The organism is Nonomuraea sediminis, from assembly GCF_018531495.1.
GTDB lineage: Bacteria > Actinomycetota > Actinomycetes > Streptosporangiales > Streptosporangiaceae > Nonomuraea > Nonomuraea sediminis.
The window spans coordinates 229,129-285,495 of record NZ_JAHDTI010000006.1; the positions used below are offsets into that span (position 1 = coordinate 229,129).

The window sequence follows — 56,367 nt, forward strand, 5'->3', positions numbered from 1 at the left end:
CTGGCTGGGCGCCCCCGACCCGGTGATCGCCCGCGCGGCCCGCCTCACGTCCAAGCGCCACACCCAGCGATCCGGTACGGCAGGCCAGGCGGCACCGGATGCGGCGGCGGGACCGCTGGCCGGGATGGTCGCGGCAGGGCGGGATCCCGAGAGCCTGCTGAACCGGGCCGTGGGCAATCCGCCGATCAACGATCTGGAGGGCGGGGCGAACAACCCGGTGCTCCTGCGGGCCGCATGGCCGGCCGCCGGGGTCGTGGCGACGGCACGCGGCCTGGCCGGGTTCTACCGGGCGCTGGTGGCCGGGGAGGTGCTCGGGCTCGGCACGCTGACGGACGCCATCCGCCCGCGGGTCAGGGGCGAGGACCGGGTGCTGCGCCTGGACAGCTCGTTCGGGCTCGGGTTCATGCGTCCGGCGATGACGTTCTTCTCTCCCGCGGAGACGGCCTTCGGCCACACGGGCAGCGGCGGCTTCATCGGGCTCGGCGACCTGGAGCACCGCCTGGCCGTCGGCTACGTCATGAACCGCATGGACAACGCGCCCGCCGGAAGCCTGCGCGGCTTCCACCTCACCAAGGCGGTCTACGACTCGCTGTGACCTCACTGCATCGTCACGCCGCCGCTGACCGACAGCGTCTGGCCGGTGATGTAGGAGGCGCGTTCGCTGCAGAGATAGGCGACAAGTCCGGAAACGTCGGAGGGAGTGCCCAGCCGCCGCAGCGGGATGCCACGGGCGATCTTGTCCACCAGCCCGGGATTCTGTTCGTCGACCCGTCGCAGCATCGGCGTGTCCGTGGGTCCCGGGCAGACGACGTTGGAGGTGATGCCGGACTTGGCGACCTCCCGCGCCAGGCTCTTGGCCAGCCCGAACAGCCCCGATTTGGTGGCCGCGTAGGCGCCCTCGCCGCCCGAGCCCGCCCGCGCCCCGTCGGAGGCGATGAACACCAGCCGCCCCCACCCGCGCTCGATCATCCCGGGCAGCAGCAGCTGGGTGAGCAGCATCGGCCCGCGCAGGTTGACCTGCCACATCAGGTCCCAGTGCGCGGGATCGCTCGCCACGAACTCCTCCACGACGGACACGCCCGCGTTGTGCACGACGATGTCCACCACGCCGAGGTCGCGGCAGAACCCCTCGATGGAGGCGGGATCGCTCAGGTCCAGTTCCCTGGCCTCGGCGGTGCCGTGCTCCGGCTGCTCCGACCAGGCCACGCCGCCGCGGTCCACGACGAACGGCGCGTGGACGCCCACCTCGCCGGCCACCTTGGCCGCGCCGGGGCCGTCCAGGTCGGCCACGATCACGGCCGCTCCCTGGGCCACCAGGTCGGCGCAGATGGCCGCGCCGATACCGCCCGCGCCCCCGGTCACCAGGGCGCGCCTGCCGTCGAGCTGCCAACCGACCGTCATGTTTCCGAACCTAACATTTGCTTGACCAGGTCGTCCGTGCGCACGCGGGTGGCCAGCAGACTGACAGTGTTCCTCAGTACGGCTCGCGCGTAGTCCTCGGGGATGCCCGCCACGGCGTCCGTCACGACGGTGACGCGGTAGCCGAGGTTGACCGCCTCCAGGGCCAGCCCCGGGATGCCCAGGTTGAGCGAGACACCGACGGCGACCACATGGGAGATGCCCAGCGAGCGCAGCCTCATGTCCAGCGAGGTGCCGGTGAAGGGTGAGAAGCCGTGGTATCGGCGGCTCTCCAGGTCACCCGGGTCCCGCAGTTCCGGGAGGACCTCCACGGCGGGGGTTCCTTCGAGCATGTGGGCGGGATCCTTGAGCAGGGCGACGATGAACGGGCAGTTGTCCGTGTGCGAGCCCGCCCGGTCCTGCCTGAAGGCGGCGGTGCAGTGGATGACGGGGATGCCCGAAGTCCGGGCGGCGTCGAGGATCGCGGCGGTGTGAGGGATCACGCCGTTGCTCTCACAGGCGGCCACCAAGTCCGGAAATTTCGTTAGATCGCCGACGACGCCCCGCTGCATCTCCATGACCAGAACCGCCGTGCGCCCCACCCGAGCCTCCAGCCTGCCGAGCGCTTGCTTGGTATGCCGGAGCCTATCACCCGGATCCCGTGCGCCGTAGCGGCGGGCGAGCGGCACCGACTCGCCGTGAGCGCCGGTCGCGGACCCCCGGCCGGAGTACGGCGGGCGGTCGGTGGGGTGGCTTGCCGTACACACAGAGCGACGTGAAGCTAACTGATGGCGAAATATCGTCACTCGTGACAACCGGAAAGCCCAATGAGACCGTCGAATGAGAGACGGATGTGTTGGGGGTTGGACTTGGTTCCTGGGTACCGGGAAGTTCGCCAGCTCGGCGCCGGCCGCAGCGGCCGCGTGTTCCTCGCCACCTACCAGGCCACGGGCGCGTACGTGGCGATCAAGTACCTGAACGCGACCCTGCGCAGGGACGACGAGTTCATGGCGCGCTTCCGGACGGACAGCCATGCCCTGGTGGAGATCGACGACCCGAACGTGGTCAAGCTCTACGAGTACGTCGAGACGCCCACCCGAGCCGCCGTGGTGACGGAGCTGGTCGACGGCGTCTCGCTGCGCACGGTGCTGGCCGAGCACGGCCACACCACCCCCGAGGCCGCGCTGGTCGTGCTGAAGGGCACCCTGATCGCGCTGGCCGCCGCGCACGAGCGGGGCGTCCCGCACCGCGACGTCAAGCCCGAGAACGTGCTGGTCCAGGCCGACGGCACCAGCAAGCTGGCCGACTTCGGGGTGGTCGTGCACGCCGAGGAGCCCGGCGTCCCGGCGGGCAGCCCGCCGTACATGTCCCCAGAGCTGTGGACGAACGGTACGGCGGGGCCGCCCGCCGACCTGTACGCCGCCGCCTGCATGCTCTTCGAGACGGTGCGCGGCAGGCCGCCCTTCCGCGGCGAGGACGTCGCCACGGTCAGGGACAAGCACCTGGTCGAGCCCGTGCCGCTGGAGGTGGCCCCTGACACGCTGCGCGACCTGCTGCGGCGCGGGATGGCCAAGGACCCGGCGGCCAGGTACGCCTCGGCCAGGCAGTTCGCGGCCGAGCTCGAGGAGGACGCGGTCGCCGGCTACGGCCCCGAGTGGGAGCAGCGCGGGCGCCGCCACCTGGCCGAGCTGACCACGCTGCTCGCGCTGAAGTTCCCGCTGGCCAAGACGGTCTCCACGGCCGAGACCGCGCCCACGATCAGGGAGCGGATGGTCCAGGTGCCGCGGCTGCCGCCGCACCTGTGGATCGCGGCCGCGGCCGTGGTGGCCGTGCTGACCGCCGTGGTGCTGTCGGGCGGCAAGCTGGCTCCGGGGCCAGGCACGGTGCTGATGCCGCCGCCCGAGTCGCCCTCCTGGCCGAGCACGGTCCCTGTGGACGTCAAGACGCCGGAACGCAAGGCCACCACCCCGCCCCCGCCCGTGAGGACGACGAGGCGGGCCCAGCCCTCGTCGCCCCCCACCACCCCGCCCCCTCCGGCGACCACACCGACCCAGACCAGATTCTCCGCGCCCGCCAGGCCCGTGGTGCAGGCGGCCAGCATCGTGTCGTGGAGCGGCTCGGCGGGCTCGGTCAAGGTCGCGGCCGACGGCACGGGCCCGGTGCGGCTGACCGTGTCCTACACCAGGCGCGACGGCGACGGCCCCGTCCGCACGCTCCACACGGAGAGCCGGACCCTGGCCGGCAGGACCGCCTACGTCGACGGCGTCCAGCGCGACCTCGGCACGGTGGCCTGCGGTCAGCGGTCGTACTTCGGCATCCTGGTGATGACCGATCCCGCCTCGGCCAACGGCCCGCAGGTCAGCGAGGTGGCCGTGGACGGTCCCGCCTGCCCGGCCCGCACCACGACGCCGACTCCCACCCAGCACACCGCGGCGGGTTCGCCGACGCCGAGCCAGGAGCCGTTCGTCCCCACCGACGAGCCCTCGGACGTCACGACCGAGTGACCCTTGTCGGTCAACCAAGCGTGCGCTAGCTTGGCGAGCGATGGCCGACGAAGAGACAGGCGTGGTGCACACCTACACCGTGGTGCACCGCTCGTTCGTGCCCGCCTACCAGGGGCGGGAGCCGTACGTCCTGGCCTGGGTGGAGCTGCCCGGCGGCGGTCGCGCGTTCGGGCACGTCGTGGGGTGCCGACCGGAGGAGGTCAGGATCGGGATGGCGGTGCGGGTGTCGTACGTCGACGGGCTGGCGCAGTGGAGGCCCGCATGAAGCTGGGCAACGTGTTCGTCCCCGTGGACGACCTGGACAAGGCGATCGCGTTCTACGGGTTGCCGGTGAAGTTCCGCGACGGCGACAGGTTCGCGGCGCTGGACGGAGGCGGGGTGACGATCGCGCTGGCGGGCCCGGCCGAACACGTCACCCCCGGGGTCGCGCCGTCCTACAAGGTGGAGGACGTACGGCAGGCCGTACGGCTCTTCGAGGAGCGTGGCGCGCAGGTGGTGCGGGAGCCCGAGAGCGGGCCGCACGAGACGCGGGCCGTGCTGCGTGACCCCTCAGGAAACGTCTTCGTGCTGTATTCGTGATTCGGAGGCCCCCCATGTTCGGCAACTACGGATACGCGATCCTGACCGCGGGGGCGCTGCGGACCCCCGACCGGGTGGCGCTCACCTACTGCGGAGAGCAGTCCTTCACCTACGACGAGCTGAACAGGGCGGTGAACCGGCGGGCGCACGCGCTGCTGGCCGCGGGCGTCGCGCCGGGGCAGCGGGTGGCCGCGCTGCTGAACGAGACGCTGCTGGTGGCCGAGGTGTACCTGGCCCAGGCCAAGATCGGGGCGATCACGGCGGCGCTGAACCCGTACTGGCCGGTCGAGACGCTGCGCGGCGTGGTCGCGCAGTCGGGGTGCACGGTCTTCGTCTACGACTCGACGGTCGCCTCCGTGGTCGAGGAGATCCGGCCGTCCCTGCCCGGGATCAGCACGTGGATCGAGGCGTCCTCGCTGGATTCCGACCGGGAGGAAGAGCCCCCGATCGCGGGGTCCTTCGACGACCCGCTGGCGCTCTACTACACCTCGGGCACGACCGGGCTGCCCAAGCCGGTCGTCCACACGCACGCCTCGTCGCTGGCCACCGCGCAGATCTGGCTGGACGTGCCCCGCTCGCCCGACTCGGTGTTCGGGACCGGGGCGATCATCTGGGGCATCGGCTTCCCCGCCATCGTGGGGCCCGCGCTGTACGCCGGGATGCGGCTGGTGCTCGAGCAGGACTGGGGGCCCGCGAACTTCCTGAAGGTCGTGCCCCGCGAGCGGGTCACGCATGTGTCGCAGATCCCGTCGTTCTACGCCGCCCTGCTGGGAGCTTCGGAGCACGAGTCGGTTGATTTATCGTCACTTAGTGTGATCATGCTCGGCGGGGAGCCGTTGACCGCGACCATGCTCGGGCGGATCAAGGAGCGGCTGCCCGAGGCGGGCGTGTACTCCTACTACGGCCAGACCGAGGCCCCCTACACCTGTATGGGCCGGGTCGACGACGGCTCCACCCCGCTCGGATCCTCGGGCAGGGCCCGCACGGGCAACGCCGTCCGGATCACCGACCCCTCGGGCAACCGGGTCGTCGACCAGGTGGGCGAGATCAACCTGGCGGGCCCGCACCGGATGGCCGGCTACGACGAGCTGCCCGACAAGACCGCCGAGGTGCTGCGCGGCGAGTGGTACGTGGGCGGCGACCTGGGCACCCTGTCGGCCGACGGCGTGCTGCGGGTGCTCGGGCGGCGCGAGGACTCCATCGTCAAGGACGGGCAGTGGACGCAGCCCGCCACCATCGAGGAGGCCGCCGCGGCGCTGGACGGCGTGGCGGAGGCGGGCGCGGCCGGAGTTCCCGAGGGCGCCACGTCGCAGCGGATCCTGCTGGCCGTCGTGCCGCGGGCCGGGCAGTCGCTCGAGGCGTCGAAGGTGGCGCTGGCCCTGGCCGACACGCTGCCCGCGCACCAGCGTCCCGACCACGTCGTGGTGGCCGAGTCGCTGCCGCACTTCGAGGACGCCTCGGGCGGGCCCGGCAAGCTGCTGCGCAGGGAGATCAGGGAGCTGTATGGCCACCTCCTGGGCTGAGCACGAGGTCAAGGCGCTGCTGCGGGAGGCCGGGATCCCCGTGCCGCGCGGGGTCCTCTCCCTGCCGGAGGCGCGGTCGCTCACCCCGCCGCTCGTGCTCAAGGCCTACGGACCGTCCCTGATACACAAGTCGGACGCCGGTGCGGTGGCCCTCGGCCTCGATTTACCCGATATTTCGGGCGCCGCCGCCGATATGCGGACCCGTCTTGGGGATCGGATCGCCGGTTTTCTGGTGGAGGAGCAGGTCCCGCCCGGTGTCGAGCTGATCGTCGGCCTCGTCAGGGATCCGTCCTTCGGGCCGCTCCTGCTCACGGGACTGGGCGGGGTGTTCACCGAAGCCCTCCGGGACACGGCGATCCGCCTGTGCCCGATCACGGAGTCCGACGCGCGCGCGATGCTCGCCTCGCTGCGCGGTTCCAGGATCCTGTACGGCTGGCGCGGCGGCGACCCGGTGGACGTGGACGCCGTCGTGAAGCTCCTGATGACGATCGGCGGACCAGGCGGGCTGTGGGAACGCCTGTCGCTCGGCGAGTTCGAGCTCAACCCCGTCATCGCCGCACCGTCCGGGGTCGTCGCGGTCGACGCCCGCTACCTCCCTGCCTCCTCCCATGAGGACGTCGTCCCCGGGCCCGCCGGCGACTTCACGGCGCTGTTCGAGCCCCGCCGGGTCGCCGTGGTCGGGGCGTCGGCGACGCGGCCGAACTTCGGGAACATGTTCCTGGAGTTCTACAAGACCACCGGGGTGCCGCTGGTCGCGGTGCACCCCTCGGCCCGCGAGATCGACGGCGTGCCCGCCGTGCCCTCGCTGGACGCGGCGGACGTCGACTACGCGCTGGTCGCGGTGCCCGCGGAACGCTGCGCCGACGTGGTACGGCAGGCGGGCGGCGTGCCGTACGTGCAGGTCATGAGCGGCGGCTTCGCCGAGGCCGGGCACCAGGACCTGGAGGACGCGCTCCTGGCGGCCGCCCGCGAGAGCGGAACCCGGCTGCTCGGGCCCAACTGCATGGGCGTCTACTGCCCGCGCGGCCGGCAGACGTTCATCGGCGGCGGGCTCGGCCCCGCGGGGACGATCGCCCTGGTGTCGCAGAGCGGCGGCCTGGCCGGGGAGGTCGTCAAGGTCGGCGAGCGCCGCGGCCTCGCCTTCAGCCGCGTCGCCACCCTCGGCAACTCGCTGGACGTGACCCCCGCCGAGCTCGTCTCCTGGCTGTCACGGGACCCCTCGACCCAGGCGATCGGCCTCTACCTCGAGGACCCGCGCGACGGCCGCGCCCTCTTCTCGGCGATCTCCGAGTCCCGCGTGCCGGTCGTGCTGCTCGTGGGCGGGCGCACCTCCCAGGGGCAGCGGGCCGCCGCCTCGCACACGGGCGGGCTGGTCAGCGACGCGCGCGTCTGGGAGGCGCTCGCCGCCCAGGCCGGCGCCGCCCTGGTCACCAGCCAGGACGATCTCATCGGCGTCCTGCACTACTGCCAGGCCCACGCCGCTCGCCCCTTCTCCGACGGGGTGCTGGTGGTCGGGCCCAGCGGCGGGGCGAGCGTGCTGGCCGCCGACGTGTTCTCGCGCGCCGGGGTGGAACTGGCCGCGTTGCCCGACGCGGCCCTGGACGACCTGCGGGCGCTGGGACTCGGGGTCGGCAGCTCGCTGGCGAACCCGCTGGAGGTCCCCGTGGGGCCGCGAGGCAGGCCGGAACTGGTTCGGGACGCGATCACGGCGATCGTGCGGCGGCAGCCGTACGGGGACGTCGTGGCGCACGTGAACGTGCAGAGCTTCTTCACCTTCGGGACGGCGGCCGAGCCGCTGCTCGAGTACGCGCGCAGGCTCGCGGCGGCGCAGGACGCGCTGCCGGAGACGCGGATCACGCTGGTCACCAGGAACGGCGAGTGCGCGCCCGCCGGGGTCGAGGACGAGGTCAGAGCCATCGCCGCGACCGCGGGCATACCTGTGTACCGATCGATGGAGGCGGCCGCGGTCGCCGTCGCCGCCGGGCGGCGGCTGTTGGGAGGCAACGATGGGGCTGCTTGACGGCAAGGTCGCGCTGATCACCGGCGGGGCCCGCGGCATGGGCGAGGCACACGTGCGGCTCTTCCTGTCCGAGGGCGCCCAGGTGGTCTTCGGCGACGTCCTGGAGGAGGAGGGCAAGGCGCTGGCGGAGGAGACGGGCGCCGTCTTCGTCCGCCACGACGTCACCAGCCCCGAGGAGTGGCAGCGCGCCGTCGCCACGGCCACGGAGCTGTACGGCAAGCTGGACGTGCTCGTCAACAACGCGGGAATTCTGAAGTTCGGTCGGATCGCCGACATGTCGCCGGACGACTTCTCCCGCATCGTCGACGTCAACCTCAAGGGCACCTGGCTGGGCGTCAAGTCGGTCATCGACCCGATGAAGGCGGCCGGGCGCGGCTCGATCGTGAACATCTCCTCCATCGAGGGCTTCATCGGCGCGGAAGGCCTCTCGGCCTACGCGGCCTCCAAGTTCGCCATCCGCGGCGTCACCAAGTCGGCGGCCCGCGAGCTGGCCCGCTTCAAGATCCGCGTCAACTCGGTCCACCCGGGAGCGATCAACACCTCCATGGTCATGGACGCCGACATGATGGCGGAGGTGGACGCGGAGGCATTCGTCAAATCCATGGTCATCAAACGCTTCGCGAAACCCGTCGAGGTCTCGCACGTGGTCGCCTTCCTGGCCTCCGACAGGTCCAGCTACTGCACAGGCAGCGAGTTCACCGTGGACGGCGGCCTCACCACCGGCGCCGGCTACTGACCCCCGGTCTTCGTCAGGCCGGGGCGGGACGGCGGCGGCGGGTTCGGGTGGCGGCTACCGGGTCGATGGTGGTCCAGGTGGCCGCCAGGGCGACCGACGGGGTGCGGCCTCTGGCGACGTGGCGCAGCGCGTGGGCCGCGGCCGCGGTCGCGTCGTGGGACTCGATGGCGGCGTAGATCTCGTGGTGCTCGGCGCACTGCTGGTCAGGGTCGCCGTGCGTGAGGCGGAAGAGCCAGCGCAGGCGCGCCTCCAGCGGGCGCATCATGTCGATGAGCAGCGCGTTGCCCGACAGGTCCACCACGGCCGTGTGGAATTCGGCGTTGGCCAGGGCGATGTCGCGGGGCTCGCCGCGCCCGGTGGCCTCGTCGGCCCTGTCCAGTACGGCGTGCAGCCGCGCCAGCCCGTCCGCGTCGGCGCGCTGGGCGGCGAGCTTCGCCGCCAGCACCTCCAGGCTCTCCCGCACGTCGAAGAAGTCGTCCACGTCGGCCGGGGTGAACGGGCTGACCAGGACTCCTTGCCGGGGCACGAGCACGACGAGGCGTTCGGCCTCCAGCCTGCTCAGTGCCTCGCGGACCGGGACGCGGGAGACGTCGAGCTCGGCCGCGAGATCGCGTTCGATGAGGCGCTGCCCGGGCGTCAGGTCGCCCTCGATGATGCGCTCCTTGAGCGTGGCGTAGACCGCTTCGCGCGCCGTCGACATGTCCCCAACCTTGTCACAGACAACGGTATACCGCTATTGGTGAGTGGGCTTGCTTGCCCGGTCAGCGGGGTTGTGGGCCGCGCGCGCAAAAACGGCTAGATGCGGTGGGAGACCACGTTGACGATTTTGCCGCTGGGGTCCTGGACGAAGAAGCGGCGGACGCCCCAGGCCTCGTCCTGGAGAGGGTGCACGATGGTGGCGCCGGAGGCGAGCATGGTGGCGTGGACGGCGTCGACGTCCTCCACCTCGACGCTGAAGTCGGCCTGGACCGGCGCCGTGGCGTCCTTGGTGACCAGCGTGACCTGGGCCGTGGGGTTCGCGGGTGAGGCGAGCGTGACGACCCAGCCCAGGTCCATGACCTCGACGAACCCGAGCCGCTCGTAGAAAGCCCTGCTCGCGTCCAGGGCTTCGGAGGCGATGTCCGGCACGACGCGTCTGATGCTCATGCCAGGCAGGCTAGCCGTTGATCCCGACACTTCCTGGACATCCGCCCGAATTCGTGCTTCAAGGTAGATCTTTCGGGCTTTGTCGGGATTGTCGCAAGATTTCTGGCGGCGTTTCGACCTGCGGTTTTATCGGTCCTGGTGCCTTGAAGGTTTCTTGACCCTGGCGTGACCTGTTCTTTTGCCAAGGTAATCTCCCCTCGTCACGAAAGGCTACAGGCCTCTGGTTTGTCACACGTGTCCCGGGGATCTCCCCTGTCACCCCGGGCTGCGCTCCGGAAGGTTTCATGTCACCTGAGATGAAGAAGTACATCGACCTGCTCGAGAGCCAGCTCGGCTACTCAGAGAAGGCCGGTGCCTACACCAAGTTCGGCGACTGGTACGGCAAGAACGTCGAGTTCGACGCCGACTACAGTTCGTCGCCCTGGTGTGACATGTACCTGTCGTGGGCCGCGGACAAGCTCGGCTTCGAGAACTGGATCGGCCAGTTCGCCTTCACCCAGGCGCACGCCGAGTGGTTCAAGGAGCACGACGCCTGGGGGCACAAGCCGCAGCCGGGCGCGTTCGTGTTCTACGACTGGGGCGGATCGAAGTCCATCGACGGCATCGACCACGTCGGCGTGGTGACCAAGGTCGTGGGCGACAGGATCTTCACGATCGAGGGCAACATCGACGGCGGCACGGCCAAGCGCAAGGAGCGCGACACCAGCAAGGTCGTCGGCTACGGCTACCCCGAGAAGATCAAGGAACGCCTGGACGCCGAGGCGATCGCCAAGCAGCAGGACGAGGAGCAGTCGTCCCCGCCCGCCGACCCCGAGGTCGGAACGCTCCAGCTCCCGGAGAACGACCTCGCCTCCCTGATCCACCCGCCCGAGGCCGCCTCTCGCCCCGTGCCCCTCGCCGCCGGAGCTCCCGCCGGGTCGCCCGCGCCGACGCCCACCGCGGCTCCGAAGAAGGCGACCCCCAGGACCTCGCCGCAGCCCATCAAGAGCCCCAAGAAGGGCAAGCACGCCAAACCGGCCACCGCCGACACCCAGGCCGCCACCACGCAGCCGCTGCCGGTCATCACGGCCGCCTCCGCCGCCAGGCCCCTCCCCGCGCTCAACTCCCCCACGCTGCTGGGCTCCGCGATGGTGGCCGCCCTCGCGGTCCTGGCCGTCGCCAAGACCCGTCAACGCCGCGTACGGCTTGCCACGGCCACCACCCGCCCGGCCACCACCCGCGCCCGCGGCCACCGCCGCGCCCCCAGCCGCCGGACCCGCCACGTCCCCCAGGAACCCCTCCTCGAGACCGCCCTCCCGACGCCCACCACAGAGCTCCCCGAGACCACGCTCCCCGCCATGGAGCTCGCCGCGACCACGCTCCCCGCCCCCGCGACAGAGCTCGTCGCGACCACGAGCCCGGCCTCCGCCACGACCACGATCCCGGCTCCCGCCACGGAGGCCGCCGAGACCGCGTTCACGCCCCAGGCGTTCGCCGGTCCGGGAGACGTGCTGGCGGCCAGCATCGCGGCGGCACGGGCGCTCGCGATCCCCGAGGCGACGACCCCGTTCGACGCGTTCGCCCCGCCCGCCGCGGAAACCCGGCAACCCGTCGAAACCTGGCCCGCCCAGGAAACCGCTCCGGAAGCCTTGCTCCACGGATCGCCCGCGGAACCCAGGCGCCGCGTCGAGCCCGGGCATCACACCCTCCGGGAGTCCCGCCCCGAGCCGTACCGGGGCCACCGCCGCCAGGAGGCCAAGGAACGGATTCGCCGCCGCCGCGGCACCCGTCCCGAGGAGCCCAGGTTCGACCAGGACGCCCCGCTGCGCGGCCGCCGGCACCGCCCCGCCGTACAGGAGCAGACCCGCCGCAGGGGCCGTCACCGCGCGCTATGACAGCCCGTGGGCGCGGGCGAAGGCGACCAGAGCCTGTACGGCGTCGCGGGACCGAGCCCAGGGCCGGACGATGAGCCGGTCCACGCCGAGCGCCGCCCACGCGGGCACCTCGGCGGGCGAGGCCAGCGAGTAGGCGTGCACGGTGATGGAGAAGGGCCGGCGATCGCGCAGCGCCGCGAGGCGGTCGAGCTGCGGCCGGATCGAGTCGAGCGTGTGCGGCATGCTGATCCACCCGTCGCACAGCAGGGCCGCCCGCCGCAGCGCCGCGGGTGATTCGCCGCCGGCCAGGATCGGCAGGTGCGCCTGCACGGGCTTGGGATCGAAGGCCACCTCCTCGAAGGAGTAGAACCGCCCCCGGTGCGACACGGCGGGCTCGGTCCACAGCCGGCGCGCGAGGAGGATGGCCTCGTCCAGCCGGGCGCCGCGGTTCTCGAAGGGGATCTGGGCGGCGTCCCACTCGCCGCGGTACCACCCGGCGCCCACCCCGCAGATGGCGCGCCCGCCGGAGACGGCGTCGAGCGTGGCGAAGGCCCTGGCTGAGGCGAAGGGGTGCCGCAGAGCGAACAGGTGGACAGCGGTGCCGAGCCTGACCCGGGTGGTGAGCGCGGCCAGGTGGCACAGGTAGGCGGGGGCGTCGAAGAGCGGGGTAGTGGGTTTGATGCCTGGCTTGTCGGTGCCCGGATAGACGGCCAGGGAGAGGTCGGTGGCGAAGACCAGGTGCTCGGGCAGCCACACGGATTCGAACCCGAGCTCGTCGGCGGCGACCGCGACGTCCTTCCACGCCGCCGGGTGCAGCAGCCCGAGCGGCACGCCGTACTTCACGGGTACCTCCGTGAGCCGAGCGAGGCCCTGACGCGGGCGCGGTGGTCGGCGGAGGTCCCGTAGGCGGCGGCCAGCGACCACGCCCTGGCCAGCCAGAAGCGCAGGTCCAGCTCGTGGGTGTAGCCGATGGCGCCGTGGACCTGGAGTGCCGCCCGCGCCGCGAGGGCGGCGGCCTCCCCGGCGGCGGCCTTGGCCGCGCTCACGTCGCGCTCGCCGAGCGAGAGTGCGGCCCGGTGGACCAGCGGCGCGGCGAACTCCAGGGCGATGGCCACGTCGGCGAGCCGGTGCTTGACCGCCTGGAAGGACCCGATCGGCTTGCCGAACTGGGTGCGGACGCGGGCGTAGGCCACCGTGGTGTCGAGCAGGTGGCGTCCCACCCCGATGAGCTGCGCCGCCGTGGCCACCGTGGCCTGCGCGACGACCGTCTCCAGCGCGCCAGGCAAATGCGAAATATCCGTATAAGTCACGTCGAAAAGCAGCCGCCCGGGATCCCAGCTGGGCCGCGGCGACAGCCGTACGTCGGAAGCGAGATGCAACCCCCCATCGACAGCGACGACGACCTGGTCGGCGAGATCCGCGTCCGGGGCGAGGCCGCCGAGCTGAGCGCTGACGCACGCCTTGTCGAAGTGCAGGTACGGCAGCGCCACCAGGGTCTCCACCACGGGCCCTGTGAGGCAGGCGCGTCCCGTCTCCTCCAGCGCGGGCAGCGCGTCGACCAGCGAGAGCCCGAGCCCGCCCGGCGCGAGCAGGGTGAAGAAGCCGAGCGCGGCCAGCTCGTCCCAGCCGGAGCCGCGCCGGGCGGGGGTGGCGTGGTCGCGCAGCACGTCGCGCACGGTGGCGGCGATGGCCAGCTGGTCGTCGGTGAAGGCGAAGTTCATCGCGGCAGCCCCAGGACTCGTTCGGCGACGATGTTGCGCTGGATCTCGTTGGTACCCGCGTAGATGGGACCCGCCAGGGAGAACAGGAACCCGTCCAGCCAGGGCGTGGCCGCCGCCCGCTCACCCAGGATCTCCATGGCCAGGGCGTGCATACGCAGGTCCAGCTCGGACCAGAAGACCTTGCCCATGCTGGTGGCGGGCCCGATCTCCGCGCCTGACAGCAGGCGGTGCGCGACGCCGAAGGTGTGCAGGCGGTAGGCCTCGGCGTCGATCCAGCACCGGGCGGCCCTGTCGGCGAGCACCGGATCGCCGGTGGCCAGCCGGACGAGCCGGTCGGCGGTGGCCAGGAAGCGCCCGGGGCTGCGCAGGGCGAGCCCGCGTTCGGACGAGGTGGTGGCCATCGCGATCCGCCACCCCTCGCCGACCTGGCCGAGCACCATCGAGTCGGGCACGAACACGCCGTCGAAGAACAGCTCGGCGAACCCGTGCTCGCCGTCCAGCTGCGCGATCGGCCTGACCGTGACCTCATCCAGCGGGAACAGGAAGTACGTCAGCCCGTGGTGCCGCTCGCCGCCGGTGCGGAACAGGCCGAACCCGTGGGAGGCGAAGGCGGCCCGCGAGCTCCACGTCTTGTGCCCGTAGAGCCGCCAGCCGCCGTCGTCCCGCTCGGCCCTGGAGGTGAGCGCCGCCAGGTCGCTGCCCGCCTCGGGCTCCGACCAGGCCTGCGCCCACACGTCGTCGGCGCGGGCCATCCTGGGCAGCAGGTCCTGCCGCTGTTCGGGGGTGCCGAAGCGCATGAGCGTAGGGGCCAGCAGGAAGATGCCGTTCTGGGTCACCCTGGCGGGGGCTCCCGCGGCCCAGTACTCCTCCTCGAAGATGAGCCACTCGATCAGGGACGCGTCCCGCCCGCCGTACTCGCGCGACCAGGACACGACCGACAGCCGGGCCTCGGTCAGCTCCGCCTCCCAGCGGCGGTGCGCCTCGAAGCCCTCGGCGGTGTCCATGGACGGCAGGTCCTGGGGGACGTGGGCGGCCAGCCAGGCGCGCACCTCGGCGCGGAAGGCCTGCTCGGCCTCGGAGAAGTCGAGATCCACACCGACCAAACTAGCGCACGCTTGGTTACGGATCCAGCGGGGTAGGCTTGGCCGGTGCGAGGACTCCTGCTCAGGCTGTCGACGCTGGACGCCGACGCGGAGAGCGCCGTGCGGGTGATCGCGTACTTCGACTCGCTGGTGCGGGACCACGTCACCGTCCCCTCCCTGCTCATGGCCACCGCCCGGCTCGCCCAGTGCCCCGTCGGGCTGCACGACGCCGCGACGGGCCGGACGTACCGGGCCGACCTCACGGTGGAGACCGTCGCCGCGCCACCCGAGGGGACGCGGCTGGTCTGGATGGAACGCGACGGCGAGCCGCACGGGCTCGACGAGATCGTGCTGGAGCGCTTCGCCGTGGCCGCCGAGGTGACGCTCGAGCGTGCGACGGCACAGGACCCCGCGCTGGTCGAGCTGGCGCTGTCGGCCGACATCGGCGAGGCGGAGCGCACCAGGGCGCTGCGGCTGCTCGGGTTCGGCCCGGCGATGCCGGTGCAGGCGCTGGCCGTCTCGGGCGAGGTGGCGGGCATCCGCGCGCTCGGCGGGCACGTGCGCGTGGCCCGCGTCGGCGCGGTGGACGCGGTCCTGACCTCGCCCGCGGTGCAGGCGCTGCCCGACGGCGCGCGCGTCGGGATCGGACCCGAGCTGCCCGGCCTGCGGGTCGCCGAGTCCTGGGCGGGCGCGCGGACCGCGCTGCGCTTCACGGGTCCGCACGACCGGGTGGTGCGCTGGAGCGAGCTGGGCGCGCTCGCGCTCTTCGCCGACCTGCCTCCGGCCGCGATCGAGGAACTGCCCGACGTGCGGGCCGCCAGGAGGCTGGGCGAGGAGGCGCTGACGGCGGTGCGGGCGCTGTGCGTGGCGGGCTCGATCCGCGCCGCCGCCACCACCGTCCACCTGCACCACAGCTCGATGGCCGCGCGCATCGCCCGCGCGGAGTCGGTGCTCGGCTTCTCGCTCGCCGACTCCGCCGGGAGCCTGCGCGCCCACCTCGCCCTGGCCCTGGTACGGCTCAGCGCAACAGAGCCCGCCTGAGCGAGGCCACCCTGGCCGCCTGGGCCCGCGCCCCGATCTCGGTGTTCGGGATCATCATGTCGAAGCCGTGGAAGGCCCCCGGATAGAGGTGGAACTCGGTCGACACCCCGGCCTGGGCCAGCCGCAGCACGTAGTCGATGCACTCGTCGCGGAAGACCTCGAGCTCGCCCACGTCCACGAACGCCTGCGGCAGCCCCGACAGGTCCGTCGCCCGCGCCGGCGCCGCGTAAGGCGGGACGTCGTCCGTGCCGGCCCTGTCACCGAGCAGCGCCCTCCACCCGAGCAGGTTCGCCTCCCTGTTCCACACCACGGCCTCGGTGAACTCGTGGCTGGACGGGGTGATGTTGCGGTCGTCCAGCATCGGGCACATCAGCAGCTGCAGCACCAGCGCGGGTCCGCCCCTGTCACGGGCGAGCAGCGCGGTGGCCGCGGCCAGTCCTCCGCCGGCGCTCGCCCCGCCCAGGGCCAGCCGCGACGGGTCGATGCCCAGCTCGGCGGCGTTCTTGGCGGTCCACACCAGGCCCGCGTAGCAGTCCTCGACCGGCGCGGGGTGCGGGTGCTCGGGCGCCAGGCGGTACTCGACGGACACGGCCACGATGCCCAGCTGCTCGACGATCGGGACCAGGTGGGCGTCGTCGATCTCGGGCGTGCCCACGATCATGCCGCCGCCGTGGATCCAGTACAGGGCGGGCCGCGCCGTGCCGGACGGCTCGGCGGGACGGTAGATCCGCAGCCGGATGTCGGGCTCGCCCTCGGGACCCGGGACCTGCCTGTCCTCGATCGACACCGTGGTCTCCGGCAGCGGGGTGGCCGCGATCACGGCGTTGAACTCGGCCCGCCGTTCGGCGATGTTGTCCAGGGTCAGCTCGTACTCGGGCAGGTGCAGCTGCTCGAGCCCGGCGCGCAGCTCGGGGTCGAGGTTCGGATGAGTGGCCATGACCTGATCGTGCGAGACGGGCCGCGACCCGCACAACCGCCATCCGGCTGCGATGACCCGCTCCTGACCCGCCATCTGGCCAAGCGCTTGTTACGATCACGGCATGCTGCTCCAGGACAAGGTCGCCGTCATCACCGGAGCGGGGCCCGGGCTCGGCCGTACGCTGGCCGGGCTCATGGCCGCCGAAGGAGCTCGCGTCGTCGGGGTGGCCAGGACGCCGCGGGAGCTCCCCGGCGCGGTCACGATGAGCGCGGACGTCACCGTGCCCGCCGACATGCAGACCGTCGCCGAGGCGGTCCTCGACCGCTACGGGCGGGTGGACGTGCTGGTCAACGCCGCATTCCCGGGCACACACCGCAGGAACGTGCTGGACATGTCCCCCGCGGACCTGGCTTCGTGGCGCGAGGCCGTCGACATCGGCGCCTTCGGCACGCTCGTCGCCTGCCGGTACCTCGCGCCCGTGATGGTCGCCCAGGGTTCCGGCGCGATCGTCAACGTCACCTCGATGTCCTCGCGCAAGGGCTACGCGGGCCGGTCAGACTTCGCGGTCGGCAAGGCCGGCGCCCACCTGCTGTCCCACTGCCTGGCCGACGAACTCGGGCCCTCAGGCGTCCGGGTCAACTGCGTGGCGCCCGGCTGGATCGCCAGCGAGGTGCTCGACGACTGGATGCGCACCCGGGCGGCGGCCGAGGGCGTCACGTTCGACGACATCCTCGACCGCGACGTGCGCGCCATGGCGCTGCGCCGCATCGCCACCGAGGAGGACGTCGCCCGCGCCGTCATCTTCCTGGCCTCCGACCACGCCAGGGCCATCACCGGCGCCACCCTCGACGTCAACTCCGGTCACCTGTTCACCTAGCCCCGGCGTGGCCCTCTGGCGAGAGGCAGCGCCGGGTGCTTGGCTGGGATCATGTGTCACTCCGATGACAGCCGTCCGCCCGCACCGCCCGTCGTGGGCGAGGTCGCCTCGCACGGCCCGCTCGAGCTGACAGCCGCCGACGGCAACCGCCTCATGGCCTACCGCGCCGATCCCGCCTCGCCCAACGGGCGCTCGATCGTGCTCCTGCCGGACGTGCGCGGCCTCCACCCGTTCTACCGGGACCTGGCCGTCCGCTTCGCCGAGGCCGGCTTCCCGACCGTCGCGATCGACTACTTCGGCCGTACGGCGGGCCTGGGCGAGCGGCCATCGGACTTCGACTTCATGTCCCACGTCAGGCGCCTGACCTCCGACCACGTCCGAGCCGACGCCGCGGCCGCCACCGCCGAGCTGTCCGGCCCCGTGTTCACCGTCGGCTTCTGCATGGGCGGCGGCCAGTCGCTCCGCCAGGCCATCGAGGGCAACGGGCTCGCGGGCGGGATCGGCTTCTACCCGGTGATCCGCGTCATCGGCCACGTGCCCGACACACCCGGCTCGCCCGTCCTCCTCCTCCGCGCCGGCGCCGACACGGCCACCAGCCCCGAGGAATACGACACCTTCACCGCCGCCCTGGACCGCGCCGGAACCCCCAACGAGACGCACGTCTACGAAGGCGCCCCCCACAGCTTCTTCGACCGCACCTACGCCCAGTGGGCAGCGGCCTGCCAGGACGCCTGGCAACGCATCCTCACCTTCACCGAACACCACGCCTGACCGCATCATCGCCGGGTCTACAAGAAGCCGAACGAAGCCCCTGCACCCTTACGGCGGGAACCCGCCACCCCTCCCACGGCGCCGGGCCGGCGAGAAGGTGTACGGCCAAGCCCGGCGCCCGAGTACGGCGAGCCACCGGAACCGCGGCACCCGGCTCACGAAGCGCCGTAACGACGAGCAAGCATCCCCGACTCGCCAGAAGCGCCGGACACGGGCCCTCAGCCGAAGTACGGCGGGCGGTCGGTGCCGGAGGCCTGCCGTACAAGAGCCAAATCACCCGAGGTAGGCGACACGAACAGGCGTAAGTCACCCCAGATAGGCGGCACGAACGGACGGATCGGCGCGCACCTCGCCCGGCGCCCCGGCGGCGATGACCCGCCCGAGATCGAGCACCACCAGCCGGTCGCAAACCCCCATGACAAACCCCATATCGTGCTCCACCAGCAGAATCGTGGTGGACAACCCCCGCAGGATCTCCCCCAACCGCCCCGTCTGCTCAGCGTCCAGCCCGGACGTGGGCTCATCGAGCAGCAACACCCGAGGCCGATCGACCAGCGCCCGAGCGAGCTCCACCAGCCGCCGCTGCCCCACCGGCAGCGAGTCAGCGTACGCATCGCCCAACCCGCCGAGCCCGCACAGTTCCAGGACCTCCGCGACGCGTTCCCGCCGCTCGCCCTCGAGCCGCCGCCGCCCCGGCCACCCCGCCAGATCCGCGACCATCCCACCGCCCCCGCCATGCCAGTCAAGCGCGGCGAGCACGTTGTCCCGCACGCTCAGCCCCCCGAACACCTGCGTCCGCTGAAACGTCCGCCGCACCCCACCCCGCGCCCGCCGCAACGCCGACCACCCGGTCACATCGGCCCCCGCCACGCGCACCTGCCCGGTATTCGGCCGCCGCAACCCCGACACCACATCGAACAACGTCGTCTTCCCGGCCCCGTTGGGCCCGATCACCCCGCACACCTCCCCCCGCGGCACCTCAAACGACACCCCCTCCAACGCCCGCACCCCACCAAACGCCACCGAAACCCCCTCAACCCCCAACATCACTCGCTCCCGCCCATCTCCACCACCAACATCACCCCACCACGCACCAAAAGCCCCACCCCACCCCGCACAGCCACCATCACACCCCCACCAACCTCAACCCCCGCCCCGCCCAGCACCCCCGCACCGCGCCTGCCGAACACCCCCACCTCCCGCCCAGCCAACGCGACCACCCCCCGACCAGCAGGAACCTCCGAATCGGAGACCCCAGGCATCCCTACCTCCTCACCAACCAGCACCACCGCCCCCCGATCACTCACCGGACACCCCCACACCCCAACAAGCACAACCCACCGCACCCCGAGGACCAGCCACCTCCACGCCCCGAGCCGCGCCGCCCACCACATCCCGAGCAGTTAGCACCGCCGCCCCCAAGCACCCACACCCACTTACCGCCCGAGCACCAGACACCTCCGCGCCCCGGACCACGCAGCCCGCCGCATCCCCACCAGTCAGCACCGCCACCCCCAAGCACCCACACCCCACTCACCAGACCCCGCCACACCTCGAGGGCCAACCGCCTCCGTGCCGCCGGGGCACGCAGCCCGCCGCGTCCCCACCAGCCAACGCCACCGACTCCCGAGCACCCGCTCACCGGGCACTCGCGCTTCCCGGGGAGCAGGCGCTGACGGATCCCGGGTCGTGGGCATCGACGCGTCCTCGTCGGTGGCGGTGCCCCGTCACGGTCATCGGCCTTGGCCGCCACATCCCGAGCAGGAGGCGTCGCGGGACCCCGGGAATCGCGGGTCGCTGAATAGCGAGAGGTCGGTGGGGCGGGGCTCATAACACCCCCAGATAGGCAGCGGTGAGGCGGTCGGGGTCGACGTCCTGGCGAGGACCGCACCACGTGACCCGCCCCAACCGCATGAACGCCACCCGATCCGCGATCGCCAGCGCCTCCGTGGCCTTCTCCTCGACCAGCAGCAACGCCACCCCGAGCGCCCGCAACTCGGCGAACACCTCGAACACCTGCCCCGTCACCAACGGCGCCAGCCCCAACGACGGCTCATCCGCGATCAGCACCCGCGGCGGCCGCACAAGCGCGGGCGCCAGCGTCAGAAGCTGCTGCTCACCGCCCGACAACGCCCCGGCCAGGACGGTACGGCGAGCCGCCAGCTGAGGCATCCGCTCATACACCGCCGCCGGATCCGGCAGCCAGGTACGCAGATTCTCTTCCACGCTCAGCCCCGGAAAGACGCCCCGCCCCTCAGGCGCGAGCAGAATCCCCGCCCGGGCCCTCCGATGCGCCGGCCACCCCGTGACATCCCGCCCATCAAGCGTGACGCTCCCCGCCCAGGCGGCCAGATCCCCCGCCGCCACAGCACAGGCAGTCGACTTCCCAGCCCCGTTGGCCCCCAACAACGCCACAACCTCCCCCGCCCGCACCTCCAGATCAACCCCCCGCAACACGTTCACGTCCCCATATCCCGCCACTACCCCCGCCATCCGAAACACCCCGACCCCACCATCCACCCCAACACCCGACGCCTCTGAGCCCGGCACCTCTGTACGTGGAGAAGCCGACACCGGCGTACCAGCCAGCACCCTGCCACCCTGGCGAGGCACACCTGGTGCGCTGCTCACCGCACCAGAGCGCCGAGCATCACCATCGTCATCACCCGCCGTACCTGGGCGCCGAGCATCGCCACCGTCCCTGCCCACCGACCCGGCGCCTGGGCGACCCGGCCGGGATGTCGCGCCCGGCGCGTCGGCGCCTAGCGCTCCAAAACCCGGTGCGTCCGTGCCAGGCGCTCGGGTGCTAGGTGCTCCGGTGCTGGGTACGGCGCTCGCCGTACCTGGGCGCCGAGCATCACCGCCGTCCCTACCCGCCCACCCGGCGCCTGGGCGACCCGGTTGAGGTGGGGCGGCCGGTGCGGCGGCGCCTAGCGCTCCGGAACGCGATGCCTCGGTACCGGACGCTCCGCTGCTCGGCACTCCGGTGCCGGGCGCTTCGGTGCCGGGTGCTTCGGTGCCGGGTGCTTCGGTGCCGGGTGCTTCGGTGCCGGGTGCTTCGGTGGTGGGGGTTGGTGGGGTGGGGGGTGGGAGGAGGCCTTGGGGGTGGTGGGCGAGGAGGATGCCGCCTGTGCCGAAGAGGATGGCGCCTATGTGGGAGGAGATGTGCCAGGTGGCCAGGAGTTCGGGGATCGCGACGGCTATCAGGCCGCCCAGGAGGGCGCCGGGGATGCGGCGGACGCCTTGGAGGACGACGATGGCCAGCCAGACGAAGCCTGAGAAGGCCGGTAGGTCGGTGGCTGTGATGGAGCCCTTGGAGATGGCGAAGAGGACGCCGCCGAGGCCGGCGATGGCCGAGGCCAGGGCGAAGAGGGTGATCTTGGTGCGGACGGTGGAGAGGCCGGAGGTGATGGCGGCGGCGGGTGCCGATCTGACGGCGAGGATGGCGCGGCCGGAGGCCGAGCGGGTGAGGTTGCGGACCAGGAGGGCCACCACGCCGATGAGGGCGAGCAGGAGGAGTACCTGGACCCGGGGCGAGGAGGTGTCCGCGAAACCGAGGCCGAGGGCGGGTAGTTGCCAGCCGATGGTCCCGTTGCTGAAGGCGTCCACCTGGAAGAGCACCTGGTCCGCCAGGAGGGCCAGGGCGAGCGTGGCCAGGGTCAGGACCCGGCCGCCGAGCCGCAACGCCGGGAGTGCGACGAGTACGCCGACCAGGGTGGCCGCCAGCACGCCGAGCAGGATCGCGGCGAAGAACGGCAGGCCGGAGGCGAACGCCCAGCCGCAGGTGAGCGCCGCCATGGCGGCGAAGGAGGCCTGGGCCAGGTTCACCATGCCGCCGATCCCGGTGACCACCACGAAGGAGCAGAAGATCAGGGCGAGTACGAGCCCCTGTGCCGCCACGCCCACGTAGTACGTGGGCCCAAGCAGCGCGAAAGCCACCAGCACGGCAACCAGACCGGCCCACGGCAACCGGGACCGGACGACCATGACCCGCCCCGCATTCCTGGGCGAACCGCCAGGAACCGCAGGACCCGGCACCCGACCGACGTCGACAGCCCCCACCTCCGAGCGAGCTCCCACCACCCCGCCGACGCCAGCGATCACCGGGACATGGAACGCCTCGCCGACGCCACCAGCCGCAGGGGCGCGGGACAGCTCGCCTTCGTCACCAATCGCAGGGCGCATGGGCGGCTGGCCAACGGTGCCAGACGACTCTCCGACATCCGCAGGGGCGCGGGACGACTCGCCAACAGCCGCAGGGGCGCGGGACGACTCGCCGACATCCGCAGGGGTGTGGGGCGAATCGTCGACGTCGGCTGGGGTGTGGGGTGGCTTGGCGGTGTTGGCAATCGTGGGAGGCGCGGGGAGGGTAGGGGCCGGGCTGGGTGGGGTGTCGAGGTCGGTGGATGAGGTGCCGGCGACGCGTTCGCGGGAGCGGTTGAACAGCAGGAGGCCGGCGAAGAGCAGGATGACGGGCACGGCGGTCCGCAGGCCGGTGATCTCCGACAGGAAGTCGGTGTACCCGGCGACCAGGTTCTGCACCACCCCGAGCCCCAGCCCGGCGGCGAAGGTCACCGGGATCGACCGCAGCCGCCCGAACACCGAGGCCGTGGCGGAGGCGAACAGCAGCACCGTGTACGCCGTGGCATCCAGCCCCAGGACGGGCACGGCCAGTACCCCGGCGAGCCCGGCCAGCAGGGACCCGAGCATCCACGCCACGGCGGAGGTCGCATCGGCGTCGATCCCGCGTAACCGGGCCAGCCGAGGCCGGTCCACGCAGGCCCGCATCCGCAGGCCGTACGGAGTGTGCCGGATGAACAGCCACAGGAAGCCGGCGGCCACGGCCGAGAAGCCGAAGGTGATCAGCTGGTCGGAGTCGAGCAGCCCGACGGGGATCGCGGGGTGCGGCCCGATGCCGCGCGGCAGGGCGGTGGCGTCCGCGCCGGGCAGGTCGAGGACGTCGACGGCGAGCAGCCCGAGGGCGGGCAGCGCGATGGTCAGGCCGATCGTGGCGACGATCTGGGCGGTCTCGCCCGCGACCGCGAGCCTGCGGAACATGGACAGGTGCAGCAGGTAGCCGAGCCCGGGCGCGAAGACCCCGACCGCGACCAGCGCCGCCAGCCACGCGGGCAGCACGAAGGTGAGCTGGTAGAACAGCAGCGCGGTCAGGAAGCCGATCGCGCCGTGGGCGAAGTTGAGTACTCCGGTCGCGGCGTAGGACAGGGTCAGGCCCGCGCCCATGATGGCGAAGACGCCGCCGGTGACCAGCCCGCTGAGGATGTAGCCGAGGATCATTTCAGCGGCACGTTGTCGAAGCACTTCATGTTCTTGGCCACCTGGAACGCCCCGTTGACCAGCTTGACCAGCGCGCCGCAGCCGTTGGGCTCGCTGTGGTCCCTGGGGTAGTCGACCTTGCCGAAGCCGGCGTTCTGGTAGCTGTAGGAGCCGTTGCCCACGGACAGGAACTTCTCCCTGGTCAGGTCCTTGCCCGCCTTCTTCAGCATGTCGAGGAAGATGTCGGCCGACCAGTAGCCGATCGCCATGTGCTGGGTGAGCTGGGCGCCGGGCGCGACCTTCTCGACGTCCTTCCTGAACTGGGCGATCTCCGGCGCGGACGACTCGAAGGGTTCGAACATGGGGGCGGCGATCACGCCCTCGAGCGCCTGTGCGCTGGCCGGGTCCTTGAGGATGGCGGGGTCGTAGCTGGTGGCGTCGGTGAGCGCGCCCCGGTATCCGGCCTTCTTCAGTGCCGAGTAGAGGCCGACGTTGAACTTCGTGCCCGCGATGATCGAGACGACGATGTCGGGCGCCTTGCCGCCGTTCGAGGTCATGATCTTGTTGACGTACGGCAGCCAGTCGGGCGGCGGTGCGGCCGCGGGCAGCCCGGAGTCGAGGCCGACGAGCTGGAACCCGGCCGCCTGGAACGACTGCGAGATCGTGGTCCCGCCGTACTTGCTGCCGCTGGAGTCGGTGGTCTGCACGTACACGGTCTTGCCCGCGGCCCCGCCGAGCAGGTCGGCCATCTGCCTGCCCCACCAGGTCTGGGATCCGGCGCCCGGCTTGGGCGCCAGGCAGCCGTTGTAGCCGAAGCCGGTCCTGGTGCCGCACCACTGCGGCCCCGTCGCCCAGCCGAACCAGGGCACGCCCTGCTGCTCGAGGAAGGCGGCGCCGCCGAAGTTGGGCGCGTGCACGGGCACGAGCGCGAAGACCTGGTCCTTCTGCACGAGCTTCTTGGCGGCCGCGTCGCCCTTGGCGGCGTCCTGGTTGTCGTCCTCCGCCCCGATGAACTCGATCTTCCGCCCGTTCACGCCGCCTTCGGTGTTGGCCCGCTCGAACCTGGCCTTCGCCCCGATCTCGGCGTCCTTGGTGGAGTAGCCGCTCGCGCTGGTCTTGGTCAGGACTCCGCCCACCTTGACCGTCGTGTCCGTCACGCCCTGCGTGCCGGCTTCCGAGCTGCCCTTCTGCTGTGCTGCGCACCCGGCGAGCAGCACGAGCGCCGCTGCCGCACACAGTCCTCGCCGCATTCGACCCTCCACTGATTTTGGCCTAGCGCTCGCTTGGTTTTGTGTGAGCGTAGATTTCGCCGGAAAACGCGTCAAGGGAGGTAGCCAAGCAATCGCTTGCCCGGATAGCGTGATCGGCATGCTGATGCGTGCCGCCCTGCTGACCGGCTTCCACGCACCGATGGAGATCCGCGAGGTGGAGATCGCCGACCCGGGTCCCGGCGAGGTGCGCGTCCAGATCAAGGCGTCCGGCGTGTGCGGGTCGGACCTCAAGGCGGTGGACGGCAAGAGCCCGGTCGTGTCCCGCCTGCCGTTCATCCTGGGACACGAGAGCGCCGGGATCGTCGAGAGCGTCGGCGAGGGCGTGACGGCGGTCAAACCGGGCGATCACGTGATCATCTCGATGAGCGGGCCGTGCGGGAAGTGCCGCCAGTGCGGCGCGGGCCGCTTCCACCTGTGCTCGGGACCCGCCAGGATCACCGCGATCATGGGCGGCGAGCCACGCGTCTCCACCGGCGATCAGGAAGTACGGCGATTCATCGGGATCGGCTCCTTCGCCGAGTACGCCGTGGTCCGCGAGTCCACCTGCGTGAAGATCGCCAAGGACGCGCCGTTCGACGCGATGTGCCTGCTGGCCTGCGGGGTCATCACCGGCGTCGGCGCGGTCATGAACGTCGCCCGCGTCACCCCCGGCTCCAGCGTGCTCGTGGTCGGCTGCGGCGGCGTCGGCCTCAACGTCATCCAGGGCGCCGTGCTCGCGGGGGCGACCACGATCATCGCCGCCGACGTGGCCGAGCAGAAGCTCAAGCTGGCCGAGCGCTTCGGCGCCACCGCCTCACTGCTGGTCGAGGACCTGCCGCGCCAGGTGGGCGAGCTGGTCAGGGGCGGCGTGGAGTACGCCTTCGACGTGACGGGCGTGCCGGGCGTGCTGGCTCAGGCCTTCGCCGCCACCCAGCCGGGCGGCACCACAGTCATGGTCGGCAGCCCGCCGCACGGGCAGCCGGCCGAGATCGACCCGGCGCTGCTGTTCTCCTCGCGCCGCCTGATGGGCACCCAGGGCGGCGACGCGGCCCCGCACCGCGACCTGCCCATGCTCGCCGAGCAGTACCTGCGCGGCCGCCTCGACCTGAACGGCCTGATCACCGAACGCCTCCCCCTGGACCAGGTCGACCAGGCCATGACCCACGTCCGCGACGGCGCGGTCGCCCGCAGCGTCATCGTCTTCCCCTGAGACACGCTTGTACGGCGCGCCTCCTAGGCCTCCTCAGCCAGGGACCTGTCGATGCCGTGGTGGTCCAGCAAGAGATCACCGGGTCATTCCGCCGTTGGCTCCCGTATCGCGTCGGCGACGGTCTCGGGGCGCTCGACCGGGACGAAGTGGCCGCAGTCCGGGATGAAGGTCAGGTGGGCGTCGGAGAAGAACTCGGCGATCCGGTCGCTCCACTCGACGGGGAAGAGCGGGTCGTGCTCGGGCCACAGCACGGCCGTCGGCGTCGCGATGCGCTCCTGGGGTACCTGCTCGGCCAGCGACGCGGCCACGGCCCCGCCGCCCGCCCGGTACCAGGCGATGGACGCCGTGAACGCGCCCGGCGCCGAGTAGTCGGTGACCAGGCGTTCCAGGCGGTCGTCGTCGATCGTGAACGACGGCCCCGACCAGTGCGTCCAGAAGTGGAGCAGGTACTCGCGGACCGCGCAGGGATTGCCGTCGATCAGCCGCTCGGCCAGCGGCAGCTGGTGGAAGGCCTGGTACCAGAACTCCTTGTGCGCGTGCAGGATCCGCTCCCCTATGCCGGGCAGCGGCGGACTCAGCACCAGCCTCGCCACGAGCTCGGGCCGCTGCCTGGCCACGGCCTGGGCGATGCGGCTGCCGATGTCGTAGCCGGCCAGGACGGCCCGCCGTACGCCCAGCTCGTCGAGCAGGCCGAGGACGGTGCGGGCCTGGCCGGGCGCGTCGTACTCGCCGGGGCCCTTGACCGAGGCGCCGAAGCCGCGCAGGTCGGGCACCACCACGTCGAAGGAGTCGTCGAGCAGCGGCACCACCCGGTCGTAGTCGCCGCGGCCGCCCGGCCAGCCGTGCAGCAGCACGACCGTCTCCCCTGTTCCCGTCCGGGAGTAGGCGATGCCCGCCTCGCTGTGCCTCACGGGCACCATTCTGGCCGACGATCTACCGGCCACCGGGTTTGACCACGCACGTCGACCCCCGGAAACCACCGTGAACCGGGTGAGTATCGTGAAAGACACGGAAAGGACCGGGAGGACCATGTGGAGCTCCGCCTCGTCCTACTGGGCGGTTTCCGCCTGCTCGCCGGGGACGACCAGATCGCCGTTGGCAGCGGCACCGAACGCCTGCTCGCCTTCCTCGGCCTGGACAGCCGGCCCGTCTCCCGCCACCTGATGGCCGCCATGCTCTGGCCCGACGCCCCCGAGCGCCGGGCGCACGCCAGCCTGCGCTCGGCGTTGGTGCGCCTGGACGGCAACGGCAAGCGGCTCCTGCACATCGGGACGAGCGAGATCCGGCTGGCCCCGGGCACGGACGTCGACTTCCGCCGCGCCCGGGACCTGGCCCAGCGCATCCTCGACCCGGCGGCGCCCGTCGATGCGGACGACCTCGGCGCGCGCGCCGTCGATCTGCTCTCCCACGACCTGCTGCCCGGCTGGTACGACGACTGGGTGCTGGCGCCCGCCGCCGAGTGGCGCCAGCTGCGGCTGCACGCGCTGGAGGCCCTGTCGGCGCTCTTCCTCGAGTCGGGGCGGCACGCCGACGCGGTCGCCGCGGCGTGCGTGGCCGTGGGCGCCGACCCGCTGCGGGAGAGCGCCTGCGCCGCCCTCATCCGGGCGCACCTGGCCGAGGGCAACCAGGCCGAGGCCCTGCGCCGCTTCGAGCTGTACGAGCGGGGCCTGCGCCACGAGCTCGGCCTGCGCCCGACGAGCCGCATCAGGCAGCTCATCGCCGATCTGCATCCCCGGTGACGCCGCCGTCACGCCCGCATCACGCCGGAGTGACAGGGCCGTCGTCATGCTGGCAGGTGAAGGCCGGGGGCCTCCCCCGGCACGGGAAGGAAGGGGTCAGAGATGCGCGCCACACTGGTAGCGGGTTCGGCGCTTCTCACCGCCCTCGCGTTCGGGGCCACGGCGGCACCCGTCTGGGCCAACCCCACGAGCTCGGCCACGAGGACGGTCGCCGCCGTGCACGCGCCGTCGCCGCAGAAGAAGGCGCCGTCGCCGCAGAAGAAGGCGCCGTCGCCGCAGAAGAAGCAGTACAGGAAGGGCTTCGGCCAGGGATTCGTCGAGGGCAGGAGCGACTGCAAGGGCAAGAAGCCCTTCGACCCGCCCTCGTCAGGGAGCTCGCCGTTCCAGAAGGGGTTCCACGACGGTTACGTCTCCGGATTCGAAAGCTGCAAGTAGGCCAGGGGGCGCGGCTCCGGCTCGGCCTCCTCTTCGTGTCCCTCGACTGACAGGTTGGGCAGCAGACGATCCAACCAGCGGGGGCACCACCAGTTGAGGCGGCCGAGCAGGACCATCGTGGCGGGCACGAGGAAGCCGCGGATGATCGTGGCGTCCACCGCGATCGCCACGGCCAGGCCCACGCCGAACGTCTTGACCATCGGGTCGGGATAGGCGATGAACGCGACGAAGACGGCGACCATGATGAGCGCCGCCGACGTGATCACCCGGCCGGTCGACCCGAGGCCCTCCGCCACCGCGCGGCGGTTGTCGCCATGGCTCAGGTACGCCTGCCGTACGGAGGTCAGCAGGAACACCTCGTAGTCCATGGACAACCCGAACAGCACCGCGAAGAGCATGAGCGGGACGTAGCTCTCGATCGGCACCGTGAAGAACAGGGTCTGCACGTACGAGGCGTCCGCCGGCGGGTCCATCCCGACGAGACGGCTGCCCAGGCCGATCGAGAACACCAGCGCGAGGGCTCCGAAGGCGGCGCCGAGGGAGACCAGGTTCATCAGCGCGGCCTTCACCGCCACCACCGGCGCGCGGAAGGCGAACAGCAGCAGGAGGGCGCTGAGCAGCACCACCACGCCGATGACCAGCGGCGTCCGCTCCGACATGCGGTCGCCGGCGTCGGCGAGCGCGGCGACCTTGCCGCCCACGTGGATCCGTGGCGACAGCGCGCGGATGTCACGCACGACGGCGGCGGAGCGCGGGTCGCTCGGGGCGTAGGAGGGGACCGCCTGGAGAAGCACCGACCGCCCGGAGGTGTTGAGCTTCGCGGGCGTCACGTGTGCCACACCAGAAATATCCGCGATATCGCGAGAGAGCCCGGTCACCAGCGGATCCGATACCGACTCCACCTTCGACGGCAGCTCGGCGACCACGACCATCGGCCCGTTGGCCCCCGGTCCGAACCCGACCGACATGAGCTCGTAGGCCCGACGCCCCTGCGAGTCCGCCGCGCCGTACCCGTCGTCGAGCGGCCCGAGCTTGAGCGCCAGGGCCGGGGCCGCGAGCGCGGTCAGCACCAGCACGCTGGCCGCCAGCACCCGCCAGGGCCTGCGCGCCACCCACGCGCCGAGCCCGCCCCACCCGCCGGATTCCGGACGCCTGCCCAGGAAGGGCACCTTCAGCGCGTTGACCCGGTGCCCGAGCAGCCCGAGCAGCGCGGGCACCAGCGTCACCGAGGTGAGCACCGCGCAGACCACGGAGATGCCGGTGATCCACCCCAGCGTGCGCAGCAGCGGGAACCCGCCGAGCATCAGCGCGCTCAGCGCGATGATGACGGTGCCGCCGGCGAACACGACCGCCCCGCCCGAACTGGCCACGGTACGGCGGACCGACTCGTACACGGGCACGCCGGTGGCCAGCAGTTTCCGGTGCCGCGACAGCAGGAACAGCGCGTAGTCGATGCCCACCCCGAGCCCGATCATCGTGGCCATGATGCCCGCCTGCTTGGGCACGTCCACGACGTGGCCGAGCAGCCCGATCACGCCCAGTCCCGCGGCGACGCTGACCAGCGCGGTGAAGATCGGCACCAGCGCCGCGACCAGCGTTCCGAACGCGAACACCAGCACCAGCAGCGCGCACGTCACGCCGATGATCTCGCTGGGCCCCGTCTTGATCTCCTTGTCGGCCGGGGTCGAGCTGTCGGCCGCCACGACCTCCATCCCGACGCTCCGCGCCGGGTCGGCGGCCCTGGACACGGCCTGCGTGGTCTCGGCGAGCTTGGCGGGGTCGTGTCCCTGCAGGCGCACGGTGATCAGGCCGATGCGCAGGTTGGAGGAGATGCCGCCGTAGCGGAAGGGCGTGTCGACCTGCACGACGTGCGGCAGCCGGTGGATCGCCACGATGGCCGCGTCCACGGCCTGCTTCCTGCGCTCGGCGATCAGCGGCCCCTTGTCGGAGTAGACCACGAGCTGCACGGTCCCGCCCGTGGCGTAACCGGGTCCGAAGCCCTGGCGCATCAGGTCGTGCGCGCGCTGGGCGTCGGTGCCCGGGATCGTCACGTCGTTGCTCACCGGACGGCCGGCGGCCAGGCTCCCGCCCATCAACCCGGCGGCCGCGACCACCCACACCACCAGCACGATCCAGCCGTGCCGCGCACACCATCCACCGAGCCGCCCAAGTAAACCGGTCATTTCTACCCCCGTCCTGTACGCCCGTACAGGACTACGATAAGGCCGGAATACCCGGCAAGAAATGAGACGATGACCACACTCGACGATGCGCAGGACACCCGCAGCCGCATCCTCGCCGCCGCCCGGGAGCTGTTCGCAGAACGCGGCTACGCCGCCACCTCGCTGGCCGACATCGCCACGGCGGTCGGGCTGACCAAGACGGCCGTCGCCTACCACTTCCACCCGAAGGACCGGCTCGCGGCCGAACTGATCGCGCCCGCGGCCGACGACATCTTCACGCTGCTCGGCACCGACTTCCCCGACCGCCGGGCGCTGGTGGAAGGGCTGGCCGAGTTCGTGGTGCGCCACCGGGCCGTGCTCCGGCTGCTCATGGAGGACCTGGGCGGCGCCGACGAGGCCCCGCCCGGCTCACCGGGCGAGGCGATCCGGACCTTCCGCGACGTCATCTTCGCCAAGCTGGTCGGCACCGACCCCGATCCCGAGACCCGCATCCGCGGCTGGGCCGTGCTCGGCGCCCTGCAGTGGGGCGTGGTGCAGACCATGGATCTGCCCGCGGAGACGGTGAAAGCCGCCCTGGTGCGTTCGGCTCTGGCCATATAGGGCCGCCACAAGATCCGGCCCGCCACCTTGGCGGATCGCCACCCCGTTCCGCGAGGCGGCGAGCTGGCAGCGTGGAACTCATGACCGACGTTGTGATCACCGGTGCCGGCGCGATGACCCCGCTGGGGCACGACGCCGCCACCACCTGGGCGGGGCTGCTGGCAGGACGTTCCGGCGTGGTCGCCCTGGAGGAGGACTGGGCCGCGGCCATGCCCTCGCGCATCGCGGGCCGCCTCACCGCCGACCCGGCCGAGCTGCTCGGCAGGCCCACGGCCAGGCGGCTCGACCGCTGCGAGCAGGTCGCGATCCTGGCCGCCCGCGAGGCCTGGGCTGACGCGGGCAGCCCGCAGACCGACCCGGAACGGCTGGCCGTGGCCATCGGCACCGGCACCGGCGGCGCGGTCACCATGCTGGAGCAGGACGACGTGCTCGAGCGCTCGGGGGTGCGCCGCGTCTCGCCACACACGCTGCCCATGCTGATGCCCAACGGCCCCGCCGCCTGGGTCAGCATCGAACTCGACGCGCGGGCCGCCGCGCACGCCCCGGTCAGCGCCTGCGCGGCCGGCTCCGAGGCGATCGCCGCGGGCCTGGACCTCATCAGGTACGGCAGGGCCGACGTGGTCGTGGCCGGCGGCGCCGAGGCCTGCCTGCACCCGCTCACCATGGCCGCCTTCGCCCAGGCCCAGGCGCTGTCGCGGCGCAACGACGAGCCCGAGCGGGCCAGCCGCCCCTTCGACGCCGACCGCGACGGCTTCGTGTTCGCCGAGGGCGCCGCGGTGCTGGTCCTGGAGCGGGCCGAGCACGCCGCGGCCAGGGGCGCGCGGGTCCTGGCCCGCCTGGCGGGCGCGGGCGTCACCGCCAACGCGCGCCACATCACGGCCTCCGACCAGGACGGCCAGCGCCGCGCCATGGAGCAGGCCCTGCGTACGGCGGGCCTGTCCGGCCACGAGATCGGCCACGTCCAGGCGCACGCCACCTCCACCCCGGGCGGCGACCCCATCGAGGCGGCCGCGATCGCCGAGGCCGTCGGCTCGCACGCGCCGGTCACCGCGATCAAGTCGGCCACCGGCCACCTGTGCGGCGCCTCGGGCGCGCTGGCCACCGTGGTGGCGGCCCTGGCGATGCGCGACGGCCTCATCCCCGCCACGCGCAACCTCGACCGGCTCGACCCGGCGGTCGAGCTCGACGTGGTCACCGGCAGGCCGCGCGCCTGGCGGCCCGCCCCGGCGCTGGTCAACGCGTTCGGCTTCGGCGGGCACAACGTCGCGCTCGCGCTGACTCCCGCCTAGAGGTCGAGCACCTCCCGCTCGACGTGGTCCAGCGCCAGCCGTACCCCTCCCAGGGCGACGCTCTTGTCGCCGAAGGTGGACATGACGACGGCCGGGGCGCTCAGGCACAGGTCCGTGAGATGGCGGCGGAGCGGCCCGAGCAGCACGTCGCCCGCCTGGGAGTAGCCGCCGCCGATCACCAGCAGATCCGGGTCGATGGCCAGCACCAGCGCCGACGCGCCGATCGCCAGGTTCTCGGCGAAGCGGTCGACAGCGGCCAGGGCCTCGTCCTCGCCCGCCCGGGCGGCGGCGAAGATCTCGGTGGCGGGACGCTCGCTGACCAGCTCGGCAGCGGCGAGCTCCCAGCCGACCTGGCGCAGCGCGCCGATCTCGCCGGCCGCGCCAGTGCGGCCGGGGTGCAGCCGCCCGCCGATCAGGATCCCGGCGCCCGCGCGGTGCCCGACCAGCACGTAGACCACGTCGGAGGCGTGCTGGGCACTGCCCCGCCAGTGCTCGGCCAGCGCGGCCAGGTTGGCGTCGTTGGCGGCCAGCCCCGTGCAGTCGAACCAGCGGCCCGCCAAGCCCGCAAGGTCCACCCCCGTCCACCCGGGCAGCACGAGCGACAGCGTCACCCGCCCCGACCGGTCCACGATGCCGGACGTGCCCACGCACACCGCCCACACGCTCGTGCGCGAAACCCCGGCCCCGTCCACGCAGGCCCAGGCCGTACGGCGGGCCGCCTCGAGCCGTTCGGCCGCCTCGGCGCCCTCGGAGACCGCCGTGCGCTCCCAGGCGATGACCTCGCCGTTCAGGTCGGCCAGGGCGACGAGGATCTTGTTGGCGCCCACGTCGACGCCGAGCACGTGACCCGCGTCGGCCCTGAACCCGAACCGGCGTGCGGGGCGTCCCATCACGCCCTCGTCGGGCGGCACCTCCCTGACCCAGCCGCGCTCGCCCAGCTCGTCGAGCACCGCCTCGACGGTCTGCCGCGACAGCCCGGTGAGCCTTCCGAGCTGGGTCAGCGTGGCCAGGCCCTCGCCACGCAGCGCCCCAAGGGTGGCCCTGGTGTTGACCCGGCGCAGCAGCGAGGCGTCAGTCACTTACCCGACCTACTTTCATAACTCCCCTATTGACGCCTATCTGCCAGGATCCTAGCATCGGCCGACATACGTGAATTGGTTACATATATGGAGGCTTTGCATGGTCACTCTGGCCGTCGTCGGCGCCGGTTCACGGGGGACCGCCTACGCCAGACACGCCGTCGAGCACGGCGGAGCCGAGGTGGTGGCGGTGGCCGACCCGCTGGAGACCCGCCGGACCCGCTTCCCAGGGGCGGCCAGGTACCCCGACTGGCGCGCGCTGGCCGCGCTCCCCCGGCAGGCCGACGCGGTGATCATCGCCACGCTCGACCGCGACCACGTGGAGCCCGCGGAACGCTTCGCCGAGCTGGGCTACCACATCCTGCTTGAGAAGCCGATGGCCGTCACCGAGGAGGACTGCCGCAGGATCGTGGCCGCGGCCGAGCGGTCAGGATCGGTGTTCGCGGTCTGCCACGTGCTGCGCTACATGCCCTACACCAAAGCGCTCAGGGCGCTGCTCGACGAGGGCCGGGTGGGCGAGATCGTCAGCATCCAGCACCTGGAGCCGGTGGGCTGGTGGCACCAGGCCCACTCCTACGTGCGCGGCAACTGGCGCAGGTCCGACGAGTCGACGTTCATGCTGCTCGCCAAGTCCTGCCACGACCTGGACTGGCTGGTCCACCTGGCCGGCAGGCCGGTGACACGGGTGTCCTCCTTCGGCGGGCTCAAGCACTTCACCGCGGCCAACCGGCCCGCCGGAGCCGCGGATCGGTGCCTGGAGTGCGCCGTGGAGGCGACGTGCCCGTACTCGGCGTCGCGCCTGTACCTGCCGCTGGCAGGGCAGGACATCTGGCCGCTCTCGGTGATCACCGACGACCTGTCGGAGGAGGGCGTCCGCCGCGCGCTGGCCACCGGCCCGTACGGCAGGTGCGTCTACGCCTGCGACAACGACGTGGTCGACCACCAGGTGGTGAACCTGGAGTTCGAGGGCGGCGCCACCGCGTCGTTCACGATGACCGCGTTCACCCCGTCCATGCACCGGCAGACCCGCGTCTTCGGCACCCACGGCTCGATCGAGGGCGACGGCGACCGCCTGACCGTCACCGACTTCGTGACCGGGGAGACCACGACCATCGACACCCGCCCGACGGGGGACGCCACGGCGGCGGGCGGGCACGGCGGCGGCGACGGGGGTCTCGTCGGCGCGTTCCTGGAAGCGATCGCCACCGGTGACCGCTCCCGCGTGCTGTCCTCGCCGAGCGAGAGCCTGCACAGCCACCTGATCGCCTTCGCCGCCGAGCAGTCCCGGCTGACCGGCACCACCGTCCCGCTGGAATGAACCCCCCGTTGACATCCTCCGGGGCGGCCAAGTTCGACACCCCGTTCGGCAGCCAGATGGCCGCCGGGGTGCTGGTCACGGTTCCGTTGGTGCTCCTGGTCCTGTTCTTCCAGCGCAGGATCGTGGCGGGGCTCACCGCGGGCGCGCTCAAGTAGGTCCGTCGCCGGGTGGGCTCGGCGTTTCCGTGGGCGACTCACCCGGGTCGGGGCCCGTCTGGCCCTCGACGCCGACGGTGATCACGACGCTCTGACCCGGGGCGCCGCAGCTGCCCGGCGCCACGCTCTGGGCGAGGACCCGGTCGACGTCGGACTGGTTGTCGACCACCTGGGCCCTGAACGACACGTCGAACCCGGCCCCGCGCAGATTGGCCTGGGCCGCCGTGCGGGTCAGGCCGACCACGCCGGGCACCCGCAGGCCGTTGCGGGCGACCACGAGCGCCACCTTGGTGCCGCCCCGCACCCTGGCGCCCGCGCCGGGCCGGGTGGCCAGCACCTGGCCGTCGGGCTGCGGCGAGCACTGCCGGGTCACGTCGCCGGCCGCGAGCCCGGCGCCGGCCAGCGCGGCCTCGGCCGCCTTGCGCCGCATCCCGGTCACCGACGGCACCTCGAGCCCGGCCGAGACCTGCAGGCTGACCGTGCTGCCGCGGACCGCGGACGTCCCCGCGGCGGGCTGGCTGCCCAGCACCTGGCCGATCTTCTCCGCGGAGTCGATCTGCGTGACGGTCCCGACGGCGAACCCGGCGCGCTTGAGCGCCTTGACCGCTTGGGAACGATCCATCCCGGTGACGCCCGGCACCGTCACTCCCGCGGGCACCTCGGGTGCCGAACTGGCCGGGGTGGTCGGGCGCGGGCGCTCCTCCTTCTGCTGCGTGGGCTTCGCCGTCGTCGGCGCGATGGTCGGGTCCACGGCCTGAACGGCAGAGGTGGTCACGGTCGTTCTGACGGCCACCTGGGGCGGCGGGGCCGAGCCGTTCCTGAGCGCGGGCACCAGGACGGTGGCCAGCACCGCGGCGCTGATCAGCAGCGCGCCGGAGACGGCCAGGCCCGCCCGGTTCGCCGCGCTCCCCGCCTTGCGCGGCGCCTCCCCCGAGTGGGTTTCCGCGCCCCGCCACCAGCCGTTCCCGTTTCCGGATCCGAGAGGGTCGCGCGGGACTCCGCGGGACGGCATCACCCGTTCGCGGGACGCCGAGGCCACGGACCCTGCCAGGTGGTAGGCGGCCGACGCTTCACCGGTGGCCTCGGGTTGCGCCATCGGCACCGGGTCCACGCGCAGGATGTGCGGCGGAGGCGAGCGCAGCACCTCCGCCGGCACGTCTTCGGTGTCCCCGAGCAGCGCCAGCAGCAGGTCCCTGCTGGTCGGCCGGTTGCGCGAATCCTTCTCCAGGCAGGCCTGGACCAGCTCGCGCAGCTGCCCGTCGAGTAACCCCAGCTCGGGCGCCGCGGTCAGGATGCGGTGCAGCACCGGCGCCACCGAGTCCTGCCCGAAGGGCGCCGAGGCGTTGGCCGCGAAGCACATCGTCGCGCCCCACGAGAACACGTCCACCGCCCCGGTCACCGCCGAGGCGGTGATCTGCTCGGGCGCCATGTAGGCGGGCGTGCCGACGCCCCGCCCGCTGACCGTGGCCGCCGCGTCGAGCGCCCTGGCCAGCCCGAAGTCGATCACCCGCGGCCCGTCGGGCCCGAGCAGCACGTTCTGCGGTTTGAAGTCTCTGTGCACGATCCCGGCCCGGTGGATGGCCGCCAGCGCGGTCGCCGTCCCGACCGCCAGCCGCTCCAGCGCGCCACCGCGCCGCGGCCCGGTCAGCGCGACCTCCCTGTGCAGCGACGGCCCGTCGACGTACTCGCTCACGATGTACGGCAGGCCGTCCTCGAACCCGGCGTCCATCACCTGCGCCGTGCAGAACCTGGCCACGTGCTTGGCCAGCTCGACCTCGCGCAGGAACGCCGCCCGCTCGTCCCCCACGGGCCCGTGCAGTAACTTGACCGCGTAGCTTTCTCCGCCCCTCATCCCGAGGAACACCACGCCCTGGCCGCCCTCGCCCAGGCGCCCGGACAGTTCGTAGTCTCCCAGTCGCTGTGGGTCCCCCGTTTTGAGCGGCTGCGTGTTTGGCACGGGGCCTCCCCTCGCCGCCACTCCCCTTGCATATCCACTGAAATCAGTGGATGGCGGAGAGTCAACGGCGCCCAGAACAATGCCACCGGACCGTGACACACCAGGTCAGGATGGGCGCGATACCGTGCCCGAGTAGGTGACATCCTTCTCACCTTGACGCGTCACCTTGATGACCGCCTGGTGCGCATCGGCCGCCGGGAGGACGCGCACGGTCCCCGGGTAGCACTGGTCGCCCGTGACCTGATCGAGCGTGAACACGAGCGCGGAGCCCGTACGGCGCAGCCGCCCCTGACAGTGGAGGTCGGCTCCCCAGCGCATGGCCGAGTCCCCGTCCTGCGCCATCCGGATCTCGACGGGGAACACGCGGTGCGCCGTGGGGTGCTCGGCCGACCCCGTCCAGGTGCCCGTGAGGCCCGGGCTCTGGGCGCCGCGCAGCCAGAGCACGAACCCGCTGACCGCCATGGCCAGGCCGATGGCGGCGACCCCGAGCTGCCACGGCCTGATCCTGCGCTTCCTGCCCGCCCCCGGAAGCGCGGCGTCGGGGGCCGTAGTGTCCTGTCCGGATTCGTCGGGGACAGTCGCCGCTTCGGTCGTGCCCGGGTTCGGGTCGCCGTGGGCGGCGCGGGCGCCGGAGGACAGGACGTCCCCGGCCGGGGAGTCCAGCAGGAGGCGGAGGACCTGCTCGGCGTCGGGGCGGTCGCCGGGGTCGGGGGCCAGGCAGGCGTCCACGATCTGGCGCAGCGGACCGCCCAGGCGGCCCAGGTCCGGCTTGCCGTACAGGATCCTGGCCAGGACCTCCTGGTAGGTGTCGGCCGTGTAGGCGTGGCGGCCGGTGGCGGTGAAGGCGACGGTGAGCGCCCAGGCGAACAGGTCGGCGGGCGGGCCGGCCGGCTCGCCCTTGATGCGCTCGGGCGCCAGGTAGGCGGGCGTGCCGATGGGGACCTTGTTGGTGCTGGCGGTCGTGTCCATCAGCCGGGAGACGCCGAAGTCGATGACGCGCGGGCCGTCCAGGCTGAGCAGGACGTTGCCGGGCTTGAAGTCGCGGTGGACCACCCCGGCCCGGTGGATGGCGCCGAGCGCGGTGGCGGTGCCGATCGCCAGGCGGTCCAGCGAGCCGCCCGACCGCGGGCCCTTGGCGATCACGTGCTCGCGCAGCGAGACGCCGTCCACGTACTCGCTGACCAGGTAGGGCCGGTCGCCGTCCAGCGAGGCGTCAAGCACCTGGGCGGTGCAGAACGGCGCCACCCTGCGCACCGCCTCGACCTCGCCCATGAAGCGGCGCCGCACCTCGGGGTCCGCCGACATGCTGGCGTGCAGCAGCTTGACGGCCACCTGCGCCCCCTGCGGCGTGTGCCCGAGGAACACCACGCCCTGACCGCCCTGGCCGAGCCGTTCGGTCAGCCGGTAGTCGCCCAGCTGTCGCGGATCATCAGGGCGCAGTGATGACATAACCCGTCATCATAGGAGTTTTGCGTATTCGTCCAGCATCGGCAGGACCGTGTCGGCGGTGCCGCTCGGCAGGGTGGCCACCACCTCCTCGATGCCGAGGCTCGCGTAGTACTCCAGCTTGTCCGGCGTGGGCCGCGAGCCGAACGGGATCACCCGCGCCATCGGCCGTTCCGCCTTCTCGCACGCCTCCCGCAGGGCCGGCAGCGCCGCCCTGATGCCCTTGCCGCCGATCGGGATCCAGCCGTCGCAGTACTCGGCGATGTGCGCGAACAGCTTCGGCCCCGCCGCGCCGCCCAGCAGGACGGGCGGGCCCGACCGCGGTTTCGGCCACGACCAGGACGGCTCGAACCCCTCGAACGACGCCTCCTCCTGCGTCCACAGGGCCCGCATGGCCAGCACGTTCCTGCGGGCCACGTCGCGGCGGGAGCCGTAGGGGACGCCGTGGTTCTCGATCTCCTCGACGTTCCAGCCGAAGCCGACGCCCACCGCGATCCGGCCGCCCGAGAGGTGGTCGAGGGTGGCGATGGCCTTGGCCGTCACGATCGGCTCGCGCTGCGCGGCCAGCAGGATGCCGGTGCCCAGCGTGATCGTCGAGGTGACGGGTACGGCCGCCGCCAGCGCGACCAGCGGGTCGAGCGTGCGCCGGTACTGCTCGGGCAGCACGTCGTCGCCGGTGGCGGGAGCGGTGCGCCGCGATACCGGGATGTGCGTGTGCTCGGGCAGGTAGATCGAGGAGAACCCGCGCTCCTCGGCCGCCCTGGCCAGGTCGTGGACGGGCATCGACAGGTCAGTGGCGAACATCGTGATCCCGAGCCGCATGCCGTACACCTCCATGTCAACCAAGCGATTGCTCGGCTACGATTTCTCTAGTAGCTTGCCGGACAGAGGAGGCATCTGTGAAGTTTTCCATCTTCCTGAATCCGCAGATTCCCGGTTCCGGATACGCGGCCGAGGAGAACGCCAGGGCCAAGCGTCCGATCGGCAGGGATACCGAGTCGTACCAGAAGCTGCTGCACGAGGTACGGGAGATCGCGGTCCACGCCGACCAGATCGGCTTCGACGCGCTGATGATGACCGAGCACCACTTCCACTCCGAGGGGATGGAGTTCTCGGTCAACCCGCTGATGGTGCTCACGGACCTCGCGGCGCGGACCGAGCGGATCCTGCTCGCCCCGCTCGGGATGGTGCTGCCCGCCTGGGACCCGATCAGGGCGGCCGAGGACGTGGCGCTGCTCGACCAGTTCTGCAAGGGCCGGCTGCGGCTGGGGGTGGCGCGCGGGTACCAGAACCGGTGGATGAACGTGCTCGGCCAGCGCTGGCACGCGGCGGCGGCGCGCTCGGACGGGTCGGCCTCGGACACGCGCAACTTCGACGTCTTCGGCGAGGTCCTGAAGATCATGAAGATGGCATGGACGTCGGAGACTCTTCGCTACAAATCCGACGTGCTGGATTATGAGGTGCCTTATCCCTATTCGGGCATCGAGGGCTGGCCGGCGGTGGAATGGACCCGGAACTTCGGTGCTCCAGGTGAACTTTCGGAGGACGGGGTGGTTCAGGCGGTCTCCGTCTGCCCCCGGCCGTACCAGAACCCCTACCCGGAGCTCTGGCAGCCCTTCACGATCTCCGACCGGTCGGTCATCAGGGCCGCGCAGGAGGACATCCTGCCGTGGATGTTCACCCCCAACCCCGACGACCACGCCGCCAAGGCCAAGCTCTACCAGGAGGAGTCGGCCAGGCAGGGCCGCCACTACAAGCTGGGCGAGCACACCGGCATCCTCAAGATCGTCGGCATCGCGGACACGACCGAGGAGGCGATCAACACCTTCGGCCGCAGCATCCCCAAGGACTTCGCCGCCTTCTTCGGCCCGTTCGGCTACCTGGAGGTGCTGCGCAAGAAGGAGGACGAGAAGCACAAGCCGATCTCCCCCGAGAAGGGCGACGCCAAGCGCATGAACGACGTCGAGATGGCCCTGTTCGGCACTCCCGACGACGTCAAGCGCGGCATCCAGCGGATGCTCGACCGGATGCCCGACCTGGAATGGTTCGGCCTGTACATGCAGGGACAGCAGGGGGTGCTGCCGCTCGACACGGTCAAGCGCAACCTCGAGCTGTTCGCCACCAAGGTCATCCCCGAGTTCGCGTCGTGAAGTTCTGGCTGGGCGCCTCGTTCACCGACACGGGCGAGTTCCTCGAACTGGCCCGTGCGGCCGAGCGCTGCGGCTTCGACACGCTCACGCTCTCCGACCACCTCTTCTACGCCGACTTCCGCACGCCGTACCCGTACTCGAAGTCCGGCAGGCCGCGCTGGGACGCCTCGACGCACTGGCCGGACGTGTGGGTCACGATCGGCGCGATGTCCGCCGTCACGACCACGCTGCGCTTCGCCCCGAACGTCTACATCGCCCCGGCCCGCGACCTTTTCACGGTGGCCAAGCAGGTCTCCACCGCCGCGGTGCTGTCCGGCGACCGGGTGACGTTCGGGGTCGGGGTGGGGTGGTGCGAGGAGGAGTTCGAGGGCACCGGGCAGGACTTCCACACGCGCGGCAAGCGCCTGGACGCGATGATCCCCCAGCTGCGGTCGCTCTGGTCCGGGTCCGAGGTGTCGCTGCCCGACCTGCCGCCGCTGTCCATCTGCCCCACCCCGTCACACCCGATCCCCGTCTACGTGGGCGGTGACAGCCCGGCGGCCCTGCGCAGGGCGACCCGGATGGGCGACGGGTGGATCGGCAACCGGATCTACACCGAGGAGCAACTGGACGAGGTGCTCGCCCACCTGCCTCGCCGCGACGGGTTCGAGATCATCGCGCCTCTCGCCGTCATGCCGGACGCGGACACCTACCGCCGCTTCGCCGACAAGGGCGTGACCGGAACCATGGCCGCCCCCTGGTGGCTGGCCACCGAGCAGGAGAAGGCCACCCACGACCCCCTGTCACTGAAGATCGCCACCATGGAACGCTTCGCGGAAGAGATCATCGCGAAGATGTAACGCCGAGCTCGGCCAGCGCCTGGGTGACGATGTCCTCCGGGGCCGCGTCGATCACGCCGATCCGCAGCAGCGCCGCGATCCCCAGGTAGCTGCTGTATCCCGCCACCACCCGGGTCCTGGCCTCCTCGGCGGGCTGGCCGAGCTCTTCCAGCATGGCCTGCATGACGTCGAGCCGCTTGCTCGTGACCCGCCGCGCCGCCTCGGCCACCACGGGGTCGTCGGCCGCGCTGATGAGCCGGAACGACACGGCCGCGTCCTGGCCGTCGCCGAAGGCCAGCTCCATGAGCTGCCGCATCCGCTCCTCCGGGTCAGCGATCCTGGCCAGCGACGCGATCACCGCGTCGGTGTTCTTCTCCCACCTGGCCAGCGCCGCCGCCACCAGGTCCTGCCGGTTGCCGAAGTGCCAGTAGAAACTGCCCTTCGACACCCCGAGCCGGGCCGCGACCGGCTCCACCGCCACGGCGGCCAGCCCACCCTCGGCCAGCGCCGCCAGCGCCGCCTCCGCCCACTCGTCCGCGCTCACCTTGCCCACTCGACAAGCCTGCCATACGGTCGCGTATAGTCGAACCATACGCAACCGTATGGAGGCATCGAGATGCTCTACAACATGCACGAACGCGTGATCAAGGCCGCTCCCGAGGAGATCTGGCCCATCCTCTGCGACATCGAGAGCCTCTGGCCCGAGGACATCGGCTCCTTCCGCCTCCCCGAGGGCCTCCACCCCGGCGCGCGGGTCCACCACAGCGGGATGCGCTACCGGGTCAAGACGGTCGAGCCCTTCAGCACGATCTGGTTCGACACGAGCCCGGACATCAGCGACGGCCACGGCTTCACCCTCACCCCGACGGCCACCGGCACCCGGGTCAGGCACGAGATCAAGGGCAGGACCAGCCTGAAGTTCACGATCGTCTGGCCCCTGCTGATCCGCCGCAAGCACGACATCGTGATCGAGCGGATCCTCGACGCCCTCGAACGCGAGGTGGCCCGTGCCCACGCTCGCTGAACGGCTCCTGCCGGTTCCCGACGCGTCCGAACGCCACTCGATCGTCGTCCACGCCACCCGCGAGCGGGTCTGGGACGCCCTCACCAACCTCAGTCCTGCCGACCTGCGCCTGGCCAAGCCGCTCTTCGCCGCCCGCAACCTGCTCAGCCGCCTGCGCAACGGGCATTACCAGCGAGACCTGCCCGACCTCGCGCCGCTGGCGGAGCAGCCGATGACCGAGCTGGTCCACGGCACGATCGGCCAATGGTGGCGGCTGGGCCGGGCTTCCAACCGCACCGTCGGCTCCGCCGAGGCGTTCGCCGCCTTCGCCGAGCCCGGATACGCCAAGGGCACGATGAGCTTCACGCTCGCCGACGCCGGGCCGGGGCGGGTCCGCCTCACCACGGAGACCCGCGTCCAAGCCACCAGCCCGGACGCCCGCCGCGCCTTCCTGCGCTACTGGGTGTTCATCCGCCCGGGCAGCGGGCTGATCCGCCACATCATCCTGAACGCCGTCAAGTCCCGCGCCGAAACACCCTGAAGCCTCTCCACCACGCCCTCTCATCCCCGGCCCCGGGCCCAATTGGTTCCCACCCCACAGCGCGCCGCTCCCCTCGTACGGCAAGCCACCGCCACCGCCACCCACCGCACTCCGGCCGGGCCCTGTCCAGGGAGACGCCACGCCAGCAGGACATGGTCGCTCACCGTTACGACCCTCCGTGACCGCGGCACCCCGGTCCCGGATCCCCGCCGCACAGGGGGCGCCGACATTCGCCGCACCACGTCCCACCGACCCGGGATCCCGGGCGCGCGTGTTCCCTGCACACCCACCACGCCCTCTCATTCCGGGCCTCCGTTCCGGATTCCCGTCCATGGGTTCCCACCCCACAACGCGCACCGACCCGGCGCCGCGAGGGCCATCCCCGGGTGCGCTCGCGTTCCCTTCCCGGGTGCGCTCGCGTTCCCTGCGTACCCACCACGCCTCGCGTGCGTGCACTGACTCACCAGGCCCCGCGGCGGGACCCGGCATCCCGGCGGGCGCGTGGTCCCGGTGTTCTCGGCGGCCTTGGCTCCCCGTCGTGCAACCACACGCTGAGGCCCGCCGTACGTCGGTCAGCAGGTGGCGTGGAGGTGGGTCAGGGCTCGATGGGTTGGGGTGTGGGGGGCGGCGGTGTAGAGGAGGAGGCGGTGGTCGTGGGCGGGGATCGTGAGGATCTCGCAGTCGAGTTCGAGCGGCCCCACCACCGGGTGGACCGTGCGCTTGGTGATCGTGTGCTGGACCTCCACCTCGCGTTCCGCCCAGAGGGTTGCGAATTCTTGGCTCTCCGCCGCGAGGGAGTCGACGAGGTGGCGGATCGCGGGGTCCCGGGGGTAGCGGCCACTGGCGCGAAGGTCGGCGACGCATCGGCGGGCCAGGTCGAGCCGGTTGGCGGTCGTCCGGTTGGCGGGGTCGAAGAGCCGGCGGAGCCGGTTGCGGCGGTGCGCTGGCACGGACGACAGGTCGCCGATGAGGGCGACCATCATGCGGTTCCAGGCGAGCACGTCGTAACACGAGTCGATCACCATGGCCGGGACATGGTCGAGCCGCTCCAACAGCCGCAGCACCGTCTCGGGTACGTCGTGCGCCACGTGGATCGGCGCCTGCCCGGCCAGGCGGCGCAGGTAGTCGTGCTCGTCCCCGGTCAGCCGTAGCGCGTCGCCGAGCGCGGTGAGCACCTGCTCCGACGGGTGCGGCCCGCGTCCCTGCTCCATCCGGATGTAGTAGTCCACCGAGATCCCCGCCAGCAGCGCCACCTCCTCACGCCGCAGCCCCTGGATCTGCCGCCGCGCCCCCGGCGGCAACCCCACATCCTCCGGCCGCAGCCGCTCCCGCCGACTCCGGAGGAACCCACTCAATTCCCCTCTATCCACCCCTCCATCATCACCGGTACGGCAAGCCACCCCAACCCACCACCCACGTACCGCACCGCCCAGCAGCGGGCCGACCGGGACCGACGCGACACCACCGCGGTGAAGGCGCCCAGTGTCTTGGCCCGCCCGGCCAGCGGGACGACCGCCCCGAGGAGTGCCAGCGCCAGCGGCAACGCCCAGCACCCACCCCAGGCGCCCAGGATGACCCCACTCCACGCCACGCCAACCCGAGCGGCACCACGTGGAGCCCGAGCGGCCCCCACCCCACGCCACGCCAACCCGAGCGGCCCCCCACCCCACTCGACGTCGAGGTTGTAGCAGCCGAAACCACTGCATGGGAGTCCGGCGACCCGCCGTATCCCGGGTGCAGGCGGAGACACCGGCCACGGCGGCGGAGGGGTGGTACTGGCCGTCCCAGGGCGGGTTGTGCCTAACCGGTTCCGGCGCCGCCCCGTCAGGGTTGTGGACATGACGATTCTTGTTACCGGGGCGCGCGGGGCCGTGGCGCGGCGCCTCATCCAAGAGCTTGCCGACGCCAGGCAGAAGGTGCGGGCCGCGGGAAAGGCACCGCAGGCCGTACAGGCGCCGGAAGGCGTGGAAGTGGTCCACGCCGACCTGAGCCGCCCGGACACCCTGGGCCCGGCGTTGGAAGGCATCACCCAGATGTTCGTCTATGCCGAGCCCACGGGACTCACGGACGTCCTGGCGCAGGCGAAGCAGGCAGGTGTCGAGCACGTGGTGCTGCTGTCGGCCGCCGGGGCCGACTCAGCCTCCGAGGACGCCATCACCAGCATGCACGGCCGCGCCGAGGACGCCGTGGCGGCATCGGGGATCGGGTGGACGTTCCTGCGTCCGGGCGGTTTCGCCACGAACCGGTTGGTGTGGGCGCGCACGATCCGGGAGCGAGACGTGGTGCTCGACGCGTTCCCCGAATCGCAGTCGGCCCTGATCCACGAGGCGGACATCGCCGACGCGGCACACCACGTGCTCACCCACCCGGGCCACCTCGGCGCCACCCACACGCTGACGGGCCCGGAGTCCATCACGCTGCGCGACCAGGTCGGCATCCTCGCCCACGCCCTCGGCCGCCCCCTCACGGTGGAGCTCCAGTCCCTGGACGACTACCGCGAAGCCCTCAGGCCCTTCGGCCCGCCCGAGATCGTCGAGGCCCGCATCCGCCGCCTCGCCGCCCTCGTCGGCGTTCCCGCCCCCACCACCCCCACGGTCCAGGCCCTCACCGGACACCCGGCCCGGTCCTTCACCACCTGGGCCACCGACCACCTGGCCGACTTCTCCTAACCCCTCCCTCGTACGGCAAGCCCCCGCCACCGCCACCCACCGCACTCCGGCCGGGCCCTGTCCAGGGAGACGCCACGCCAGCAGGACATGGTCGCTCGCCGTTACGACCCTCCGTGATCGCGGTCCCCCGGTCCCGGGTCCCCACCGCACAAGGCGCCGACATCCGCCGCACCACGTCCCACCGACCCGGCGCTCGGAAACCCCTGCGGTTACCCGGGGCGTACTACCGACCCAACGCCCGGACCCCCGGTTACCCGGACTCCGGGTCCGCACCAACGGTGCGCTGGGCGCCGGGTCGGTGGGGTGGAGCACACGGCGCCCGGACACCCTCCGGTTACCCGGGGTCCGGGTCCGCAGCCCCACCCACGGTGCGCCGGGTCGGTGGGGTGGGGCCCTGTGCGGCGGGGAGCCGAAGACCGGGGAGCCACGGAAACGAAAGACCGTAACGGCGGGCGACCCCGCATCACCGGAGGAGCGTCTCCCTGGACAGACGCCGACCGGAGTACGGCGGGTGGCGGTGGCGGCGGCCTGCCGTACGAGCATCAAGAGACACTGCCGTACAAGGATCAAGAGACACTGCCGTAGAAGCATCAAGAGACAGGGGAGCGAGTACCCTATCCGCGTGTTGGAACGGATTGCGGCGACTAGGTATGTGACGCCGTTGCGAGAGGGCGGGTCGTTGCCCGGCGTGGTCGAGGCGGACGATCTCGGCACGTACGTGGTGAAGTTCCGCGAAGCCGGGCAGGGCCGGCGCGTGCTGGCGGCCGAGATCATCGCCGGGGAGCTGGCCAGGCGGCTGGGCTTCCTGACGCCGGAGTTGAAGGTGATCGACCTCGACCCGCAGATCGGCGTGCGCGAGCCCGACTACGAGATCCAGAACCTGTTGAAGGCCAGCACGGGGCTGAACCTGGCGGTCGACTTCCTGCCGGGCGCCGTGGGGTTCGAGCCGCTGACGTGGGACCCCGACCCGGGGTTCGCCTCGCGGCTGCTGTGGTTCGACGGCCTGATCCACAACATCGACCGCAGCTGGCGCAACCCGAACCTGCTGGTCTGGCACGGCGACGTCTGGCTGATCGACCACGGCGCCGCGCTGTGGTTCCACCACAACTGGAAGACCGCGGACCCGCTGCGCAAGTTCGACGCCACCGACCACGTGCTGGCGCCGTTCGCGACGCAGCTCGACCGGGCGGCCGCCGAGCTGGCCCCGCGGATCACGCGCGAGGTGCTGGAGGAGGTCACCGCCCTGGTGCCGGAGGAGTGGCTGATGGGCGACCCGAGGGAGGCCTACGTCGAGCACCTGCTGGAACGGGCGGGCGGCGAGTGGCTGACCTGGAGCGAGGAGACCAAGCCCAGGCAGGGGCCGGGGTCCGTGGGCGAATTCTGGCGGGGCTGAGCATGGACGTCTACGAATACGCCACGATCCGTGTGATCCCGCGGGTGGAGCGCGGCGAGCTCATCAACGTGGGCGTGCTGCTGTACTGCCAGCCGCGCGACTACCTGTGCGCCCGCGTGGGCCTCGACGAGACGCGCCTGCGCGCCCTCGACCCGACCGCCGACATCGAGGCTGTACGGCTGGCGCTCAAGGCCTACGAGCTGTCCTGCGGCGAGAACCCGGGCCCGCTGGCCGGGGAGTCGCTGGGCAGCCGCTTCCGCTGGCTGACGGCTCCCCGCAGCACGATCGTCCAGCCGGGACCCGTGCACGCCGGCCTCACCAAGGATCCGGAGGCGGAGCTCGACCGGCTCTTCGACAAGCTGGTCCGGCTTACGAATTTGTAGCACCCGCCTCCCTACAAAGGTCCTCGGAAGATCCCCTTCGGAGAAAGAGGACCATCGTGGTGAACCGCATGATCGCCGGCCTGGCCTTCGCGGCCGTGGCCGTGACCGGGAGTCCCGCCCAAGCCGCGACCAAGCCCGATCCGACCCAGCAGGCCATGGAGTCCCTGGCCAACGCCGATGGCGTGGTTGGCGCCATCGCCGAGCTCTACGAGGACGGCAGGCGGGTCGGGCACGGCTCGGCGGGGTCCCGCCTGCTGGACGGCAAGGGCGGCAGGATCCCGTCGAGCTCCCGTTTCCGCATCGGCTCCCAGACCAAGATGATGACGGCGACCGTCATCCTGCAACTCGTCAAGGAGGGCAAGCTCGGCCTGGACGACAAGCTGAGCGACGTCCTGCCCGTGGTGGCCGAGCAGGACCTGGTGGAGAAGGCGGACGAGATCACCGTCAGGCAGCTGATCCGCTTCACGTCCGGCATCCCCGACTTCTTCCAAACGGGAAAGTTCGACCCGTTCGACTACACCACCTACTACTCGCCCACGGACCTGGTGAAGGCGTCCAGAAGCCTGCCCAGGACGGGCACGACCTTCAACTACTCCAACACCAACTACGTCCTGCTCGGCATGATCATCGAGAAGGTCACCGGGCACTCGCTGTCCGCCGAGCTGTCCACGCGGATCTTCAAACCCCTCGGCATGACCCGCACCTACCTGCCCGTCAGGCCCCCGCAGGGGATCGTGGGCCCGCACGGGCACGGCTACTTCCCCGACGAGCAGGGCACGCTGCGCGACATGGACAGGCAGAACGCCAGCTACGGCGGCGCGGCGGGCGGCGTCATCTCCACGGCGCACGACGTCAGCGCCTTCCACAGCGCCTTCGCCCAGGGCAAGCTGCTGCCCGCCGACCTCCAGCGGGTGTTCACCGACCCACCGGAGGGCATGCCCAAGCCGCCGCAGGGAGGCGGCCTGTGCGGCGGGAAGGTCGCGATCCGGCCCTGGGCTGGTGGCGCCCCCGGCTTCAACGCGGTCACCTTCGTCACCGCCGACGGCCGCAAGGAGCTCGCCATCTCGGCCACCGTGAGCGTCAAGGACCTCAGGTCCCTCGACCCGGTCATCAACCAGGCGGCCAAGTCCGTGCTCTGCCCCTAGAAGGCCGCGACGTTGGCCGCCGCCCACTGCGCGAACGTGCGGGGCGGCCGGCCGGTGACCTGCTCGACGGCGGGGTACACGGTCGCCTCGTCCAGGTGGCCCTCGGCGAAGAAGCCGAAGAAGGCGTCCACGTACGGTTTCGGCATCGCGGCCTCCATCTCGGCGCGCGCCTCCTCGTCGGTGAACCCGTCGAAGGCCAGGTCCCGCCCGAGCGCCCGGCCCAGGATCGCCACCCGCTCGGCGGGCCGCAGCGCCTCGGGGCCCGTCAGCCGGTAGACCTGCCCCGCGTGCCCGTCGGCGAGGAACGCCTGGGCGGCCACGGCTCCGATGTCGGCGGGATCCACGGTCGCCACCGCCACGTCGGGGAACGCCGCTCTCACGATATTTCCGGACTTGAGTTGGTCGGCCCACTGGAACGTGTTCGACATGAACGTCCGTGGCCGCAGGATCGTCCACGGCACCCCGGACTCGCGCACCAGCGCCTCGGACTCCACGTGGTAGCGCGACACCGGGTTGTCCAGGTCGCTCGCCTCCGCCGCGCCGGCGGAGAGCAGGACCACGTGCTCAACCCCGGCGTCCCTGATCTCCGCCAGCGTGTCGGCCATCCGGTCGTAACCGGCCAGCAGGAACACCCCGCGCACCCCGCCCAGGGCGGCCGCCACCGACTTGGGATCGTTCAGGTCTCCGTGCGCGAGTTCGGCGGGCAGGTCCACGTCCCGCCTGACCAGTGCCCGCACATCCGCACCCGCGTCGGCCAGCGCCCGCACGAGCGCGCCACCCACGTTTCCCGTCGCACCAGTAACAAGGATCATGTCTAGAAGAGTACGGACATGAAGGTATCCACCTCGCGGAATCCGACCTTCCGGTAGACGGCCCGCGCGGAGTGGTTGAAGTCGTTGACGTAAAGCGACACGACGGGCGAGAAGCACGCGAGCGCCGCCTCGACCACCGCGGCCATCCCCGCCACGGCGAACCCCCGGCCGCGCAGGTCGGGATGCACCCAGACGCCCTGGATCTGGCAGCACTGCGGCGTGACCGCGCCGATCTCCGCCTTGAACACGACCCGCCCGTCGTCGATGCGGGCGTAGGAGCGGCCGATGCGGATGAGCTCGGCCACCCGCGTCCGGTAGAGCGCGCCGCCGTCACCGAGGTTGGGCGAGACGCCGACCTCCTCGGTGAACATCGCCACGCACGCGGGCAGCAGGACCTCGAACTCCTCCGGCCGGACCCGGCGCACCAGCGGATCGGCCGTCACGGGTGCCTTCTGCGAGGTGGCCATCACCGGCTGCGCCCAGCGGATCGCGCGCGCCCTGCCCCAGTGCGGCTCGAGCCGCTCCCACAGCTGCGAGACCGCACCGGCGGGCCCGACGATGGACGAGCACCGGCGCCCCTGCTTGCGCGCCCGATCGGCGAAGGCGTGCACGGCCTCGGGGCCGGCGTTCACCGGGACCAGGTTGGCCCCGGCGTAGCAGAGCGAGACGAGACCGCCGCGCGGCCCGAACCCCCACATCTGACCGCCCAGCCGCGCGGGGTTGAGCCCGACGGTCCGTACCCGGGAGGCGACGAAGACGTTCGCGACCGGATCGGTGTCGAGCAGGGCGAGCACCTCGTCCCGATCGCTGTCATCGAGCACGCGCGACGCCGATGTACGCAGCATCACACGGCCAGACTACGCGAAGGCCCCCCGAATAGCTCCTCAGCCGATGAGCTCGGTGAGCCTTTCGTGACCAGTAGGTCCGCCGCCGGCCAGATGCTGGGTCGGCCTGGGCGCAGGCAGCCCAGGACAGGAGGCGCCTTCAGGGGGCAAGGTGGCGTCGTTCAGGTAGGCGGCCAGGTATCGGTCGACGCACGTGTTGCCCGCCAGTGACACCCCGTGGTTGCCGCCGCCGGAGACCACCATGCGCGCGCCGGGGAACAGCGAGCGCATGGCCAGGGCTCCGCTGTACGGCGTGGCCGCGTCGCGCTGCGACTGCAGCATGAGGATCGGCGGCAGCTCCGGCGAGGAGTGGACCCGCATAGGGGCCCCGCCCCTGACGGACCAGAACGCGCACGGCGCGTTGTACCAGGCGTTCGGCCAGGTCATGAACGGCGCCGACCGGTTCAGCCTGGTCATGTCGGCGTGCCAGGTGGACCAGTCGCGCGGCCAGGCGGCGTCGCGGCACTGCACGCTCAGGTAGACGGCGTAGGTGTTCTCCTCCTCCGCGTCCTGCTTGGCCTGCCGGTTGTAGAGGTTGACCAGGCCCTGCACGTCGCCCTTGCGCACGTAGGAGGACCAGGCCTGGGCCAGTTGCGGCCAGATGGTGTCGGTGTAGCCGCCGACGGTGAAGATGTCGTCGAGCTCGCTCGGGCCGACGACCCCGCCGGCCGGGCGGGTGGCCAGCCGGGAACGCATCGAGTACCACGCGAAGGAGGTCTGCTTGCGCGAGCGGCCCAGCTTGTAGACGCGGTTGTTCTTGGCGGTCCAGGCCAGGAAGTCTCTGTGCCGCTGGTCGAAGGCGCGGTCCTGGGAGAGGTTGTCGTCGTACCAGACGCCGTGCGGGTCGACGGTGCTGTCGAGGACCAGCCGCTTGAGGCGCCCGGGGAAGAGCGTGGCGTAGACGGCGCCCAGGTAGGTGCCGTAGGAGTAGCCCAGGTAGCTGATCTGCGGCTCGCCCAGCGCCTCCCGGATGGAGTCCATGTCCCTGGCGGCGTTCTCGGTCGTCATGTACGGCAGCATCCACGCCCACAGGTCGCCGCAGTCGTCGGCGTACTCCTTGGCCCGCGACAGCAGCCGCTGCTCGGCCGCCGCGCCGTGCGGCACCGCGTCGGGCCTGGGCGGGGCGAAGTAGCGCGCCGTGTCCACGCAGTGCAGCGCCGGCTCGCTGGCGCCGACGCCCCGCGGGTCGAACCCGACCACGTCGAACCGCCCGGCCAGCTTGTCGGGCAGCGCCGCGGCCACGTACTCGGCCAGGTCCCGCCCCGAGGCCCCCGGCCCGCCCGGATTGACCAGCAGCGTGCCGAGGTGGTTGGCGTCGCGGGAGACCTTGCCCTTGATCCGGTTGAGCGCCAGCTTGATCGACTGCCCCCACGGCTGGTGGTAGTCCAGCGGCACGCTGATCGTGGCACACTCCACGCCCGGCGAGGCCGGCTCGGGCTCCTGCTGCACCACCTGACCCAGCGCCTGGTCGACCAGCGGCGGCGACTCCCCGCACGGCCCCCAGACGACCCGGTCACCGGGCATGGACCGCGCGACGGCCACTTGATCGGCCCCCACAGTCCCACCCGCCAGCATCGCCAATCCCGCGATAATCCCGACGAACCGCTTCACCCGGCTGCTCTCCCCCTGCTTCATATGGCAGGCAGATACTCCCGCGTGTAACACTACGATCACCTAGCGTATTAGCGAATGCTTACCATCCTGCAATCTCACACTTACGCACCGTAACCATCCATCGCCTCTCCCCCTGTACGGCAAGCCCCGCCCCCGCCACCCACCGCACTCCGGCCGGGCCCTGTCCAGGGAGACGCCACGCCAGCAGGACATGGTCGCTCGCCGCTACGACCCTCCATGATCGCGGCACCCCGGCCCCGGGTCCCACCGCACAAGGCGCCGACATCCACCGCACCACGTCCCACCGACCCGGCGCCCGGACACCCCCCGGCTGCCCAAGGTCCAGGTCCACAGCCCCACCCACGGTGCACCCCACAGGCGCCGGGTCGGCGGGGTGGAGCACGGCGAAGGCCGGCGCCCTGTGCGGCGGGAAGCCGAAGACCGGGGAGCCACGGGAACGAAAGAGCGTAACGGCGAGCGACCCCGCATCACCGGAGAAGCGTCTCCCTGGACAGACGCCGACCGGAGTACGGCGGGTGGCGGTGGCGGCGGCTCGCCGTACGAGCAGAAGAACGCCGTACCAGCAGAAGAGCCCGTACCAGCAGAGAAGCGCCGCACGAGCAGAAGAGCGCGGTACGAACAGAGAAAGCGCCGCACCAGCAGAAACGCGCCGCACGCGACCAGAGAACGGGTCGCGTGCGGCGAGACGAGCGCTATGGCGAAGCGGCTGTCAGCTGACGATGACCTCGGGGCTGTCGTCGCCGGATTCGAGGCCCATCTCCTCGGCCAGGCGGAGGGCCTCCTCGATCAGGGTCTCGACGATCTGGGACTCGGGGACTGTCTTGATGACCTCACCCTTGACGAAGATCTGCCCCTTGCCGTTGCCCGAGGCCACGCCGAGGTCCGCCTCGCGCGCCTCGCCGGGGCCGTTGACGACGCAGCCCATGACGGCCACGCGCAGCGGCACCTTCATGCCTTCGAGCCCGGCGTGTACCCGGTCGGCGAGCGTGTAGACGTCGACCTGGGCCCGCCCGCAGGAGGGGCAGGAGACGATCTCCAGGCCGCGCTCGCGCAGCCCGAGCGACTCCAGGATCTGGGTGCCGACCTTGACCTCCTCGACCGGCGGGGCCGACAGGGAGACGCGGATCGTGTCGCCGATACCCTCGGCGAGCAGGGCACCGAAGGCCACCGAGGACTTGATGGTGCCCTGGAAGGCCGGGCCCGCCTCGGTGACGCCCAGGTGGAGCGGGTAGTCGCACTTCTGGGCCAGCAGCCGGTAGGCGTTGATCATGACGACGGGGTCGTTGTGCTTGACCGAGATCTTGATGTCGCGGAAGCCGTGCTCCTCGAAGAGGGAGCACTCCCACAGCGCCGACTCCACCAGCGCCTCAGGGGTGGCCTTGCCGTACTTCTGCAGCAGGCGGGGGTCGAGGGACCCGGCGTTGACGCCGATGCGGATGGGCACACCCGCGTCGGCCGCCGCCCGAGCGATTTCGCCTACTTTGTCGTCAAATTTCTTGATGTTTCCGGGGTTGACCCGTACGGCGGCGCAGCCGGCGTCGATGGCGGCGAAGACGTACTTGGGCTGGAAGTGGATGTCGGCGATGACCGGGATCTGGGACTTCTTCGCGATGATGGGCAGCGCTTCCGCGTCGTCCTGGGACGGCACGGCCACCCGCACGATCTGGCAACCCGAAGCGGTCAGCTCGGCGATCTGCTGCAGGGTGGAGTTCACATCGGCGGTCACGGTGGTCGTCATCGACTGCACGGACACGGGCGCGTCACCGCCCACCGGCACGCTACCGACCATGATCTGGCGAGAGTGACGGCGCTCTGCCAGAGGCTTGGGACGGACAGTCGGGATGCCGAGTGCTACAGAAGACATTTCAACCCTTGCTGTATGGCGATAACGGAATCCAGTCTAGGCACCGCGCACGAGCTCTCCCGCCCGTGCTCGCGCCCACGCGTCGGCGGCCAGCACCTCCTCCACCGACCCGGCCGGGCTGACGTCGTGCTCGTCGACGACCTTGGCCACGGTGTCGACGATGGCCAGGAACGGCAGTTCCCGCCGCATGAAGGCGTCCACGCACACCTCGTTGGCCGCGTTGTACACGGCGGGGGCGGTGCCCCCCTCGCCGCCCACGTGCCGGGCCAGCGCCACGGACGGGAAGGCCTCGCTGTCGAGCGGCTCGAAGGTCCAGGCGCCCGCCTTGGTCCAGTCGACCGGCTGGGCACAGCCGGGGATGCGCCCAGGATGCCCGAGCGCCAGCGCGATCGGCAGCCGCATGTCGGGCGGGCTGGCCTGCGCGATGGTGGACCCGTCGACGTACTCCACCATGGAGTGGATGATCGACTGCGGGTGCACGACCACCTCGATCCGGTCGAAGCCCACCTCGAACAGCAGGTGCGCCTCGATGACCTCCAGCCCCTTGTTGACCAGCGTGGCCGAGTTGATCGTGATGACGGGCCCCATGTTCCAGGTCGGATGGGCCAGCGCCATCTCCGGCGTCACGTCCGCCAGCTCGGACCTCTTCCTGCCGCGGAACGGCCCGCCGCTGGCCGTGATGATCAGCTTGCGCACCGCGTCAGGGTCGTGACCGGTTGGCCCCGCGGCCCACAGGCACTGCTGCAACGCCGAGTGCTCGGAGTCGACGGGCAGGATCTGCCCGGGCTTGGCCAGCCGCTTGACCAGCGGCCCGCCGATGATCAGCGACTCCTTGTTGGCCAGCGCGAGCAACCGCCCCGCCTCCAGCGCCACCAGCGTCGAGGTCAGCCCGAGCGCCCCGGTGATCCCGTTGAGCACCAGGTCGCACGGCATCGCGGCCACCTCGGCCACGCCCTCGGGCCCCGCGAGCACGCGCGCCCGCGCTCCGTGCTGCTCGAGGGCTTCGCGCAGCGCCGGTACGGCCGCCGCGTCGGCGACGGCCACCGCCTGGGCGCCCACCTGGGCCGCCTGCCTGGCCAGGAGGTCGACCTTGCCACCTCCCGCGGCCAGGGCCACGACGTCGAAGCCGGTCGGGTTCGCGGTGATGACGTCGAGGGCCTGGGTGCCGACGGAGCCGGTGGACCCGAGGACGACGACGGAGCGGAGGGAGTCTGCGTGCACGCGTCCATTGTCCCCACTACGCGCCGTGGCCAGACACGCACCCCCAACTGACCACACTTATGTGACGTCAGATAATTGAGTGAATTTATGCCGGAATATCGCTATATCCGTATGCGCAAATCTTGAGAAATCCGGATATTAGTGCCGCTACCTTCCAACCTCAGATCCGGTTTCGGGAGGTACCTAATGCACCGCAGACTCGCTCTGCTTTCCGTCCTCACGCTCAGCGCGGGGGGCGCCCTGCTCCCAGTCGTGAGCGCGCAGGCGCAGGCGCAGGTCAAGAACACCGAACCCAAGCCCGTCACGGAGGCGGCCGCCGACACGAAGTCCGAGCAGAAGGCAGTCCTGCAGTACTGGACCCCGCAGAAGATGGAGGCGGCCAAGCCGCTCGACGCCCCGCAGCCCAAGCGGAACCTGCGGATGGCCGTGGGCGGCCCCGGCGAGCCGACCGACGGCACCCCGTGGACGGCCCCGCCCACCTCGCCCGGCGGCAACCCGAAGCCGGAGCCGCAGGCCGCCAACAGCGGCGGCGCCGCGTGGACGGGCGGCGGCGCGGTGGTCAAGACCACCGGGCGCATCTTCTTCACCTACCAGGGGCGCAACGCCTCGTGCTCGGGCTCGGCCGTGACCAGCGCGAACAAGAGCGTCGTGCTCACCGCCGGGCACTGCGTGAAGCTGGGCGGCGACTACCACACCAACTGGGTGTTCGTCCCCGGATACGACCAGGGGCAGCGGCCTTACGGCACCTGGGCGGCCACCAAGCTGATCACCACCCCGCAGTGGGACTCCAGCGAGGACATCAACTTCGACGTGGCCGCCGCCGTGGTCGCGCCGCTGCAGGGCAAGTCCCTGACCGACGCGGTCGGCGGGCAGGGCGTGGCGTTCAACCAGGGGCGCCGGGTGCAGATGCACGCCTTCGGTTACCCGGCGGCCGCGCCGTACGACGGGTCGAAGCTCATCTACTGCGCGGGACGCACGTTCGACGACTTCCTGATGTCCAAGGACCACGGTCTGACCTGCAACATGACCGGCGGCTCGAGCGGCGGACCGTGGTTCCAGAATTTCAACGAATCGACGGGACTCGGCACGCAGAATTCCGTTAACAGCTTCAAATACAACTTCGCCCCGAACTGGATGTTCGGCCCTTATTTCGGGACGGAAGCGCAGGCCGTGTATCAGAGCGCGCAGGCCACGAACGCACTCTGAAGCTATTTACCGAAAGTAGCCGCAAGGACACATCTCGTAGTGCAGACTCGTGGGCCATGACCCTGAGCACCCCCCTGCTTGCGGCGGCCCCGCTTCTCGCGGGGCTGATGGGCCCGGCCCTCGTCGGCGCGACGCCCGTCCAGCAGCAGACCATCCGTCCGGCCGTGTCCCCCGCGGTGCGTGGCGAGCCGCGGAGCGAGGTCGTCGAGCACGAGGCCGCCCGCACCGGTGCGGACCAGCGGCGCGTGCTCGACTATTGGACGCCGCAGCGCATGGCCCAGGCCCTGCCGATCGACCTGCTCGGCATCGTCACCAAGGGCGGCGGCCTCCTGCCGGGGCTGACCGGCCGCGGTGGCGGCCTGGCGCCCGGACTCACGGGCCGCGGTGGTGGACTGGCGTCCGGGCTGACGGGCAGGACAGGGCTGGGCGCGGCTCCTGAGGTCGCGGGCGGTACGGCGCGCATCGCCACCCCGCGCCACCAGTCGGCGAGGCCCGCCGGCAGTACGGCCGGCACCCGCTGGGCCACGGACGGCGCGGT

The 56,367-nt window shown here is 71.7% G+C and carries 53 protein-coding genes (2 of these 53 cut by a window edge); 28 read left to right on the forward strand and 25 right to left on the reverse strand.

Annotation, left to right across the window (positions count from 1 at the left end; translation table 11 throughout):
• Nucleotides 1-595: the 3' portion of a serine hydrolase domain-containing protein gene (locus KIK09_RS28085; RefSeq protein WP_214322371.1), read on the forward strand. The gene continues 554 nt to the left of window position 1, outside the view; only the last 595 of its 1,149 coding nucleotides appear in the window; the start codon falls outside the window, past its left edge; the stop codon is at nt 593-595.
• Nucleotides 596-597: 2 nt separating this feature from the next.
• Here KIK09_RS28085 and KIK09_RS28090 read toward each other — a convergent pair whose 3' ends face one another.
• Nucleotides 598-1,401 carry an SDR family NAD(P)-dependent oxidoreductase gene (locus KIK09_RS28090; RefSeq protein WP_214322372.1) on the reverse strand — a complete coding sequence of 268 codons (804 nt, stop codon included), beginning with the start codon at nt 1,399-1,401 and terminating at the stop codon, nt 598-600.
• Nucleotides 1,398-2,000, reverse strand: a complete 603-nt coding sequence (locus tag KIK09_RS28095; RefSeq protein WP_308164328.1) for a cysteine hydrolase family protein — start codon at nt 1,998-2,000, stop codon at nt 1,398-1,400. Before KIK09_RS28095 ends, KIK09_RS28090 begins: the two co-directional genes overlap by 4 nt.
• A gap of 261 nt (nt 2,001-2,261) precedes the next feature.
• On the opposite strand from KIK09_RS28095, the gene KIK09_RS28100 reads away from it, so the two are divergent.
• The 6 genes from KIK09_RS28100 to KIK09_RS28125 are packed head-to-tail and all read left to right on the forward strand — an operon-like array spanning nt 2,262 to nt 8,760.
• Nucleotides 2,262-3,902, forward strand: coding sequence for a serine/threonine-protein kinase (locus KIK09_RS28100; protein WP_214322373.1), 1,641 nt, complete (start codon nt 2,262-2,264; stop codon nt 3,900-3,902).
• A 40-nt stretch (nt 3,903-3,942) separates the two neighbouring features.
• Nucleotides 3,943-4,167 carry a Zn-ribbon domain-containing OB-fold protein gene (locus KIK09_RS28105; RefSeq protein WP_214322374.1) on the forward strand — a complete coding sequence of 75 codons (225 nt, stop codon included), beginning with the start codon at nt 3,943-3,945 and terminating at the stop codon, nt 4,165-4,167.
• The gene (locus tag KIK09_RS28110) at nt 4,164-4,481 is read left to right on the forward strand and encodes a VOC family protein (protein WP_214322375.1); all 318 of its coding nucleotides are present in this window, start codon (nt 4,164-4,166) and stop codon (nt 4,479-4,481) included. The genes KIK09_RS28105 and KIK09_RS28110 overlap by 4 nt, the downstream gene beginning before the upstream one ends.
• A gap of 14 nt (nt 4,482-4,495) precedes the next feature.
• Nucleotides 4,496-6,004, forward strand: a complete 1,509-nt coding sequence (locus tag KIK09_RS28115) for a class I adenylate-forming enzyme family protein (protein ID WP_214322376.1) — start codon at nt 4,496-4,498, stop codon at nt 6,002-6,004.
• Nucleotides 5,985-8,024 carry an acetate--CoA ligase family protein gene (locus KIK09_RS28120; RefSeq protein ID WP_214322377.1) on the forward strand — a complete coding sequence of 680 codons (2,040 nt, stop codon included), beginning with the start codon at nt 5,985-5,987 and terminating at the stop codon, nt 8,022-8,024. Before KIK09_RS28115 ends, KIK09_RS28120 begins: the two co-directional genes overlap by 20 nt.
• The gene (locus KIK09_RS28125) at nt 8,011-8,760 is read left to right on the forward strand and encodes a glucose 1-dehydrogenase (protein ID WP_214322378.1); all 750 of its coding nucleotides are present in this window, start codon (nt 8,011-8,013) and stop codon (nt 8,758-8,760) included. The genes KIK09_RS28120 and KIK09_RS28125 overlap by 14 nt, the downstream gene beginning before the upstream one ends.
• A gap of 13 nt (nt 8,761-8,773) precedes the next feature.
• Here KIK09_RS28125 and KIK09_RS28130 read toward each other — a convergent pair whose 3' ends face one another.
• Together KIK09_RS28130 and KIK09_RS28135 are read right to left on the reverse strand one after the other, a co-directional pair.
• Nucleotides 8,774-9,460 (reverse strand): GntR family transcriptional regulator, encoded by a 687-nt coding sequence (locus tag KIK09_RS28130; RefSeq protein ID WP_214322379.1) that lies wholly within the window; start codon nt 9,458-9,460, stop codon nt 8,774-8,776.
• A gap of 95 nt (nt 9,461-9,555) precedes the next feature.
• Nucleotides 9,556-9,906: a VOC family protein gene (locus KIK09_RS28135; RefSeq protein ID WP_214322380.1), complete on the reverse strand. Its 351-nt coding sequence runs from the start codon at nt 9,904-9,906 to the stop codon at nt 9,556-9,558.
• Between the two features lie 284 nt (nt 9,907-10,190).
• Here KIK09_RS28135 and KIK09_RS28140 point away from each other — a divergent pair, with 284 nt between their 5' ends.
• On the forward strand, nt 10,191-11,780 hold the full coding sequence (locus KIK09_RS28140; RefSeq protein WP_214322381.1) for a CHAP domain-containing protein: 1,590 nt from the start codon (nt 10,191-10,193) through the stop codon (nt 11,778-11,780).
• Here the strand turns inward: KIK09_RS28140 and KIK09_RS28145 are convergent.
• Genes KIK09_RS28145 through KIK09_RS28155 form a run of 3 tightly spaced genes read right to left on the reverse strand, consistent with a single transcriptional unit; the run spans nt 11,775 to nt 14,574 of the window.
• The gene (locus KIK09_RS28145; RefSeq protein WP_214322382.1) at nt 11,775-12,602 is read right to left on the reverse strand and encodes a TIGR03619 family F420-dependent LLM class oxidoreductase; all 828 of its coding nucleotides are present in this window, start codon (nt 12,600-12,602) and stop codon (nt 11,775-11,777) included. The genes KIK09_RS28140 and KIK09_RS28145 overlap by 6 nt on opposite strands.
• Nucleotides 12,599-13,480 (reverse strand): acyl-CoA dehydrogenase family protein, encoded by an 882-nt coding sequence (locus KIK09_RS28150; protein WP_214322383.1) that lies wholly within the window; start codon nt 13,478-13,480, stop codon nt 12,599-12,601. The genes KIK09_RS28145 and KIK09_RS28150 overlap by 4 nt, the downstream gene beginning before the upstream one ends.
• Nucleotides 13,477-14,574 (reverse strand): acyl-CoA dehydrogenase family protein, encoded by a 1,098-nt coding sequence (locus tag KIK09_RS28155; RefSeq protein ID WP_214322384.1) that lies wholly within the window; start codon nt 14,572-14,574, stop codon nt 13,477-13,479. Before KIK09_RS28155 ends, KIK09_RS28150 begins: the two co-directional genes overlap by 4 nt.
• 54 nt (nt 14,575-14,628) lie before the next feature.
• On the opposite strand from KIK09_RS28155, the gene KIK09_RS60150 reads away from it, so the two are divergent.
• Complete coding sequence (locus tag KIK09_RS60150) at nt 14,629-15,603, forward strand: helix-turn-helix domain-containing protein (protein WP_214322385.1); 975 nt, start codon at nt 14,629-14,631, stop codon at nt 15,601-15,603.
• Here the strand turns inward: KIK09_RS60150 and KIK09_RS28165 are convergent.
• Nucleotides 15,581-16,540 carry an alpha/beta hydrolase gene (locus KIK09_RS28165; protein WP_214322386.1) on the reverse strand — a complete coding sequence of 320 codons (960 nt, stop codon included), beginning with the start codon at nt 16,538-16,540 and terminating at the stop codon, nt 15,581-15,583. The genes KIK09_RS60150 and KIK09_RS28165 overlap by 23 nt on opposite strands.
• Nucleotides 16,541-16,643: 103 nt before the next feature.
• On the opposite strand from KIK09_RS28165, the gene KIK09_RS28170 reads away from it, so the two are divergent.
• Nucleotides 16,644-17,399, forward strand: a complete 756-nt coding sequence (locus tag KIK09_RS28170; RefSeq protein WP_214322387.1) for an SDR family oxidoreductase — start codon at nt 16,644-16,646, stop codon at nt 17,397-17,399.
• Nucleotides 17,400-17,450: 51 nt separating this feature from the next.
• A complete protein-coding gene (locus KIK09_RS28175; RefSeq protein WP_214322388.1) occupies nt 17,451-18,170 on the forward strand; it encodes a dienelactone hydrolase family protein in 720 nt (239 codons plus the stop codon).
• Between the two features lie 306 nt (nt 18,171-18,476).
• Here KIK09_RS28175 and KIK09_RS28180 read toward each other — a convergent pair whose 3' ends face one another.
• The 3 genes from KIK09_RS28180 to KIK09_RS28200 all read right to left on the reverse strand — a co-directional run bounded on the left by KIK09_RS28180 (nt 18,477) and on the right by KIK09_RS28200 (nt 24,694).
• On the reverse strand, nt 18,477-19,217 hold the full coding sequence (locus KIK09_RS28180) for an ABC transporter ATP-binding protein (RefSeq protein ID WP_214322389.1): 741 nt from the start codon (nt 19,215-19,217) through the stop codon (nt 18,477-18,479).
• 780 nt (nt 19,218-19,997) lie between these two features.
• On the reverse strand, nt 19,998-23,465 hold the full coding sequence (locus KIK09_RS58025; protein WP_275956301.1) for an ABC transporter permease subunit: 3,468 nt from the start codon (nt 23,463-23,465) through the stop codon (nt 19,998-20,000).
• On the reverse strand, nt 23,462-24,694 hold the full coding sequence (locus KIK09_RS28200; RefSeq protein WP_214322390.1) for an ABC transporter substrate-binding protein: 1,233 nt from the start codon (nt 24,692-24,694) through the stop codon (nt 23,462-23,464). Before KIK09_RS28200 ends, KIK09_RS58025 begins: the two co-directional genes overlap by 4 nt.
• Nucleotides 24,695-24,812: 118 nt before the next feature.
• On the opposite strand from KIK09_RS28200, the gene KIK09_RS28205 reads away from it, so the two are divergent.
• Nucleotides 24,813-25,904, forward strand: a complete 1,092-nt coding sequence (locus KIK09_RS28205; RefSeq protein WP_214322391.1) for an alcohol dehydrogenase catalytic domain-containing protein — start codon at nt 24,813-24,815, stop codon at nt 25,902-25,904.
• An 83-nt stretch (nt 25,905-25,987) separates the two neighbouring features.
• Here the strand turns inward: KIK09_RS28205 and KIK09_RS28210 are convergent, their stop codons facing one another.
• Complete coding sequence (locus KIK09_RS28210; RefSeq protein ID WP_214322392.1) at nt 25,988-26,815, reverse strand: alpha/beta fold hydrolase; 828 nt, start codon at nt 26,813-26,815, stop codon at nt 25,988-25,990.
• A gap of 120 nt (nt 26,816-26,935) precedes the next feature.
• On the opposite strand from KIK09_RS28210, the gene KIK09_RS28215 reads away from it, so the two are divergent.
• Both KIK09_RS28215 and KIK09_RS28220 read left to right on the forward strand, forming a co-directional pair.
• The gene (locus tag KIK09_RS28215) at nt 26,936-27,643 is read left to right on the forward strand and encodes an AfsR/SARP family transcriptional regulator (protein WP_214322393.1); all 708 of its coding nucleotides are present in this window, start codon (nt 26,936-26,938) and stop codon (nt 27,641-27,643) included.
• Nucleotides 27,644-27,745: 102 nt separating this feature from the next.
• The gene (locus KIK09_RS28220) at nt 27,746-28,078 is read left to right on the forward strand and encodes a hypothetical protein (RefSeq protein ID WP_214322394.1); all 333 of its coding nucleotides are present in this window, start codon (nt 27,746-27,748) and stop codon (nt 28,076-28,078) included.
• Here KIK09_RS28220 and KIK09_RS28225 read toward each other — a convergent pair.
• Nucleotides 28,048-30,261 (reverse strand): MMPL family transporter, encoded by a 2,214-nt coding sequence (locus KIK09_RS28225; protein ID WP_214322395.1) that lies wholly within the window; start codon nt 30,259-30,261, stop codon nt 28,048-28,050. The genes KIK09_RS28220 and KIK09_RS28225 overlap by 31 nt on opposite strands.
• 69 nt (nt 30,262-30,330) lie before the next feature.
• On the opposite strand from KIK09_RS28225, the gene KIK09_RS28230 reads away from it, so the two are divergent.
• Nucleotides 30,331-30,861 (forward strand): TetR/AcrR family transcriptional regulator, encoded by a 531-nt coding sequence (locus KIK09_RS28230; protein WP_214322396.1) that lies wholly within the window; start codon nt 30,331-30,333, stop codon nt 30,859-30,861.
• 80 nt (nt 30,862-30,941) lie between these two features.
• A complete protein-coding gene (locus KIK09_RS28235; protein ID WP_214322397.1) occupies nt 30,942-32,150 on the forward strand; it encodes a beta-ketoacyl-[acyl-carrier-protein] synthase family protein in 1,209 nt (402 codons plus the stop codon).
• Here the strand turns inward: KIK09_RS28235 and KIK09_RS28240 are convergent.
• The gene (locus KIK09_RS28240) at nt 32,147-33,229 is read right to left on the reverse strand and encodes an ROK family transcriptional regulator (RefSeq protein ID WP_214322398.1); all 1,083 of its coding nucleotides are present in this window, start codon (nt 33,227-33,229) and stop codon (nt 32,147-32,149) included. The genes KIK09_RS28235 and KIK09_RS28240 overlap by 4 nt on opposite strands.
• A 100-nt stretch (nt 33,230-33,329) precedes the next feature.
• Here KIK09_RS28240 and KIK09_RS28245 point away from each other — a divergent pair, with 100 nt between their 5' ends.
• Complete coding sequence (locus tag KIK09_RS28245) at nt 33,330-34,547, forward strand: Gfo/Idh/MocA family protein (protein WP_214322399.1); 1,218 nt, start codon at nt 33,330-33,332, stop codon at nt 34,545-34,547.
• Nucleotides 34,548-34,555: 8 nt separating this feature from the next.
• Entirely contained in the window at nt 34,556-34,702 is a 147-nt protein-coding gene (locus KIK09_RS28250; protein ID WP_214322400.1) for an ABC transporter permease family protein, read from the forward strand.
• On the opposite strand, the gene KIK09_RS28255 is transcribed toward KIK09_RS28250, so the two are convergent.
• The 3 genes from KIK09_RS28255 to KIK09_RS28265 form a co-directional block, all read right to left on the reverse strand.
• Nucleotides 34,695-36,659 carry a protein kinase domain-containing protein gene (locus tag KIK09_RS28255; protein WP_214322401.1) on the reverse strand — a complete coding sequence of 655 codons (1,965 nt, stop codon included), beginning with the start codon at nt 36,657-36,659 and terminating at the stop codon, nt 34,695-34,697. The genes KIK09_RS28250 and KIK09_RS28255 overlap by 8 nt on opposite strands.
• Before the next feature lie 105 nt (nt 36,660-36,764).
• Nucleotides 36,765-38,108: a serine/threonine-protein kinase gene (locus tag KIK09_RS28260; protein ID WP_214322402.1), complete on the reverse strand. Its 1,344-nt coding sequence runs from the start codon at nt 38,106-38,108 to the stop codon at nt 36,765-36,767.
• A 9-nt stretch (nt 38,109-38,117) separates the two neighbouring features.
• The gene (locus tag KIK09_RS28265; RefSeq protein ID WP_214322403.1) at nt 38,118-38,927 is read right to left on the reverse strand and encodes a TIGR03619 family F420-dependent LLM class oxidoreductase; all 810 of its coding nucleotides are present in this window, start codon (nt 38,925-38,927) and stop codon (nt 38,118-38,120) included.
• Nucleotides 38,928-39,004: 77 nt separating this feature from the next.
• Between KIK09_RS28265 and KIK09_RS28270 the strand changes: the two genes are divergently transcribed.
• On the forward strand, nt 39,005-40,255 hold the full coding sequence (locus KIK09_RS28270) for an LLM class flavin-dependent oxidoreductase (RefSeq protein ID WP_214322404.1): 1,251 nt from the start codon (nt 39,005-39,007) through the stop codon (nt 40,253-40,255).
• A complete protein-coding gene (locus KIK09_RS28275) occupies nt 40,252-41,094 on the forward strand; it encodes a TIGR03619 family F420-dependent LLM class oxidoreductase (RefSeq protein ID WP_214322405.1) in 843 nt (280 codons plus the stop codon). Before KIK09_RS28270 ends, KIK09_RS28275 begins: the two co-directional genes overlap by 4 nt.
• Here the strand turns inward: KIK09_RS28275 and KIK09_RS28280 are convergent.
• The gene (locus tag KIK09_RS28280) at nt 41,078-41,626 is read right to left on the reverse strand and encodes a TetR/AcrR family transcriptional regulator (protein ID WP_214322406.1); all 549 of its coding nucleotides are present in this window, start codon (nt 41,624-41,626) and stop codon (nt 41,078-41,080) included. The genes KIK09_RS28275 and KIK09_RS28280 overlap by 17 nt on opposite strands.
• A gap of 63 nt (nt 41,627-41,689) precedes the next feature.
• On the opposite strand from KIK09_RS28280, the gene KIK09_RS28285 reads away from it, so the two are divergent.
• Entirely contained in the window at nt 41,690-42,097 is a 408-nt protein-coding gene (locus KIK09_RS28285; RefSeq protein ID WP_214322407.1) for an SRPBCC family protein, read from the forward strand.
• On the forward strand, nt 42,081-42,617 hold the full coding sequence (locus tag KIK09_RS28290) for a hypothetical protein (protein WP_214322408.1): 537 nt from the start codon (nt 42,081-42,083) through the stop codon (nt 42,615-42,617). Before KIK09_RS28285 ends, KIK09_RS28290 begins: the two co-directional genes overlap by 17 nt.
• 572 nt (nt 42,618-43,189) lie before the next feature.
• On the opposite strand, the gene KIK09_RS28295 is transcribed toward KIK09_RS28290, so the two are convergent.
• A complete protein-coding gene (locus tag KIK09_RS28295; RefSeq protein WP_250573895.1) occupies nt 43,190-43,972 on the reverse strand; it encodes a helix-turn-helix transcriptional regulator in 783 nt (260 codons plus the stop codon).
• On the reverse strand, nt 43,969-44,208 hold the full coding sequence (locus KIK09_RS28300; protein ID WP_214322410.1) for a hypothetical protein: 240 nt from the start codon (nt 44,206-44,208) through the stop codon (nt 43,969-43,971). The genes KIK09_RS28295 and KIK09_RS28300 overlap by 4 nt, the downstream gene beginning before the upstream one ends.
• 247 nt (nt 44,209-44,455) lie before the next feature.
• Between KIK09_RS28300 and KIK09_RS28305 the strand changes: the two genes are divergently transcribed.
• From KIK09_RS28305 to KIK09_RS28320, 4 genes are all read left to right on the forward strand, one after another.
• Nucleotides 44,456-45,286 carry an NAD(P)H-binding protein gene (locus tag KIK09_RS28305; RefSeq protein WP_214322411.1) on the forward strand — a complete coding sequence of 277 codons (831 nt, stop codon included), beginning with the start codon at nt 44,456-44,458 and terminating at the stop codon, nt 45,284-45,286.
• A gap of 622 nt (nt 45,287-45,908) precedes the next feature.
• Entirely contained in the window at nt 45,909-46,679 is a 771-nt protein-coding gene (locus KIK09_RS28310; protein ID WP_214322412.1) for a HipA family kinase, read from the forward strand.
• A 2-nt stretch (nt 46,680-46,681) separates the two neighbouring features.
• Nucleotides 46,682-47,062, forward strand: coding sequence for a DUF3037 domain-containing protein (locus tag KIK09_RS28315; protein WP_214322413.1), 381 nt, complete (start codon nt 46,682-46,684; stop codon nt 47,060-47,062).
• Between the two features lie 68 nt (nt 47,063-47,130).
• Nucleotides 47,131-48,207, forward strand: coding sequence for a serine hydrolase domain-containing protein (locus KIK09_RS28320; RefSeq protein ID WP_250573946.1), 1,077 nt, complete (start codon nt 47,131-47,133; stop codon nt 48,205-48,207).
• On the opposite strand, the gene KIK09_RS28325 is transcribed toward KIK09_RS28320, so the two are convergent.
• From KIK09_RS28325 to dxr, 5 genes are all read right to left on the reverse strand, one after another.
• Nucleotides 48,204-49,019: an NmrA family NAD(P)-binding protein gene (locus KIK09_RS28325; protein WP_214322415.1), complete on the reverse strand. Its 816-nt coding sequence runs from the start codon at nt 49,017-49,019 to the stop codon at nt 48,204-48,206. The genes KIK09_RS28320 and KIK09_RS28325 overlap by 4 nt on opposite strands.
• A 2-nt stretch (nt 49,020-49,021) precedes the next feature.
• A complete protein-coding gene (locus KIK09_RS28330; RefSeq protein ID WP_214322458.1) occupies nt 49,022-49,864 on the reverse strand; it encodes a GNAT family N-acetyltransferase in 843 nt (280 codons plus the stop codon).
• Between the two features lie 39 nt (nt 49,865-49,903).
• A complete protein-coding gene (locus KIK09_RS28335) occupies nt 49,904-51,460 on the reverse strand; it encodes an alpha/beta hydrolase (RefSeq protein ID WP_308164333.1) in 1,557 nt (518 codons plus the stop codon).
• A 787-nt stretch (nt 51,461-52,247) separates the two neighbouring features.
• Nucleotides 52,248-53,402 (reverse strand): flavodoxin-dependent (E)-4-hydroxy-3-methylbut-2-enyl-diphosphate synthase, encoded by a 1,155-nt coding sequence (gene ispG, locus KIK09_RS28340; protein WP_214322416.1) that lies wholly within the window; start codon nt 53,400-53,402, stop codon nt 52,248-52,250.
• A gap of 36 nt (nt 53,403-53,438) precedes the next feature.
• Nucleotides 53,439-54,623 (reverse strand): 1-deoxy-D-xylulose-5-phosphate reductoisomerase, encoded by a 1,185-nt coding sequence (gene dxr, locus KIK09_RS28345; protein ID WP_214322417.1) that lies wholly within the window; start codon nt 54,621-54,623, stop codon nt 53,439-53,441.
• Nucleotides 54,624-54,809: 186 nt separating this feature from the next.
• On the opposite strand from dxr, the gene KIK09_RS28350 reads away from it, so the two are divergent.
• Nucleotides 54,810-55,829 carry a trypsin-like serine peptidase gene (locus KIK09_RS28350; RefSeq protein WP_214322418.1) on the forward strand — a complete coding sequence of 340 codons (1,020 nt, stop codon included), beginning with the start codon at nt 54,810-54,812 and terminating at the stop codon, nt 55,827-55,829.
• Nucleotides 55,830-55,885: 56 nt separating this feature from the next.
• Nucleotides 55,886-56,367, forward strand: partial view of a trypsin-like serine peptidase gene (locus tag KIK09_RS28355; RefSeq protein ID WP_250573897.1) — the beginning only. It continues 649 nt past the right edge of the window; only the first 482 of its 1,131 coding nucleotides appear in the window; it begins with the start codon at nt 55,886-55,888; its stop codon lies off the right edge, out of view.

Coding starts and splice junctions, on each gene's coding strand:
- KIK09_RS28320 (WP_250573946.1), top strand. CDS start 47,131: ATGATCGCCGGCCTGGCCTTCGCGGCCGTGGCCGTGACCGGGAGTCCC.
- ispG (WP_214322416.1), bottom strand. CDS start 53,402: ATGTCTTCTGTAGCACTCGGCATCCCGACTGTCCGTCCCAAGCCTCTG.
- KIK09_RS28180 (WP_214322389.1), bottom strand. CDS start 19,217: ATGTTGGGGGTTGAGGGGGTTTCGGTGGCGTTTGGTGGGGTGCGGGCG.
- KIK09_RS28170 (WP_214322387.1), top strand. CDS start 16,644: ATGCTGCTCCAGGACAAGGTCGCCGTCATCACCGGAGCGGGGCCCGGG.
- KIK09_RS28125 (WP_214322378.1), top strand. CDS start 8,011: ATGGGGCTGCTTGACGGCAAGGTCGCGCTGATCACCGGCGGGGCCCGC.
- KIK09_RS28115 (WP_214322376.1), top strand. CDS start 4,496: ATGTTCGGCAACTACGGATACGCGATCCTGACCGCGGGGGCGCTGCGG.
- KIK09_RS28090 (WP_214322372.1), bottom strand. CDS start 1,401: ATGACGGTCGGTTGGCAGCTCGACGGCAGGCGCGCCCTGGTGACCGGG.
- KIK09_RS28110 (WP_214322375.1), top strand. CDS start 4,164: ATGAAGCTGGGCAACGTGTTCGTCCCCGTGGACGACCTGGACAAGGCG.
- KIK09_RS28200 (WP_214322390.1), bottom strand. CDS start 24,694: ATGCGGCGAGGACTGTGTGCGGCAGCGGCGCTCGTGCTGCTCGCCGGG.
- KIK09_RS28120 (WP_214322377.1), top strand. CDS start 5,985: ATGGCCACCTCCTGGGCTGAGCACGAGGTCAAGGCGCTGCTGCGGGAG.
- KIK09_RS28285 (WP_214322407.1), top strand. CDS start 41,690: ATGCTCTACAACATGCACGAACGCGTGATCAAGGCCGCTCCCGAGGAG.
- KIK09_RS28205 (WP_214322391.1), top strand. CDS start 24,813: ATGCTGATGCGTGCCGCCCTGCTGACCGGCTTCCACGCACCGATGGAG.
- KIK09_RS28260 (WP_214322402.1), bottom strand. CDS start 38,108: ATGTCATCACTGCGCCCTGATGATCCGCGACAGCTGGGCGACTACCGG.
- KIK09_RS28265 (WP_214322403.1), bottom strand. CDS start 38,927: ATGCGGCTCGGGATCACGATGTTCGCCACTGACCTGTCGATGCCCGTC.
- KIK09_RS28350 (WP_214322418.1), top strand. CDS start 54,810: ATGCACCGCAGACTCGCTCTGCTTTCCGTCCTCACGCTCAGCGCGGGG.
- KIK09_RS28220 (WP_214322394.1), top strand. CDS start 27,746: ATGCGCGCCACACTGGTAGCGGGTTCGGCGCTTCTCACCGCCCTCGCG.
- KIK09_RS28175 (WP_214322388.1), top strand. CDS start 17,451: ATGTGTCACTCCGATGACAGCCGTCCGCCCGCACCGCCCGTCGTGGGC.
- KIK09_RS28325 (WP_214322415.1), bottom strand. CDS start 49,019: ATGATCCTTGTTACTGGTGCGACGGGAAACGTGGGTGGCGCGCTCGTG.
- KIK09_RS28105 (WP_214322374.1), top strand. CDS start 3,943: ATGGCCGACGAAGAGACAGGCGTGGTGCACACCTACACCGTGGTGCAC.
- KIK09_RS28140 (WP_214322381.1), top strand. CDS start 10,191: ATGTCACCTGAGATGAAGAAGTACATCGACCTGCTCGAGAGCCAGCTC.
- KIK09_RS28245 (WP_214322399.1), top strand. CDS start 33,330: ATGGTCACTCTGGCCGTCGTCGGCGCCGGTTCACGGGGGACCGCCTAC.
- KIK09_RS28330 (WP_214322458.1), bottom strand. CDS start 49,864: ATGCTGCGTACATCGGCGTCGCGCGTGCTCGATGACAGCGATCGGGAC.
- KIK09_RS58025 (WP_275956301.1), bottom strand. CDS start 23,465: ATGATCCTCGGCTACATCCTCAGCGGGCTGGTCACCGGCGGCGTCTTC.
- KIK09_RS28165 (WP_214322386.1), bottom strand. CDS start 16,540: ATGGCCACTCATCCGAACCTCGACCCCGAGCTGCGCGCCGGGCTCGAG.
- KIK09_RS28230 (WP_214322396.1), top strand. CDS start 30,331: ATGACCACACTCGACGATGCGCAGGACACCCGCAGCCGCATCCTCGCC.
- KIK09_RS28315 (WP_214322413.1), top strand. CDS start 46,682: ATGGACGTCTACGAATACGCCACGATCCGTGTGATCCCGCGGGTGGAG.
- KIK09_RS28135 (WP_214322380.1), bottom strand. CDS start 9,906: ATGAGCATCAGACGCGTCGTGCCGGACATCGCCTCCGAAGCCCTGGAC.
- KIK09_RS28305 (WP_214322411.1), top strand. CDS start 44,456: ATGACGATTCTTGTTACCGGGGCGCGCGGGGCCGTGGCGCGGCGCCTC.
- KIK09_RS28235 (WP_214322397.1), top strand. CDS start 30,942: ATGACCGACGTTGTGATCACCGGTGCCGGCGCGATGACCCCGCTGGGG.
- KIK09_RS28225 (WP_214322395.1), bottom strand. CDS start 30,261: ATGACCGGTTTACTTGGGCGGCTCGGTGGATGGTGTGCGCGGCACGGC.
- KIK09_RS28130 (WP_214322379.1), bottom strand. CDS start 9,460: ATGTCGACGGCGCGCGAAGCGGTCTACGCCACGCTCAAGGAGCGCATC.
- KIK09_RS28150 (WP_214322383.1), bottom strand. CDS start 13,480: ATGAACTTCGCCTTCACCGACGACCAGCTGGCCATCGCCGCCACCGTG.